This is a genomic window from Collimonas arenae, assembly GCF_000786695.1.
GTDB classification, from domain to species: domain Bacteria; phylum Pseudomonadota; class Gammaproteobacteria; order Burkholderiales; family Burkholderiaceae_D; genus Collimonas; species Collimonas arenae_A.
This window is the reverse complement of the sequence record NZ_CP009962.1, coordinates 3,054,783-3,111,250: the sequence shown is the minus strand read 5'-3', so window position 1 is coordinate 3,111,250 and position 56,468 is coordinate 3,054,783. Positions and strand designations below refer to the sequence as shown.

Annotated in this window: 57 protein-coding genes (2 of these 57 cut by a window edge); 47 read left to right on the top strand and 10 right to left on the bottom strand. The window is 56.5% G+C overall.

Features of this window, described 5'->3' with window-relative positions; translation table 11 throughout:
* A protein-coding gene (locus LT85_RS13730; protein WP_052135170.1) for an ABC transporter ATP-binding protein crosses the window boundary here: on the bottom strand, positions 1-655 show its 5' portion. The gene continues 80 nt to the left of window position 1, outside the view; only the first 655 of its 735 coding nucleotides appear in the window; its start codon is at positions 653-655; its stop codon lies beyond the left edge, outside the window.
* A 247-nt stretch (positions 656-902) separates the two neighbouring features.
* Between LT85_RS13730 and LT85_RS13725 the strand changes: the two genes are divergently transcribed.
* From LT85_RS13725 to LT85_RS13700, 5 genes are all read left to right on the top strand, one after another.
* Positions 903-1,175 carry a DUF3820 family protein gene (locus LT85_RS13725; RefSeq protein WP_052135169.1) on the top strand — a complete coding sequence of 91 codons (273 nt, stop codon included), beginning with the start codon at positions 903-905 and terminating at the stop codon, positions 1,173-1,175.
* Positions 1,176-1,180: 5 nt separating this feature from the next.
* Complete coding sequence (locus LT85_RS13720) at positions 1,181-2,545, top strand: TAXI family TRAP transporter solute-binding subunit (RefSeq protein WP_052135168.1); 1,365 nt, start codon at positions 1,181-1,183, stop codon at positions 2,543-2,545.
* A gap of 185 nt (positions 2,546-2,730) precedes the next feature.
* Positions 2,731-3,198 (top strand): DUF2844 domain-containing protein, encoded by a 468-nt coding sequence (locus tag LT85_RS13715; RefSeq protein ID WP_038489642.1) that lies wholly within the window; start codon positions 2,731-2,733, stop codon positions 3,196-3,198.
* Between the two features lie 13 nt (positions 3,199-3,211).
* Positions 3,212-4,444, top strand: coding sequence for a DUF3443 domain-containing protein (locus LT85_RS13710; RefSeq protein WP_253273546.1), 1,233 nt, complete (start codon positions 3,212-3,214; stop codon positions 4,442-4,444).
* 122 nt (positions 4,445-4,566) lie between these two features.
* Positions 4,567-5,804 (top strand): IS3 family transposase gene (locus LT85_RS13700; RefSeq protein ID WP_156117527.1). Its coding sequence is split into 2 segments (ribosomal slippage): positions 4,567-4,917 and positions 4,920-5,804, totalling 1,236 coding nucleotides; the frame shifts between segments, so codons are not numbered across the junction.
* Between the two features lie 59 nt (positions 5,805-5,863).
* Here LT85_RS13700 and LT85_RS13695 read toward each other — a convergent pair.
* A complete protein-coding gene (locus tag LT85_RS13695) occupies positions 5,864-6,664 on the bottom strand; it encodes a peptidoglycan DD-metalloendopeptidase family protein (protein WP_253273545.1) in 801 nt (266 codons plus the stop codon).
* Positions 6,665-7,193: 529 nt separating this feature from the next.
* Here LT85_RS13695 and LT85_RS13690 point away from each other — a divergent pair.
* Positions 7,194-9,095: a collagen-like triple helix repeat-containing protein gene (locus LT85_RS13690; RefSeq protein ID WP_038489633.1), complete on the top strand. Its 1,902-nt coding sequence runs from the start codon at positions 7,194-7,196 to the stop codon at positions 9,093-9,095.
* A gap of 309 nt (positions 9,096-9,404) precedes the next feature.
* A complete protein-coding gene (locus LT85_RS13685) occupies positions 9,405-9,599 on the top strand; it encodes a hypothetical protein (RefSeq protein ID WP_038489630.1) in 195 nt (64 codons plus the stop codon).
* A 12-nt stretch (positions 9,600-9,611) separates the two neighbouring features.
* Here LT85_RS13685 and LT85_RS13680 read toward each other — a convergent pair whose 3' ends face one another.
* From LT85_RS13680 to LT85_RS27170, 4 genes are all read right to left on the bottom strand, one after another.
* The gene (locus tag LT85_RS13680; RefSeq protein ID WP_081992377.1) at positions 9,612-11,174 is read right to left on the bottom strand and encodes a sensor domain-containing diguanylate cyclase; all 1,563 of its coding nucleotides are present in this window, start codon (positions 11,172-11,174) and stop codon (positions 9,612-9,614) included.
* Positions 11,175-11,210: 36 nt separating this feature from the next.
* Entirely contained in the window at positions 11,211-12,233 is a 1,023-nt protein-coding gene (locus LT85_RS13675) for a GlxA family transcriptional regulator (RefSeq protein ID WP_038489627.1), read from the bottom strand.
* Between the two features lie 314 nt (positions 12,234-12,547).
* A complete protein-coding gene (locus LT85_RS13670) occupies positions 12,548-12,841 on the bottom strand; it encodes a transposase (protein ID WP_038489625.1) in 294 nt (97 codons plus the stop codon).
* A 20-nt stretch (positions 12,842-12,861) separates the two neighbouring features.
* Positions 12,862-13,320: a hypothetical protein gene (locus LT85_RS27170; RefSeq protein ID WP_253273544.1), complete on the bottom strand. Its 459-nt coding sequence runs from the start codon at positions 13,318-13,320 to the stop codon at positions 12,862-12,864.
* Between LT85_RS27170 and LT85_RS27165 the strand changes: the two genes are divergently transcribed.
* Positions 13,319-13,738 carry a hypothetical protein gene (locus LT85_RS27165; protein WP_253273543.1) on the top strand — a complete coding sequence of 140 codons (420 nt, stop codon included), beginning with the start codon at positions 13,319-13,321 and terminating at the stop codon, positions 13,736-13,738. The two genes, LT85_RS27170 and LT85_RS27165, sit on opposite strands and share 2 nt — an antisense overlap.
* 84 nt (positions 13,739-13,822) lie before the next feature.
* Here the strand turns inward: LT85_RS27165 and LT85_RS13660 are convergent, their stop codons facing one another.
* Complete coding sequence (locus LT85_RS13660; RefSeq protein WP_052135165.1) at positions 13,823-14,224, bottom strand: hypothetical protein; 402 nt, start codon at positions 14,222-14,224, stop codon at positions 13,823-13,825.
* A gap of 687 nt (positions 14,225-14,911) precedes the next feature.
* Here LT85_RS13660 and LT85_RS13655 point away from each other — a divergent pair.
* The 17 genes from LT85_RS13655 (at position 14,912) to LT85_RS13580 (ending at position 34,769) form a co-directional block, all read left to right on the top strand.
* The gene (locus tag LT85_RS13655; protein WP_038496175.1) at positions 14,912-15,796 is read left to right on the top strand and encodes a DMT family transporter; all 885 of its coding nucleotides are present in this window, start codon (positions 14,912-14,914) and stop codon (positions 15,794-15,796) included.
* A gap of 234 nt (positions 15,797-16,030) precedes the next feature.
* Positions 16,031-17,431, top strand: a complete 1,401-nt coding sequence (gene leuC / locus LT85_RS13650; protein ID WP_038489617.1) for a 3-isopropylmalate dehydratase large subunit — start codon at positions 16,031-16,033, stop codon at positions 17,429-17,431.
* A 34-nt stretch (positions 17,432-17,465) separates the two neighbouring features.
* On the top strand, positions 17,466-17,591 hold the full coding sequence (locus LT85_RS25435; protein ID WP_367379769.1) for an entericidin A/B family lipoprotein: 126 nt from the start codon (positions 17,466-17,468) through the stop codon (positions 17,589-17,591).
* Between the two features lie 52 nt (positions 17,592-17,643).
* A complete protein-coding gene (gene leuD / locus LT85_RS13645; protein ID WP_038489614.1) occupies positions 17,644-18,291 on the top strand; it encodes a 3-isopropylmalate dehydratase small subunit in 648 nt (215 codons plus the stop codon).
* Between the two features lie 56 nt (positions 18,292-18,347).
* Positions 18,348-19,418 (top strand): 3-isopropylmalate dehydrogenase, encoded by a 1,071-nt coding sequence (leuB, locus tag LT85_RS13640; RefSeq protein ID WP_038489611.1) that lies wholly within the window; start codon positions 18,348-18,350, stop codon positions 19,416-19,418.
* An 80-nt stretch (positions 19,419-19,498) separates the two neighbouring features.
* Positions 19,499-20,632 carry an aspartate-semialdehyde dehydrogenase gene (asd, locus tag LT85_RS13635; protein ID WP_038489609.1) on the top strand — a complete coding sequence of 378 codons (1,134 nt, stop codon included), beginning with the start codon at positions 19,499-19,501 and terminating at the stop codon, positions 20,630-20,632.
* 265 nt (positions 20,633-20,897) lie between these two features.
* Entirely contained in the window at positions 20,898-23,882 is a 2,985-nt protein-coding gene (locus tag LT85_RS13630; RefSeq protein WP_038489606.1) for a FimV/HubP family polar landmark protein, read from the top strand.
* 149 nt (positions 23,883-24,031) lie between these two features.
* Positions 24,032-24,841, top strand: a complete 810-nt coding sequence (truA, locus tag LT85_RS13625) for a tRNA pseudouridine(38-40) synthase TruA (RefSeq protein WP_038489604.1) — start codon at positions 24,032-24,034, stop codon at positions 24,839-24,841.
* A gap of 82 nt (positions 24,842-24,923) precedes the next feature.
* Positions 24,924-25,598, top strand: coding sequence for a phosphoribosylanthranilate isomerase (locus LT85_RS13620; RefSeq protein WP_038489602.1), 675 nt, complete (start codon positions 24,924-24,926; stop codon positions 25,596-25,598).
* A gap of 61 nt (positions 25,599-25,659) precedes the next feature.
* Positions 25,660-26,925, top strand: coding sequence for a tryptophan synthase subunit beta (gene trpB / locus LT85_RS13615; protein ID WP_038489599.1), 1,266 nt, complete (start codon positions 25,660-25,662; stop codon positions 26,923-26,925).
* A 100-nt stretch (positions 26,926-27,025) separates the two neighbouring features.
* Complete coding sequence (gene trpA, locus LT85_RS13610) at positions 27,026-27,823, top strand: tryptophan synthase subunit alpha (protein ID WP_038489595.1); 798 nt, start codon at positions 27,026-27,028, stop codon at positions 27,821-27,823.
* Positions 27,824-27,938: 115 nt separating this feature from the next.
* The gene (gene accD, locus LT85_RS13605; RefSeq protein ID WP_038489592.1) at positions 27,939-28,811 is read left to right on the top strand and encodes an acetyl-CoA carboxylase, carboxyltransferase subunit beta; all 873 of its coding nucleotides are present in this window, start codon (positions 27,939-27,941) and stop codon (positions 28,809-28,811) included.
* A gap of 67 nt (positions 28,812-28,878) precedes the next feature.
* Positions 28,879-30,189 carry a bifunctional tetrahydrofolate synthase/dihydrofolate synthase gene (folC, locus tag LT85_RS13600; RefSeq protein ID WP_038489589.1) on the top strand — a complete coding sequence of 437 codons (1,311 nt, stop codon included), beginning with the start codon at positions 28,879-28,881 and terminating at the stop codon, positions 30,187-30,189.
* A 55-nt stretch (positions 30,190-30,244) separates the two neighbouring features.
* Positions 30,245-31,237: an SPOR domain-containing protein gene (locus LT85_RS13595; protein WP_038489587.1), complete on the top strand. Its 993-nt coding sequence runs from the start codon at positions 30,245-30,247 to the stop codon at positions 31,235-31,237.
* Between the two features lie 67 nt (positions 31,238-31,304).
* Positions 31,305-31,793, top strand: coding sequence for a CvpA family protein (locus LT85_RS13590; protein WP_038489584.1), 489 nt, complete (start codon positions 31,305-31,307; stop codon positions 31,791-31,793).
* Between the two features lie 81 nt (positions 31,794-31,874).
* Entirely contained in the window at positions 31,875-33,392 is a 1,518-nt protein-coding gene (purF, locus tag LT85_RS13585; RefSeq protein ID WP_038489581.1) for an amidophosphoribosyltransferase, read from the top strand.
* Positions 33,393-33,533: 141 nt separating this feature from the next.
* Positions 33,534-34,769 carry a cystathionine gamma-synthase family protein gene (locus tag LT85_RS13580; RefSeq protein ID WP_038496173.1) on the top strand — a complete coding sequence of 412 codons (1,236 nt, stop codon included), beginning with the start codon at positions 33,534-33,536 and terminating at the stop codon, positions 34,767-34,769.
* A 65-nt stretch (positions 34,770-34,834) separates the two neighbouring features.
* Here LT85_RS13580 and LT85_RS13575 read toward each other — a convergent pair whose 3' ends face one another.
* A complete protein-coding gene (locus LT85_RS13575) occupies positions 34,835-35,416 on the bottom strand; it encodes a TIGR00730 family Rossman fold protein (RefSeq protein WP_038496171.1) in 582 nt (193 codons plus the stop codon).
* 35 nt (positions 35,417-35,451) lie between these two features.
* A complete protein-coding gene (locus LT85_RS13570) occupies positions 35,452-36,117 on the bottom strand; it encodes a TetR/AcrR family transcriptional regulator (protein WP_038489578.1) in 666 nt (221 codons plus the stop codon).
* 274 nt (positions 36,118-36,391) lie between these two features.
* Between LT85_RS13570 and LT85_RS26040 the strand changes: the two genes are divergently transcribed.
* The 20 genes from LT85_RS26040 (at position 36,392) to LT85_RS26610 (ending at position 54,489) form a co-directional block, all read left to right on the top strand.
* Complete coding sequence (locus LT85_RS26040; protein WP_038496169.1) at positions 36,392-36,583, top strand: DUF1289 domain-containing protein; 192 nt, start codon at positions 36,392-36,394, stop codon at positions 36,581-36,583.
* Between the two features lie 458 nt (positions 36,584-37,041).
* Positions 37,042-37,821, top strand: coding sequence for a beta-ketoacyl synthase chain length factor (locus tag LT85_RS13560; protein WP_038489575.1), 780 nt, complete (start codon positions 37,042-37,044; stop codon positions 37,819-37,821).
* Positions 37,815-38,594 (top strand): lysophospholipid acyltransferase family protein, encoded by a 780-nt coding sequence (locus tag LT85_RS13555; protein WP_038489573.1) that lies wholly within the window; start codon positions 37,815-37,817, stop codon positions 38,592-38,594. The genes LT85_RS13560 and LT85_RS13555 overlap by 7 nt, the downstream gene beginning before the upstream one ends.
* Positions 38,581-38,841 carry a phosphopantetheine-binding protein gene (locus LT85_RS13550; RefSeq protein WP_038489570.1) on the top strand — a complete coding sequence of 87 codons (261 nt, stop codon included), beginning with the start codon at positions 38,581-38,583 and terminating at the stop codon, positions 38,839-38,841. Before LT85_RS13555 ends, LT85_RS13550 begins: the two co-directional genes overlap by 14 nt.
* A 7-nt stretch (positions 38,842-38,848) precedes the next feature.
* Positions 38,849-39,121, top strand: a complete 273-nt coding sequence (locus LT85_RS13545) for an acyl carrier protein (RefSeq protein ID WP_081992372.1) — start codon at positions 38,849-38,851, stop codon at positions 39,119-39,121.
* 50 nt (positions 39,122-39,171) lie between these two features.
* The gene (locus tag LT85_RS13540) at positions 39,172-39,750 is read left to right on the top strand and encodes a hypothetical protein (protein ID WP_253273542.1); all 579 of its coding nucleotides are present in this window, start codon (positions 39,172-39,174) and stop codon (positions 39,748-39,750) included.
* Entirely contained in the window at positions 39,743-41,533 is a 1,791-nt protein-coding gene (locus LT85_RS13535) for an AMP-binding protein (protein ID WP_038489567.1), read from the top strand. The genes LT85_RS13540 and LT85_RS13535 overlap by 8 nt, the downstream gene beginning before the upstream one ends.
* Positions 41,520-42,314 carry a glycosyltransferase family 2 protein gene (locus tag LT85_RS13530; RefSeq protein WP_052135163.1) on the top strand — a complete coding sequence of 265 codons (795 nt, stop codon included), beginning with the start codon at positions 41,520-41,522 and terminating at the stop codon, positions 42,312-42,314. The genes LT85_RS13535 and LT85_RS13530 overlap by 14 nt, the downstream gene beginning before the upstream one ends.
* Positions 42,311-43,282: an LpxL/LpxP family acyltransferase gene (locus LT85_RS13525; protein WP_038489564.1), complete on the top strand. Its 972-nt coding sequence runs from the start codon at positions 42,311-42,313 to the stop codon at positions 43,280-43,282. The genes LT85_RS13530 and LT85_RS13525 overlap by 4 nt, the downstream gene beginning before the upstream one ends.
* A complete protein-coding gene (locus tag LT85_RS13520) occupies positions 43,269-44,840 on the top strand; it encodes an HAL/PAL/TAL family ammonia-lyase (protein WP_038489562.1) in 1,572 nt (523 codons plus the stop codon). The genes LT85_RS13525 and LT85_RS13520 overlap by 14 nt, the downstream gene beginning before the upstream one ends.
* Positions 44,841-44,845: 5 nt before the next feature.
* Entirely contained in the window at positions 44,846-45,286 is a 441-nt protein-coding gene (locus LT85_RS13515) for an acyl-CoA thioesterase (protein ID WP_038489560.1), read from the top strand.
* A complete protein-coding gene (locus LT85_RS13510) occupies positions 45,283-45,891 on the top strand; it encodes an outer membrane lipoprotein carrier protein LolA (RefSeq protein ID WP_437177271.1) in 609 nt (202 codons plus the stop codon). The genes LT85_RS13515 and LT85_RS13510 overlap by 4 nt, the downstream gene beginning before the upstream one ends.
* Positions 45,892-45,928: 37 nt before the next feature.
* Positions 45,929-48,292: an MMPL family transporter gene (locus tag LT85_RS13505; RefSeq protein WP_052135162.1), complete on the top strand. Its 2,364-nt coding sequence runs from the start codon at positions 45,929-45,931 to the stop codon at positions 48,290-48,292.
* Positions 48,292-49,524, top strand: coding sequence for an NAD(P)/FAD-dependent oxidoreductase (locus LT85_RS13500; protein WP_038489558.1), 1,233 nt, complete (start codon positions 48,292-48,294; stop codon positions 49,522-49,524). The genes LT85_RS13505 and LT85_RS13500 overlap by 1 nt, the downstream gene beginning before the upstream one ends.
* Before the next feature lie 29 nt (positions 49,525-49,553).
* A complete protein-coding gene (locus LT85_RS13495; protein WP_253273541.1) occupies positions 49,554-50,120 on the top strand; it encodes a DUF3261 domain-containing protein in 567 nt (188 codons plus the stop codon).
* 2 nt (positions 50,121-50,122) lie between these two features.
* A complete protein-coding gene (locus tag LT85_RS13490; protein ID WP_038489552.1) occupies positions 50,123-51,298 on the top strand; it encodes a beta-ketoacyl-[acyl-carrier-protein] synthase family protein in 1,176 nt (391 codons plus the stop codon).
* Positions 51,295-51,768: an ApeP family dehydratase gene (locus LT85_RS13485; RefSeq protein WP_156117525.1), complete on the top strand. Its 474-nt coding sequence runs from the start codon at positions 51,295-51,297 to the stop codon at positions 51,766-51,768. The genes LT85_RS13490 and LT85_RS13485 overlap by 4 nt, the downstream gene beginning before the upstream one ends.
* Positions 51,765-52,532 (top strand): 3-ketoacyl-ACP reductase FabG2, encoded by a 768-nt coding sequence (locus tag LT85_RS13480; protein WP_052135161.1) that lies wholly within the window; start codon positions 51,765-51,767, stop codon positions 52,530-52,532. Before LT85_RS13485 ends, LT85_RS13480 begins: the two co-directional genes overlap by 4 nt.
* Positions 52,529-53,773, top strand: a complete 1,245-nt coding sequence (locus tag LT85_RS13475) for a beta-ketoacyl-ACP synthase (protein ID WP_038489547.1) — start codon at positions 52,529-52,531, stop codon at positions 53,771-53,773. The genes LT85_RS13480 and LT85_RS13475 overlap by 4 nt, the downstream gene beginning before the upstream one ends.
* An 8-nt stretch (positions 53,774-53,781) precedes the next feature.
* Complete coding sequence (locus LT85_RS26610) at positions 53,782-54,489, top strand: 4'-phosphopantetheinyl transferase family protein (RefSeq protein WP_156117524.1); 708 nt, start codon at positions 53,782-53,784, stop codon at positions 54,487-54,489.
* On the opposite strand, the gene LT85_RS13460 is transcribed toward LT85_RS26610, so the two are convergent.
* Positions 54,486-55,010: a polyhydroxyalkanoate granule-associated phasin gene (locus tag LT85_RS13460; protein WP_156117523.1), complete on the bottom strand. Its 525-nt coding sequence runs from the start codon at positions 55,008-55,010 to the stop codon at positions 54,486-54,488. The genes LT85_RS26610 and LT85_RS13460 overlap by 4 nt on opposite strands.
* Before the next feature lie 251 nt (positions 55,011-55,261).
* Between LT85_RS13460 and surE the strand changes: the two genes are divergently transcribed.
* Together surE and LT85_RS13450 are read left to right on the top strand one after the other, a co-directional pair.
* Positions 55,262-55,999: a 5'/3'-nucleotidase SurE gene (gene surE / locus LT85_RS13455; RefSeq protein WP_038489539.1), complete on the top strand. Its 738-nt coding sequence runs from the start codon at positions 55,262-55,264 to the stop codon at positions 55,997-55,999.
* Positions 55,996-56,468, top strand: partial view of a protein-L-isoaspartate(D-aspartate) O-methyltransferase gene (locus tag LT85_RS13450; RefSeq protein ID WP_038489536.1) — the 5' portion only. Its footprint extends 433 nt past the window's final position; the window shows 473 of its 906 coding nt (coding positions 1-473); the start codon lies at positions 55,996-55,998; the stop codon falls past the right edge of the window. The genes surE and LT85_RS13450 overlap by 4 nt, the downstream gene beginning before the upstream one ends.

Below are 56,468 nucleotides of genomic sequence, written 5' to 3'. Positions count from 1 at the left end.
TGGCCGCTGCGGCGGGGGAATGGGTGACCATGATGGCGGAAGCGCCGTTAGCCTTGATTTCCTGGCGCAGCAATGCCAGCACTTCGTGCGCGGTGTCCGGGTCGAGGTTGCCGGTCGGTTCGTCGGCCAGGATTAGTTTGGGCCGGTGCACCAGAGCACGCGCGATGGCGACCCTTTGCAGCTCGCCGCCTGAGAGCTGGCGCGGAAAGTCATTGCCGCGACCGTCCAGACCGACCGCCGCCAGAAGCTCCAGGGCGCGTTCCTGCGGCGCGTGATTCAACAATAGCGGCAGGGCGACGTTTTGCTGCAAGGTCAGGTGCGGCAAGATATGGAAAGCCTGGAAGATGAAGCCGAGTTTTTGCCGGCGCAGGTACGTAGCGGCATCGTCGTCCAGGCTCGACATGGTGACGCCATCGATCAGTATCGCGCCGCTGTTAGCGGTATCGAGGCCTGCTATCAGGTTCAGTAAGGTCGATTTGCCAACCCCCGAGTCGCCCATGATGGCGACGTATTCGCCGGGGGCGAGGCTAAAATCGAGATGCGTCAGCACCACCCGGCCATGGCCGTAGGTCTTGCGCAAACCGCGGCATTCCAGGGCTGGGATTGAGGAGGAGGGAGGGTGTATTGCCTGATTATTGGTCTGATTGGTCTGCATGCAGGGTCGACAGGTTAAGTGAGCTGACGTGGGCTGATAGTGATCTGGTATTCAGCAGTGTAGAGGATTTCCCGCCAGTAGTCGGGTGCGCTGCTTGCCAGGTCTGAATACCGGCGCATAACCTTCTTTCAGCAAAGATCGCATGACCACATAAAATTTGGCACAATACCTACCTCTGCCGATTTTGTGCGCCGACGTTACGGAGTGCCCCCCTTGTCCCGACCGGAAAATGCCGCCGCCATCAACCATGAATCCCGAACACCTGCAATTATTAGTCACTCGCCAGATGCCATTTGGGAAATACAAAGGCCGCCTGATCGCCGATTTGCCGGGTGATTACCTGGCCTGGTTTTCGCGCGAAGGATTTCCGCCAGGAGAGTTGGGCGGTTTGCTAGCGCTGATGTACGAGCTGGATCACAATGCCTTGTCGCATCTGCTTGCGCCCCTGCGCCCTTGCTCCAGCGCTGACCAAAGAAAATTGAATAAAACCGATTCCCACCCGCCTTCAACGATAGAATAAAGCCCATGGCTAATCCTCTCAAACCGTCCGACCTGAAACAATCCGCAAAAAATATCAAGACGCGCTTCGTTGCGATTTCCTGGCGCGACCTGGCCATCAGCTTTGGTCCGATTGCCTTGCTGGTTATTATTGCTATCTGGCTGGCGATCAAATTTATCCATCCCGCTCCGCCGAGTACCCTGACGATTGCCACGGGCGCTGAGAACAGCAGTTTCTGGAAAACCGCCGAGAAATACAAGGTGATCCTGGCGCGTAACGGTATCAAGCTGAAAATCGTCAGTTCGGAAGGTTCGCTGGATAATCTGAAAAAGCTGAGCGATCCTCATTCCGGCGTCGATGTCGGCTTTGTCCAGGGCGGCGTAGTGGGCGATCTACCGATCGACGGACTGGTATCCCTGGGTAGCATTTCCTATGTGCCGGTGTCGGTGTTTTATCGCAACACTGACAGCCGCGACAGATTGAATCGTTTGTCAGAGCTGCGTGGCAAGCGGATTGCGATCGGCGTTCCCGGCAGCGGCTCACGGGTACTGGCGCTGACGCTGCTGAAAGCCAACGGGATCGAACTCGGCGGCAGCACTGAGTTGCTGGACATGGGGGGCGACGAAGCGGCGCAGGCGCTGGCCGACGGCAAGATCGATGCTGCCTTCCTGATGGGCGATTCGGCTTCGCCGCCGACCATGGTCAAGCTGTTGCACACGCCAGGCATCAATCTTCTCGATTTTTCCCAGGCTGATGCCTATGCGCGCCGCTTCAGCTATTTGAACGAGCTGAGGATTCCGAGGGGGCTGTTCGATTTTGGTAAAAATATCCCGAGCCGCGACATTCATCTGATTGCTCCTACCGCTGAGCTGATTGCGCGCGACGACCTGCATCCGGCCTTGTCCGACATGCTGATCGACGCTGCCAAGGAAGTGCACAGCGGCGCCAACGTGCTGCAGCACGCCGGTGAGTTCCCGGCGCCGCTGGCCCATGAATTTCCCATCAGCGAAGATGCCACGCGCTACTACAAGTCAGGAAAGAGCTTCTTCTATCGCTCCGGCTTGCCGTTCTGGCTTGCCAGCCTGGTAGATCGTACCCTGGTGGTGCTGCTGCCGATCATCCTGCTGCTGATCCCTGGTTTCAAGCTCGTGCCGCTGCTGTACGGCTGGCGCATCAAGTCGCGCATCTATCGCTGGTACGGTGCCTTGATTGCACTGGAGCGGGCAATCGCCACCGATACAGAGGAGGAGCATGAAGCATTGCTGAAGCGGCTGGATCGTATCGAAGAAGGGGTTAACCGGATGAAAATGCCGCTGGCGTTTGCCGATCAGTTTTATGTTCTGCGTGAACATATCGGTTTCGTCCGTTCCCGTCTGCTCGGTAAAATTTGAGCGAAGCTGAACGAAACGCGTGCGATGATGATGTAACTATTCATTACCAGTCATTGCAAATGACCCAAATATCTAGCACATTTCAATTGTTATGTGAGAGCGGGGGTGTTAAAACATCTTTGTGAATTGCTTGATGGCATCGGTTATGATTTCATAGACATTTGTTAAACGAGCAGAGGTGAGTCATGAGATTTTCCGTTCCTGTCGTATGCGCGTTGCTGTTTGCGCAATCCGTGCCGGCGTTGGCGGCACTCGGCGCTGCCGTTGGCCCCGCTTCGGCTAGCGGTACGGTACAACAAGCCGACAGTGCGCGCGCCAAGGCTAGCGCCCGTGTCTCCAGCTATAACGGTTATACCGTCAGTGAAACGGTGAAACCTTCCGGCACCACGGTGCGGGAATACATTTCACCTGCCAACATCGTCTTTGCGGTGAGCTGGCAAGGTCCTGACATGCCAAATCTGCAGGAATTGCTAGGCACCTATGCCGACCAATATGTCAGCGCCGCCAGCGCCCCCCATGCGGGCCGGCGTGCGGTGGCGATTCAGTCCGATCAGCTAGTATTGCATTCAGGCGGTCATATGCGCTCCTTTGCAGGCAGTGCTTATGTGCCATCCTTGCTGCCGCAAGGCGTGACCCCTAGCGATATTCGCTGACCGGAGGATGACCATGCGCTCTTTGACCTACCTGCTTTGCGTGCTAAGTAGTTCAATCTTGCTGGCCTGTGGTGGTGGCGGCGGTGATGGCGGTACGCCAACGCCGACACCGACTCCGACTCCGCAGCCGACCCAAAATGTACAGGCTATATTGATCGACAGTGGTCCAGCCACTGCATCAGGGCAGTCGGGCAATGCCGTCAATTCACCCTACGTATCTGTGACCATTTGTTCACCCGGCAGCACCTCGCAGTGCCAGACCATCGACCATATCCTGGTCGATACCGGCTCTAGCGGCTTGCGCATCATCTCCTCGGCTTTGTCCAGCAGCATGACGCTGCCGGCCCAAAATGCGCCCAGCGGTAATCCGCTGGCTGAATGCGCGCGTTTTGCCGATGGCTACAGCTGGGGCTCCGTCAAGCAGGCGGATCTCCGTATTGCAGGCGAGGTTGCCAGCAATATTTCAGTACATATCATTGGCGATAGTGCTTTTCCATCAGTGCCGAGCGGCTGCTCCGGCAGTCTGGTGGCGGAAAATACGGTAGCCTCCTTCCATGCCAATGGCTTGATCGGCATGAGTACATTTATTCAGGATTGCGGCAGTGCTTGTGCCGGTCAGGCGCTTGAGGGATGGTATTACTCATGCCCGGGCGGCACGAATTGCACTGCGACCACGTTGCCGGTGGCGACGCAGGTGGCAAATCCGGTAGCCGCCTTCCCGCAGGATAACAACGGCACGATCATCCAGCTGCCGTCGATTGGCGCCAATGGCGCGGCGGGCGTCACCGGATCGCTGATTTTTGGTATCGGTACACAGGCCAATAATAAACTTGGCAGCGCTAACGTCTATACGCTCAATAGTGCGGGCAACCTGAGTGTGTTGTATCAGGGACAAGTCATGCAGGCTTTCTTTGATAGTGGCTCGAATGGTCTGTTCTTTGCAGATTCGACCATTCCGGCTTGCAGTAACAGCTCCGGTTTTTATTGTCCATTGTCTACGGTGACCCGAAATGTGACGAACACCGGTCTGAACGGAGTCAGTAACATTGTCAGCATCAGTATTGCGAATGCCAACACGCTGTTCCAATCGAATCCGAACAACACCGCGTTCAATAACCTGGGCGGCGGGGCGGCTGTTGCTTCTTACTTTGACTGGGGGCTGCCGTTCTTCTTTGGCCGGTCGGTGTACACCGCACTTGAGGGAACTACCGTAGCCGGTACTGCCGGACCTTATGTTGCATACTAAATAGCAGCAAGCCAGCTGATTTCCAGTGGTGAAAAAGGGGCGCTTCACTGCGCCCCTTTTTCATTTGTTTGACTCGTCCTGAAATAGGTTGACACTTTTTCGTCGCAACGAAGGAGAAGTCAATGGAATCAATGGTTAAGCGGACGCAGCGCGATTATGGATTGGCCTTTAAATTGGCAGTGGTAGAACAGGTAGAAAAAGGCGAACTGAGCTATATAGAGGCGCAGCGCCGATATGGCATACAAGGTAGATCGACGGTACTGGTATGGTTGCGGAAATACGGTCATCAGGATTGGAGTGGCCAATCGAGCCGTAAGACTGTGGAGTTCGCAATGGGAAACGAGGTAAAGAAAGTGCTCACGCCGGAACAGCGCATCAAGGAATTGGAGGCACAACTCAAGGCTGCCAATGAGAAAGCGCAGCTGTTTGAGGCCATGATCGATGTTCTGAAGAAGGATTACGGAGTACGCATCGTAAAAAAGCCTTTGGGCAGGTCCTCTCACAAAGGCTCGTCGAAGGATTGAGCGTGAGCAAGGCCTGCGAATATGTTGGCATCAGTCGCCAAGCATATTACAAACGCCATCAAAGCCAGCAACAAAAAGATGAGCGAGAAGGCAAGATCATTACGTTGGTGAAGCAGGTTCGCTTACGTCAGCCTCGCCTTGGCACCCGCAAACTTCAACACATCTTGAGTCCGCCGCTGGGCGAGATTGGCGTCAAGCTAGGGCGAGACGGCTTGTTCAATGTGCTACGTAGAGCACGCCTGCTGGTCGTCCCCCGCCGGGCATATCACAAGACAACCAATAGCCACCATCGTTTCCGCAGGCATCCGAATTTGCTCAAGGATGGACCGTCGAAAATCGTACCGACTCAGGCTGAGCAGGTCTGGGTGGCCGATATTACCTATCTGCCGACGGCCCAGCGGTTTGCTTATTTGAGTTTGATCACCGACGCCTACTCTAGAAAGATTGTCGGCTACCATGTCCATGATAGCTTGCAGACCGAGCAAGTAAGCCAAGCACTGAAGATGGCACTAAGAGAACGTCAATCTCGGCAGCAATTGGCCCATCATTCCGATCGGGGAATGCAATACTGTTCGACCTATTATCAAAAAATTCATGCACGTCACGGTATCACCTGCTCCATGACCGATGGTTATGATTGTTATCAGAACGCTTTGGCAGAACGCGTTAATGGCATCTTGAAGGGAGAGTTTCTCTTGCAACGACCTGCCAATCTTCAACAGGCAGCCTTAATGGTAAAACAATCCGTGCGCATTTATAACGCTGAAAGGCCGCATCTGTCTTTACAATACAAAACGCCCGATGAAATTCATCGGGCGTCTCTGGCTACTATCTGATCAGTGAATCGACGCACTGACAGGTGTCAACCTATTTCAGGACGGGTCAGTTTGCGTCCCTATCGGCTGGGCAGATAACGAGAAGGATCAACTGCCTTTCCCTGGCGACGGATTTCAAAATACAACTTGACCGTATTACTGTCGGATTTCCCCATTTCAGCGATTTTCTGGCCCTTGGCGACCATCTGGCCTTCTTTGACAACGATAGTCTTGTTGTGCGCGTAGACAGACAGCAGATTGCTGTTATGTTTGACGATCACCAGGTTGCCATAGCCGCGTATGCCGCTACCGGAATACATGACTTTGCCGGCCGCCGCCGCCATCACAGGTTGCCCAAGCTGGCCCAAGATATCGATGCCTTTTTTCCCTTGGCCAACACCGCTACTGGCTTTGCCGCTGGCCGGCCAGGTCCAGTCGACCGGATCCTTGCGGTCGGCAGCTGCTGCTGCGGCATCCGCACGGTCATCTTCGGCTGTACGCGTGTTTCGGCTTGCCGCGGCATTATCGCTGGCCGGGTTGCTGCCGGCGGTGCGTGCGCCTTCCGGCGCTATCCGCAGCGACTGATCCACCTTGATGTCATTCGGATCCGAGAGTTTGTTCCAGGCGATGATCTGACTATTGCTGCGCCTGAATTTGCGCGCGATGCTGGAAAGGGTGTCGCCCTTTTGTACCGTGTAGTAGCCAGGTCCGCTGGGCTGCGTACTGGCGCCCGGACCAGACGGCGTACTGCAAGCGCCGAGGGCAAGCAGGAATAACAGAGGGAGTGCAAGAGAGCTTATCCGCGCAAGTACGCGGGAGAGGCCGGAATTCTTGATTCTATGTGGATACTGCGAGCTGTATGCCCCTTTGTTCTGGACCAACAATGTTATTCCTCTGATAGATCTGGCTTCGATTAATGAAGGTTGCCAGGTTTGCCTGGCGCGCATCTTCTGACTAGGTTTGGTGGAACTAGTTGCGTCGACTGGATTGCCGCATGGCTGATGCGGACACCTGTTGCCGTTTTTTCTAGAGACCGAGGATATCGCAATTCCGGCTATCAGGTAAATCAGGCTGCCTAACCTGGCACGAAAATCCGCATTTGTTCAATTGGGTTGGGTCGTTTGAAAATCTCTTTAGGATTCTTGAATGACAAGTATTTGTACCGCTGCCAAACCGGACGTTACGTTACACGTAACGTATCAAACCTCGTCGGGTCCGCCATGCCTGAAATTTCCATCCAACGTCCCGGCAAATTCTAAGTAATTGATTTTAAGCAGGTTATTTCTCTATTTGAAGAAAAAAGATCGCAGCCGCGAAGCCTTTGTCCGGGTGTTTTCCTGCTGGCATGTTCTTTGCGAAATAGACATGCAGGAACGTGCGGTTCGAACTTTTACAAAGGGGAAATACATCATGAATACATCGCAAAAAACTGGGCTGGTTGCAGCCTCATTGCTGTTAACAAGTTTGCTGGCAGGTTGCGCCGGCGGCGGCGACCTCGGGAAAACACTGGGTTCAGGGTCGGGCGCTACCCAGGGAGCTGGCGGCATTGGCGGCGGCGCGGGAGTTGGTACTGGCGGGGGAACTGGTTCTGACGGTGGCGGTTCCGGTGGTGGGACTGGCGGCTCCGGCTCCGGCGACGGTTCAGGCGGCGGTGGCGGTGGAACAGGTGGCGGTGGAACAGGTGGTGGTGGAACAGGTGGTGGTGGAACAGGTGGTGGTGGAACAGGTGGTGGTGGAACAGGTGGTGGTGGAACAGGTGGTGGTGGAACAGGTGGTGGTAGCGCCTCCGCCGATTTCCTGTCAAAAGTCGGCACTACGGTATCCGGCACTGGCGCTGCAGTTGATGCGATCGGCAATACGGTAATTAACAACGTGCCGCTGCTTTCGACGCAATCCAAGGGGGGCTTGGCTAGCGTGGTTGATAGCGGCAGTGGCATTGTCAGCACGTTGGGCGCTGGCATTACTAACGGTTTGGGCCAGATCGGCACTAATCCGAATTCGCTGGGCACCACAGTCGGTAGCGCCGGCGGTGTCGTCACCCAAGCTGGCAATGCTGTACAAGGCGTGGGGCAAGTGGTTGCAGGGCTGGGAACCGGGCCGTTGGCGCCATTGGGAGCAGTGACTACGCCGGTGGGCAATCTGGTTACGCAGGTGGGTGCTACCGTTTCCGGATTGGGTGCTCCTGTAACAGCGCTGTTGACCACAGGGCCTGTACAGCAAGTCACTCAAACGGTCAGCCAGGCAATCGTTCCGTTGACCAGCACTGTGACCACTCTGACTCAGACCGTTGGGAACGCGACCGGCCTGAACCAACCAGTGAACTCCTTGCTGGTGGCCTTGGGCGGCACTGCCACTACACTGGGCAATACCGTGACCGGCGCAAAAGTTCCTGGCGTCAGCAGTCTGGGCGGCGTAGCCAGCGATGCGGGCGGAACAGTTGCTGGTCTTGGCACCAACGCACTGGTCGGCACTGGCCAGCCTTTGCTAGGTAACAAGACAGGCGGTTTGTTGCAACCGTTGAATAACGTGCTAAGCGGCGTAGTTGGTGGTATCGGCGGCGCAGCAGGTGGTAGCGGTGGCCCGCTGGCTCCTGTCACTGGTTTGTTGAGTGGCTTGACCGGCGCTGTCGGTGGCGCAACTGGCGGTGGTGGCGGTCCATTGGCCCCAGTAACTGGTTTGCTTGGCGGCCTGACTGGCGCTGTCGGTGGCGCAACTGGCGGTGGTGGCGGTCCATTGGCCCCAGTAACTGGTTTGCTTGGTGGCCTGACTGGCGCTGTCGGTGGCGCAACTGGCGGTGGTGGCGGTCCATTGGCCCCAGTAACTGGTTTGCTTGGTGGCCTGACTGGCGCTGTCGGTGGCGCAACTGGCAGTGCAGGCGGGCCTTTGGCTCCAGTAACTGGTTTGCTTGGTGGCCTGACTGGCGCTGTCGGTGGCGCAACTGGCAGTGCAGGCGGGCCTTTGGCTCCAGTAACTGGTTTGCTTGGTGGCCTGACTGGCGCTGTCGGTGGCGCAACTGGCAGTGCAGGCGGGCCTTTGGCTCCAGTGACTGGGTTGTTGAGCGGTGTGACTGGTGCTGCCGGTGGTGCTACGGGCGCAGGTGGCGGCATACTGGCTCCGGTGACAGGTTTGTTGGGCAGCGTGACCGGCGCAGCCGGCGGTACAACTGGCGCGGGCGCCAGCCCATTGGCGCCGGTTACCAATCTGGTGTCTGGCCTGACTGGGGGTAAAACCACCACAGGGACTGGCAGCAATCCGCTGGCTCCGGTGACAGGTTTGCTCAGTGGCTTGTTGGGCGGAACTGGTAAGAAATAATCTTGCCATGCCATTCTGGTGCAAGGGAGCGTTGGCCGTCAGCCAGGCTCCCTTGCTTCAGAGTCGAATAGAAATGATGGATGAAAAATATGGACGACATGCAGCGCCAGTCGCGCCGTTGAACGCACATCGAAAGGTTTCCTTGACCACAGACACCAGGTTGGACCCTACTTCAAAGGCCAGCTCATCAACAGTTTAACCAGCAGTTGAAGCGTTTTTGAATTTGCCAAGGTGCTGTTGATAAGCAAAATTTTCAAGCAAGGCAAGTAAAGGCTGAAGTCCGATATTTAATTCTTTCGAGGTGGGATCATGAGAGCCGAACAGATAGTCGATTTGATCGCGTGCGCCAGCCCACAGGCGCAGGTGCCGGGAAATGATCTGCTGATTGGCATGCTGGCACGCGAAATTGCCGCACTGTCCTATAAGCTCACGGAGCAAGAGCTATACCGGTTGATAGCGGTGGGTTCGCTGGTGTATGAAAGAGGGCGCCGCGGCCGGATATGAAACTTGTGCGCTTCAATGCAAATCATCACTGGAGCGCACGCAATTACGACCCGCTGCCTTAGCCGCATACATCGCTTTATCTGCCGCTTGAATCAATTCAAAAGGAATGTTGTCATCTCGCACCGGGACGAAAGCATCAACGCCTGCGCTGATGGTAATCACGCCGACCGGGCCAAACGCGTGTTCCATATGCAAGTTGTAAATCGCAAGGCGGATTTTTTCCGCTACAGCCATCGCTCCGGCCAGGTCGGTATCCGGCAGCAATACCGCCAATTCTTCGCCGCCGTAACGTGCAGCCAGGTCGCCAGGGCGGTTTTTACTGCTCTTCACGATTTCACTGATTTGCCGCAAGCACTCATCGCCGGCCAGGTGTCCGTATATATCATTGTATTGTTTGAAGTAATCCACATCGATCATCACCAGTGCCAACGAATTTGCATTGCGCATGGCGCGGCTGAATTCGTCGCGTAGCGTGCTGTCGAAATGACGGCGGTTGGCGAGGCCGGTCAGGCTGTCCTGCAGTGCTAGCTGTTCCAGATGCTGGTTAAGGGTGCGCAATGACTCCTGCACTTGCAGCAGGCCGGCTTCAGCCGCCAGGCGTAGCTGGATCTGGTGGATCAGGCGCCAGCCGAGCAGGCCTAGCGCCAGCGTCAGCAGCAAGGCCCCCAGTACATGCAGATAGGTGTCGGCGCGCCAGTCAGCCAGTACCTCGTCCTTGGAGCGGGCGACGGTGATAAACAGTGGATATCGGTCCAGGTGACGATAGGCGATCAGCCGCTCCATGCCGTCCTGGCCCGAGCGCATTATGGCGGTGCCGACCGCATTCTTGGAAGCATAGTCGCGATAGATCGGATAGTTGGACAGATTTTTGCCGATGACATTGTCCAGCATCGGGCTCCTTACCAGCATCGTGCCGTCATTCAGGCTGAGAAAAATCGAGCCGGCGTGGCCGATGTCGAAGCTGTCGTAGAAATTCTTGAAATAACCGATGTTGATGGTGGCTAGGGCGACGCCGGCGAAACTGCCGTCGGCATGATTATAGCGACGCGAGACAGTCACGATCCAGTTACCCGTGGAGCGGCTGCGTACCGGCGGCCCGATGTAGGCGCCGCGTTCCAGATGGCTGCGATGATAGATAAAGTACTGGCGGTCAGAATTGTTGACGACGGGAATCGGACCGTTGCGGGCGTTGACTAGCCAAAGGCCGGTTTCATCATAAATTGACAGATCATTCAATTGCGGTAATTCGGCAATGTGTTGCATCAGTAGTTTGTGCAAGCGTTCCAGCGATGGCGCGCTGTTGCCATCCAATTCCAGGCGTTCAACCACGCCTACCAATACCGTATCGGCTTGCTTGATGGTGTCGTCGGCGTGCTCCGACAGTGCGCGCGCCAGGTTGGTGGTGGCAATTTCAGTTTCCTGCAATTCGACGTCGCGCGCATTCCAGCTACGCCAGGCCTCTACCGTCATCAACGATACGCATACCAGCGCCACGAAAAGTGTCGCCAGAAAAGTGATGGGCAGTTGTTTGCGGGAGCCTGGTTGGCGTGGCGCTATCGCGATGGGCAGGGTCATCGTTGCTCCAGACAGTAGCGCGTCCTGTTCCATGGTTCAATTTGGCCGTATGCCTTTGCGATATTCGGTGGGAGAGGTCCACATATGCTTGCGGAACAATTTGGCGACATGTTCGCCGCTGAACAGGCCGCAGCGCCTGGCGATCTTGTCAACCGGCAGGTCGGTCTCCGTCAATTGCCGGCGCACCGCTTCGAGCCGCAGGTTGAGCAGGAAATCATGCGGCGTCTGCCCGGTCTCGCGTTTGAATTGTCGTACAAAATTACGCTCGCTCATGGAAACGAAATTGGCTGCGTCGACCACGCTGATAGAATCTGCCAGATGTTCGACAAACCAAAGCGACGCACGCTGGATCTTGCTGGTCTTGACCGGAGTACTGGCTGGAGATGGCTGGTTGGCGGGTGGGGTATCGCGGCGGCGCTGGCAGACCACCAGGCTCTGTGCTACACGTCGTGCAACTGCCGGGCCTAGGTCGCTTTCCAGCAAACGTAACGCCAGGTCAGTGGCCATGCCGACATCGCAGGAAGTGAAGATGCCGTCGTCTTCGCTGATTTGCGCTTCGCGGTCGATTTTAATCAAGGGAAATTCGCGCGCCAGCTTGTCGAGCAACGCCCAGTGCGTCGTCGCGCGGCGATTGTTGAGAAAGCCGGCGGCGCCAATCACAAAGACGCCGGTGCAGATCGCCGCGATACGGCGCACGCTGTTGCGCATTTGCTGTAGCCAGGCGATCAGGACCGGATCCCGGTAGGCGTCGAAGTTGCCGGTGCCGCTGGCAATCAGCAAAGTATCAAAATGATTCCTGCCGAAAGACGCTAACGGAGAAGTCATGATCTGCACCGATGCAGATGACATGATCATGCCGCCCGAGATGGAGAGGATCGATACCGCGTAACGCGTGGTGCCGGGAAATACCGTCGAAATCAGTTTGTCTCCGACTCCGAAAACATCCGCAGCGCCGACTACGTCAGCCAGTACCACCCCTTCAAAAACGATAATCCCGATGTGCCTGGTGGAGCTGTTATTGTCTATCGCTTCAAGTGTCTTTGTGCACTCGATATCCATGAGACTCTCCCTGCTGCCAATTTACCGTTGTGCATTGCCCGGACGCAATTTTTTATTGGTAAATTACTATTCCCCATTCTGGTACAAAATTATGCTTTGTCCAGTAATTGATTGTTAAATAAAGTTAATATGTGGTGCGGCAACACATGATTTTTTATAGAAACAAAAAAAATATTCCTGTAAATTTCCAGTGTGCACTAATGTTAATTTCCGCTAGGTATTTTATTGTTTTTAAAACTGCTTTTTAATAATTGCATATAAAGAATATTATTATTTATATTATTTTTTATGCGCGATTTTCCGTGTGGCTGCATTCAATTTGATGAGCTGTAATGCTCATGTTTGCTCCTCTTGTCTTCCAGTGCGTCTTGCAAGCGAGAGTTCTCCAATGTCAGTTCGGCCACAATCTGTTTCAGCTTGGCGTTCTCCTCCTGCAGGCATTTTAAGTCTTGCGGATAGTCTGGCATGCCGCCGTATTGCCTCTTCCAGTTGAGAAAGGTGCGCTCAGTAATTCCGGCTTGCTTGATCACATCGGCCAATGGCATGCCGAGCTCTTCCTGCTTCAGGGCCGCAGCGATCTGGTCGCTGGAGAATGGCGAGCGCTTCATGGCATTCCCTCGCATTCTGTCTAGCGATCTTTTAACGCGGTCAATTCCGGCATCTTGTCCAGGCCAAGACGGGCTCGAATCAGTGGGTCTTTATATTGATCGCCGCTGTTCATCAGGTTTTGGCTGACGGCGTTATTTTCTGCTGAAGGTGCAGCCGGCGCCGCAGGTCCAGCAGCTCTTTCCATACCTGGGCAGGATCGTCCTGTCGATTCCACCGCCTTGCGATTGGCTTCGCTTTGGCAGAGCAGGGCAAGCGCCACATCGTTCAGGCCCATTGCGCGAAACTCTCTGGAGTCCAGCCGGCGTACGCATGCCTGGTCAACCATGGTGGTGCCGCCGGTTGCGCCGAAGCCGGTAAATGACAAGCCAAACGATGCTGACCCCATGCAAGTGTCAGACAAGGTTGTGGTCAAAGAGGGGGCAACGATATTCGGTACCGTCTTGACGGTATAAGTGCCGCCGTAGTCGACTGTCGTCATGGTGTTGTTGGGACTGCTGCCGGGTGTGCTGGCGTCGGCGGACGTGGCGCTCGCGCCGCTGGTGGTTCCTGTGGCCGTACTCGGCAACGATACCGATACGCTGACAGTTGAATTGCCGCCAGCTGATGTTGATCTGGAGTTGCCGCCTGTGGATGAAGATGCGCCTGTAGTCGCCGAGCCGCCGCCGATAGCCGATGCATTGGATCCGCTGGTGGACCCGCTGGATGAATTGCTGTTGGTGCCGATGGTGTTGACGCTTGAACCGGCGCCTTGTGAAGTCGATGTAGAAGTCGAGCCTGAATTGGAGCCCGAATTCGAGGTGGAACCGGATACGATGTCCGCTAGCGCCAGATTCGTCGCTGAGAGAGCGATCAAGAGCGCCGTTGCTTTAAATGCGCGTTTCATTTTTTTCTCCTAGCGGGGCTACTCGGAAATTGCTTTCCTTTCGCCCCTTACGAACGGTTGGCCTGGAGCTACGACTAGGTAACAGGTAACGCCGGTTTTAGAAGTGGAAGATGAATGCGCCGCTGGCTGTGTTTGCGCCAGCTGCTGCACCGGTAGTCGAGCCAGAAAGGCCACCTGCGCCCGAACCGCCACCGCCGAAGCCGCCTGCTGCGCTAGTATTGGTCGATGTGCTGCTGGTTTGGGAGCCTGTAAGCACGCCATTTGGGCCAAAAGTAGCGCCGGAAGTTGCCGTGCCAGTGCTGCTGTTGGTTGTGGTGGCGGCATGATAGCCTGTGCCCACGCTGACTGCGCCCGATGCGCCCCCGGAGGTTGAACCCGATGAAGAAGAAGCGCCGGCATTGCCTGCTGTACCGGCGCCCCAGACGGTGACGGCGCCTGCCATTGCTGAATAACCACAAAGCACGGAAGCCAGAACTGCGATAGTTGTCTTGCGTAACATTTTGATTCTCCTTAAGGTAGGGGCGGCATTCACCGTGTTGTCTCATCTATATACGCCCCGATCAATAGACAAGAATTGTGTGATCTGAAATATGAAACTGCGCCGCCGGCAACGAGCGTTGACGCATCATTCCGACAGGTCGGCGCGTGATTGGAAATCGTGAAATTGGTTTCGACAGCTGTGCCGTTTAGAGTCTTCGCTCGTTTGCGTTGATCTGATAATAGGATTGCAAGGTGAAGTGTTAACGACAAAACCTTGTCGACTTCGGACAGATAAGTTGGCCGATATGGATAGTGTTTTTCCGTGCTGCATCATGTGAGCGCTAACAAAAAAATATAAAAAATCCACGTCATTCTTGACGTGCGAAATAGCGTTGCTGCAAATGATGGCGTACGGAAAAACTGTCCCGAAAACGTGATGTCCGTTTTTGACAAGGCGCCAAACCTTTCACGCGTATTTCATATTTCCTCGCTGAAATTGCGTATGGGTCGTTGATGGGTGAGCGAGTTTTGCATGGAAAATTGTGCGCTGCTCCAATGTGTTTCGGAGGTTTCTCGTTGTGCGATGTGGGTATTAAAAACGTGAGTTTTTTACGCGACCGCGATAATCGGCTATATTGCCGCATGCTAATTCGCATCTTGCGGCCAGATGCATTTGCGCCGTCCCATCTCAATCGAAAAGCCTGTCATGAATCTTGCAGAACTGTTTTCTCTCGCGGCCATTTGGGGCGCATCGTTTCTTTTCATGCGCATCGGCGCGCCAGAGTTCGGGCCTGTACCGTTGATAGCCTTGCGCGTCGGTATCGCTGCACTGGTGTTGTTTCCGGTATTGCGTTCCGCCGTGGCCCGCAATCATTTACGTAGCAAGTTGTGGCCGATGCTGGTGGTCGGCGTCACCAATTCAGCCTTGCCGTTTTCCTTGTTTGCCTATTCAACCTTGTACGTGAATGCCGGTTTCGATGCGGTCTTGAATGCCACCGTGCCTTTGTGGACCGGCTTGATTGCATTCGTGTGGCTGAAGTCGCCGATGAGCCGGCCGCAAGTGATCGGCATGTTGGTCGGCATGGTGGGCGTGGTTGTGCTGGTGTGGGATAAGATCGGCGAAGGCCAGCCTGGCGTCTGGCTAGCGACAGCAGCAGTGTTGCTGGCCACGTTGTCCTACGGTTTTGCCATCAACTATTCGAAAACCCGTCTGGCCGGTGTGCCGCCATTTGTAGTGGCTTGCGGTAGCCAGTTGGCTGCGACCCTGGTGCTGTTGCCGCTGGCATTGATTTACTGGCCGGCTGCGGCGGTTTCCAGTACGGCCTGGTACTCGGTGCTGGCTCTGGGCGTGCTATGCACCGGTGTCGCTTACGTGATTTTCTATCGCCTGCTGGATCGCGTCGGCTCGGCCTACGCTGCCTCGGTAACCTTTCTGATTCCGATCTTCGGGGTAATTTGGGGCGCCATTTTCTTGAAAGAACAGGTGACGCTCGGCATGGTTTTTGGTTGCCTGATCATCTTGCTTGGAACGGCCTTGGCGACCGGTAAGCTCAATCTATCGAATTATCTGCGTGCTAAATCTAACGAATGAATGGTTAAGCAACTGGCTGGCTAATAAGGTAAGCAAGGGCATAAATAAGGAGATAAATAATTTCCGGTTTGGCGCTTCGGGCGGAGCAAATACGTGAATATAAGCAACAATCTCGGGCCAAGTATGTGATTTTCACGATTTTCTAGAGTATTTGTGGGCTGCTTCTATGGCATAATCAAGAGCTAAATTCACTGTTTTGCGCGGTCTCCAAGCCGCCCTGGGTCACGCTCAATCATGCTTAAAACGCTCTACGACAAACTCTGGGAATCCCACGTTGTCCATACCGAACAGGATGGCACGGCGATTTTGTATATCGATCGACATCTTTTGCATGAGGTCACCAGCCCTCAGGCATTCGAAGGACTGAAACTGGCCGGACGCAAGCCATGGCGGTTGCCGGCCAACCTGATGGTGGCTGATCACAACGTACCGACTACCGGTCGCGTCGATGGCATTGCCGATCCGATATCGCGCTTGCAGGTCGAAACGCTGGACGCCAACGCCAAAACCTATGGCCTGACCTATTTCGGCATGAACGACCATCGCCAAGGCATCGTCCATGTGATCGGGCCGGAGCAGGGCGCCACTCTGCCGGGCATGACTGTAGTCTGCGGCGATTCCCATACTTCCACCCATGGCGCTTTCGGCTGTCTGGCGCACGGTATCGGCACATCGGAAGTCGAACATGTGCTGGCTACGCAAACTTTGCTGACAAAGAAGTCCAAATCGATGTTGGTGCAAGTCGATGGCGCGATTCCTGACGGCGTCACGGCAAAAGACATTGTGCTGGCCGTGATCGGTCGTATCGGCACCGCCGGGGGCACCGGCTATGCGATTGAATTTGCCGGCACGGCGATCCGCGCGTTGTCGATGGAAGGCCGCATGACAGTCTGCAACATGGCGATTGAAGCCGGCGCTCGCGCCGGCATGATTGCGGTCGACGACACCACGGTCAACTATGTCAAGGGCCGGCCGTTCTCGCCGGTCGGACCACACTGGGACCGCGCCTTGACTTACTGGCGTACCTTGCATTCCGATCCCGGCGCCAAGTTCGACATGGTGGTGACCCTGAGCGCCGCTGATATCAAGCCGCAAGTGACTTGGGGCACGTCGCCTGAAATGGTGGTCGCGGTGGATGGCCGCATTCCGGATCCCGACAAGGAAAAAGATCCGACCAAGCGCGACGGCATGGAAAAGGCACTGGCATATATGGCGTTGAAACCGAATACCGCCATTGAAGATATTCGCATCGACAAAGTATTCATCGGTTCCTGCACCAACTCGCGGATTGAGGATTTGCGGGCCGCAGCTGCGGTGGTGCGTGGCAAATTCCGTGCTTCCAATGTCAAGCTGGCGATGGTAGTGCCGGGTTCCGGTCTGGTCAAAGAACAGGCTGAGCGTGAAGGCCTGGACAAGATTTTCAAGGATGCAGGATTCGAATGGCGCGAGCCTGGCTGTTCGATGTGCCTGGCGATGAACGCCGACCGGTTGGAGCCGGGCGAGCGCTGCGCCTCCACGTCAAACCGTAATTTCGAAGGCCGGCAAGGTGCGGGCGGACGCACCCATCTGGTCAGCCCGGCGATGGCGGCAGCGGCGGGCATCGCTGGCCATTTCGTCGACGTTCGTGCGTTATAAAGTGCGCTATAAATAAAGACAGAAGGATAAAAGAATGATGAAGAAATTAGTCACCCTGTGTGTGTTGATGACTAGTGTTTATGTGCTGAGTGCCTGCAATACTTTCCACGGCTTTGGCAAGGATGTGGAACACGTCGGCGAAAAGATTCAAGGCAAGTAATTGCCGCATTTGACGGTGCTCCCGGGCGCCGCACCATTATTGGAATGAATGTATGAATAAATTTACTGTGCTGGACGGCTTGGTGGCGCCGCTGGATCGCGCTAACGTCGATACCGATGCCATTATCCCCAAGCAGTTCCTGAAGTCGATCCAGCGTACAGGTTTCGGTCCCAATCTGTTCGACGAATGGCGCTATCTGGATCACGGCGAGCCGGGCATGGACAATTCGCGGCGTCCGCTGAACTCGGATTTCGTTCTGAACCAGCAGCGTTATCAAGGTGCTTCAATCCTGCTGACCCGCAAGAATTTCGGTTGCGGTTCGTCGCGGGAGCACGCACCCTGGGCACTGGATCAGTATGGCTTCCGGGCTGTTATCGCCCCAAGTTTCGCCGATATCTTTTTCAATAACTGCTTCAAGAACGGTTTGCTGCCGATCGTGCTGCCAGAGGCGCAGATCGACCGCTTGTTTGACGAAGTCAAGGCTTTCCCAGGTTATAAGCTCATTATCGACCTGGAAAAGCAACTGGTCAGCACCGCTAACGGCAATGTGGCTTTCCCGTTTGAAGTCGGCGAATTCCGTAAATACTGTCTGCTGAACGGGCTTGACGATATCGGCCTCACTTTGCGGCAGTCGGACAAGATTCGCGACTTCGAAGAGCGCCATCTGTTTGCCCAGCCTTGGTTGAGCAATACCATTTAGTAGGCTGAAGCTTGGCCAACATGCGATATTTTTGAATCATTCAAATCCAGGAAAAAATGAAAATAGCAATTTTGCCAGGTGATGGCATCGGTCCGGAAATCGTTGAGCAAGCGGTCAATGTATTGAACGTGCTTGGCGAACAGTTTGAAATGGAAACCGCAGCGGTTGGCGGCGCGGGCTATGCTGCACATGGTCATCCGTTGCCTGATGGCACCCTGAAGCTGGCAAAGGAAGCCGACGCTATTTTGTTCGGCGCAGTTGGCGATTGGCAATACGATACGCTGGAGCGTTCGCTCCGTCCTGAGCAGGCGATCCTGGGCTTGCGCAAGAATCTCGGTCTGTTCGCGAATCTGCGTCCGGCGATCCTGTATCCGGAACTGGCCGGTGCTTCGACGCTGAAGCCGGAAGTGGTTTCCGGTCTTGATATCCTGCTAGTCCGCGAACTCACCGGCGACGTTTATTTCGGCCAGCCGCGAGGCGTCCGCACGGCACCGGACGGCGCTTTCAAGGGGGAGCGCGAAGGTTTCGACACTATGCGCTACGCCGAATCCGAAATTCGCCGTGTCGCACATGTGGCGTTCCAGGCTGCGCAAAAGCGCGACAAGCGTCTGACCAGCGTCGACAAGGCCAATGTGCTGGAGACTTTCCAGTTCTGGAGAGACATCGTCACCGATGTTCACAAGGAATATCCTGACGTTGCGCTGGACCACATGTATATCGATAACGCCGCGATGCAGCTGGTGCGCGCGCCGAAGAAATTCGACGTTGTTGTTACCGGCAACATGTTTGGCGACATCTTGTCGGATCAGGCTGCGATGCTGACCGGCTCGATCGGCATGCTGCCGTCGGCTTCGCTGGATGCCAACAACAAAGGTCTGTACGAACCGTCGCACGGTTCTGCGCCGGATATCGCAGGCAAGGGCATCGCCAATCCGCTGGCGACCATTTTGTCGGCCGCCATGATGTTGCGCTTCTCGCTGAACAAGGCGGAGCAGGCCGACCGCGTCGAAAATGCGGTCAAGAAAGTATTGGCGCAAGGTTTGCGCACTGCGGATATTTATGAGGCAGGTACGACCAAGGTCAGCACTAAGGAAATGGGCGCGGCGGTAGTCAAGGCTCTAGGGTAAAGAATTTGGCAGGTGAATTTGCCGATATGTGAAGTGCGTGTGGAGTGCGGGAATTTTCCCGTTTATTGTGGGGAATAATAATGAAACTGGTTGGTTTAGTCGGTTGGCGTGGCATGGTGGGTTCGGTCTTGTTGCAGCGTATGCAGGAAGAGGGCGATTTCGTCCATATCGAACCGGTATTTTTCTCAACTTCAAATGCCGGTGGTAAAGCCCCGGCACTGGCAAAAAACGAAACAACGTTAAAAGACGCCAGCGATATTGAAGCTTTGAAAAAATGCGACATCATTATTACCTGCCAAGGCGGCGACTACACCAGCGAGATTTTCCCGCAGCTGCGCGCAGCCGGCTGGAATGGTTACTGGATTGACGCGGCATCGACCCTGCGCATGAAGGATGACGCCATCATTGTGCTGGACCCAGTCAACCTGGATGTCATCAAGGATGGCCTCAAGCGCGGCGTCAAGAACTACATCGGTGGCAATTGCACCGTATCGTGCATGATGATGGGTCTCGGCGGCTTGTTCCAGCACGACCTGATCGAATGGATGACTTCCATGACTTACCAGGCGGCTTCCGGCGGCGGTGCGCAACACATGCGCGAGCTGTTGACGCAGTTCGGCTCGATCAACGCTGAAGTCAAGGCGCTGTTGGATGATCCGAAATCAGCGATTCTGGAAATCGACCGCAAGGTGTTGGGCAAGCAGCGTTCGATGGCTGCGGACGAAATCAAGCAATTCGGCGTCCCGCTGGGCGGTAACCTGATTCCGTGGATCGACAAGGATTTGGGCGACGGCATGTCGAAGGAAGAATGGAAGGCCGGCGCGGAAACCAACAAGATCCTCGGCCGTGGCGATGGTTTCAGCAATGGCGGCAAGGTAATCCCGGTGGATGGCCTGTGTATTCGTATCGGCGCGATGCGCTGCCACTCGCAAGCATTGACCATCAAGCTGAAAAAAGATGTGCCGCTGGATGAAATCAATGACATCATCGCCAGCAATAACCAGTGGGTGAAGGTGGTGCCTAATGACAAAGAGTCATCAATGCACGATCTGACGCCTGCGGCCGTAACCGGTAGCCTGACAATTCCTGTCGGTCGTCTGCGTAAATTGCAGATGGGTGGCGATTATTTGTCAGCATTTACCGTTGGCGACCAGCTATTGTGGGGCGCTGCGGAACCGTTGCGCCGCATGTTGCGGATCGTTCTGGATAACTGATAGCCTGACTTGTTGCGGCAGTTGTGATATTGTTGCCGACTTGCAATAAAGCCCGCTAATTATTTTCCTAAAGAAAGTCTTAGCGGGCTTGATGTATCTAGCGGTATTTATTGGTTGCATATACTGGTATTTATTGCTAATTGATCATGTTTATCGCGAATTCTTAAGCTTGCATGTCAATCTGCATATTGATTTTTAAAAAAACTGGGTACAGTATTTGCTTTCAGCAAGATTTGTTTCCTTATACGCCAACGGATAGTCCTTCATGCCACACAACATGCACCTGAATTCATCGAATAAATTTATTTCCACCGGTTTAAAGACCCTCACCGCGGCTGTGGTTTCTACCTTGCTGATGGTGTCGAATGTCGAGGCAGCCGGACTGGGTAAATTAACCGTGCTGTCCTCGCTGGGGCAACCGTTACGTGCAGAAATTGAACTTACTTCGGTGAGTTCGGACGAAGCGGGCGGACTGGTCGCCAAACTGGCTAGCCCGGAGACTTATCAAAAAGCGAATATCGATTTCAATCCGGCTTTGTTGTCCTTGCAATTTGCAATTGACCAGCGCGGCGATCGCCGTTTTGTACGGGTGACGTCGACCCAGCCGATCAATGAGCCGTTTGTCGACATGCTGATGGAACTCGGCGGCACCAAATCGCACCTGGTGCGTGAATACACCTTGTTGCTGGATCCAGCCGGCCAGCGCCAAGCACAGCCGGCCCAGATGGCGGCGCCTGCGCCGGCACGTGGCGCTGCCGCCGCACCTGTCGCCCGTTTGGCGCCAAGCCAGGGCCAGACTGCGCAGTCGCAGTCGTCGGTAACACCCGGTTCGACGATTTCAGACGCCACGCGCGCCGCAGCAGCCAGGGCAGTTGCCAGTGGCTCGAACGGCGCACCGGCCGGCAAGTCCAGCAGCACAAGTAATTCCGGCAACACTGGCAAGGCCGCGCCAGCTGCTCCGGCAACGGCGTCTTCTGGTGGCGATTATCATGTCAAGAAGGGCGACACGCTGGCCCGTATCGCCAGCGAAAACCTGCCTGCAGGCATTTCGCTGGACCAGATGCTGGTGGCGCTGTACCGCAGCAACGAAGGTGCGTTCGTTGGTAAGAACATGAATCGCTTGCGTTCCGGTCAGATCCTGTCAATTCCAGATGCCGCCAGTGCGGGCAGCGTCAGCAAATCGGAAGCCAAGAGCGTTGTGCTGGCTCAGTCGAGCGATTTCAAGAGCTATCGCAATAAGCTGGCGGGGCTGGTTGAGTCCGCTGCACCGGCTGTAGCTGCTGAATCCCGCCAAAGCAGCGGCGGCAAGATTACTGCCAAGGTGGAAGAGCAAGCCACGCCCGCCAGCGAATCCAAAGACAAGCTGAAGTTGTCACGCGGCGCTGCTGCGGCCGGTGCTGCCGATGCCAAGGCAGCGGCTACCGCGGCAACTGAAGAAAAGATCGCGCGTGAAAAAGCTGCGGCTGAAGCAGAAGCACGCGTCAAGGAATTGGAAAAAAATGTCAGCGATCTGCAAAAGACGCTGGAACTGAAGAACAAGAATCTGGCTGATCTGCAGAACCAGGCCGCCAATGTGAAGCCTGCTGCGCCAGCCGCCGCTACGCCAGCGGTCCCGGCTACCCAGGTCCCAGCCCCGGCAGCAGCTCCAGCCGCAACTGCGCCAGTGGTAACCCCTGCCAAGGTTGAGGCGGCAGATGCTACAGCAGCTGGCGGTGCAGCTATCGTAGCCACCGGCGCCGCCGCGGCTCCGGCAGCTTCAGCGGCAGCGACTGATGCTGTCGCCGCTGCGCCTGCGACGCCAATAGCCGACGCATCCAAGCCTGTGGTTAAACCGAAAGTGGCTGCGCCTCCGCCGCCAGAGCCAGGCCTTTTGGCGAGCCTGACCGAGAATCCGTTGTTGTTGCCGGTTGGCGGCATTCTGGTGGCTTTGCTGGCTGGTCTCGGATTGTTCCGCTATCGCCGCAACCGCGCGCGCCAGCAAGCTTTCCTGGATAGCAGCGGTGCGCCGATGACAAATTCGGGACTGAAGGGCAATTCGCTGTTTGGTTCGACAGGCGGCCAGAGCGTTGACACCAAGAACAGCATTTTTAATTCGAATTTCGTGCCATCGGTCAGTCATCTCGATACCAATGTCGATCCGGTCGCCGAGGCGGACGTGTACATCGCCTACGGAAGGGATGCGCAGGCCGAAGAGATCCTGAAGGAAGCCTTGCGCAACCAGCCTAGCCGCAATGCGATTCGCGTCAAGCTGCTGGAGATCTATGCCAATCGCAAGGATCCACGCTCGTTTGAGATCCTGGCAAGCGAGTTGTACAGCCTGACTCGCGGCGAAGGTGAAGACTGGCAGCAAGCGGCAGCGCTTGGCTTGGGCGTCGACCCTGCCAATCCGCTATACGGTGGCGGCAAGCTGCAGGATCAAGTGATCGCCAAGGCAGACGCGATCACAGCGCCTACCCAGCCTATGGATGCTTTGGACTTCAATTCGCTGACGGCGCCGACCCAGCCGCAAGTTGCGCCGATTCCTGAACTGGTGCATACCGCACCGACAGAATTGCTGGCGCCGCTGACTGACAATGAGCTGGGCAAACACGGCAATGCCGCCGCCAATGCGCAGATCGCGGATATGGATTTTGATCTGGAAGAACTTGGTACGGCGTCTGCCAACCAGAACACGGTATTGTTGTCGCCAGTCCACGAAGCCGGCAAGTCGATGCTTGATTCGCTCGATTTCGAACTGGATCATAAAGCCGCCGCTCCAGCAGCAGCTGCAACGGCAGCGCCAAAGGCGGCAGAGAAGGTTGCGCCAGCAGTGACTGCATTTGGTTCGCTGGATTTCCCGGCCGGCGGTCAGCCGTCGAACTACGAGCCGGCCCATGCACATATCGACCTGCCTTTTGAAACTAAGGCAGAGGTCAAGGCACCTGCGGCACCTTCGTATGCGCAGCATGTTGAACCAATGGTGGCGCCGCTGGAATTCAATCTGTCCGGGATGAACCTGGATCTGGACAGCGCAGTCCAGGCACACGCTCCTGCAGCAGCTAATGTAGCCGCTAATGTACCTGTCCACGCAGCGCCTGAGCCGGCGGCGTCGGCAAGTGCGAATCCTGAAATGGCGACCAAGCTTGACCTGGCTGTCGCTTACAAGGAAATTGGCGACAAGGAAGGTGCACGCGAGTTACTGGAGGAAGTATTGAAGGGCGGTAGTGCAGAACAGGTAGATGCAGCCAAGTTGTTGATTGCAAAGTTGTAATCACTGCTTGTAATCATTGACTCGCTTCCTGACGAACGAAGCGAGTCACTGATAAAATCACCTTAGCATTTTGCCAAAGGACGGGCGCAGCGTTATGCTAGCGCCCGTTTGTCTTTGTAACGGAAATAACAGGAATAACGGGAGTTGGATTGAAACGTATCGTTCTCGGCGTGCAGTACGACGGCACACCTTGGCAAGGATGGCAGACCCAGCCCAGCGGCAAGACAGTGCAGGACCGGCTGGAAGCTGCTTTGCAAAAATTCACCATGGGGGCAGTTGCCACCACTTGCGCCGGGCGCACCGACTCCGGCGTGCATGCGCTAGAGCAAGTCGTGCATTTTGATACAGACTTGTCTCGCGAGATATTTTCCTGGGTGCGCGGCCTGAATGCCTTCTTGCCGCCATCCATCGCCGTGCGCTGGGCGCATGAGCTGCCTGTGTCAGGTGAAGGCGGAGAGCAGGATAATTTTCACGCACGCTTCAGCGCTACGACAAGAACCTATCATTATCTGTTATATAACAATCCAGTCCGTTCGCCGCTGCTGCAAGGAAAGGCAGGGTGGGTATTTCGTCCGCTTGATGTCGAACTGATGCAGCATGCTGCGGCGCATTTGATTGGTACGCACGATTTTTCGGCGTTCCGCGCCATCGAATGCCAGGCTAAATCGCCGGTGCGCACTATGGATCAGATCAGTATAGAGCGGCGTGGCGACCTGATCGTATTTACTTTGCGCGCGAATGCTTTCCTGCATCACATGGTGCGCAATATTGTCGGCTCCTTGATCTATGCCGGTAACGGCAGCAAAGCACCGGAATGGATTGCCGAGCTGCTGTTGCAGCGTGACCGGAGCCGTGCGGCGCCGACCTTCATGCCAGATGGTTTATATCTGGCGCAAGTGGCTTACGACCGGAAGTGGCAACTGCCACAGCAGCCGACGGGATTGTTTCCTTGGCTGTAAATGCGGGAAATGGCTGTCAATTTGGTATGCCGCCAAAATGATACATTGCGCTTATTAATATTTATTCGATTAGACCAGCCACATGAGCCATCGCACCAGAATCAAAATCTGCGGTCTGACGCGTGAACAGGACGTGCAGGCAGCTATTGCCGCAGGCGCAGATGCACTGGGTTTCGTTTTCTACCCCAAAAGTCCACGCTATGTCACGCCAAGGCAAGCGGCCAACCTGATCGCTACTGTGCCGCCGTTTATAACCACAGTAGGGTTGTTCGTCAACGCCGAGCCGGCACAACTGCAAGACATCGTGGCCGAGGCTCCAGTATCCTTGCTGCAATTCCATGGCGATGAGACTGTGCAGCACAGCGCGGCGCTGGCGGAATCTGTCCACCGTCCATTTATTCGCGCCATGCGCATCGGAACTGCAACCTTGGCTGCAGATTTGTTAGAATATGCGCAGGCCTACCATGGTGGCAGCCGTTTATATGCAGGGTTGCTGCTGGACGCCTTGGTAGAAGCTTATGGTGGTAGTGGAAAGGTATTTGATTGGTCTCTCATCCCAAAAGAACTCGCGCCTCAGGTCGTTTTAAGTGGTGGCTTGAGCGTGCACAATGCGACTGACGCGGTAAAGCGCGTACGTCCCTTTGCGGTCGACGTCAGCAGTGGCGTCGAGCAAGACAAGGGCATTAAGGACGCCGCCAAGATTCGCGCATTCATTGCCGCGATACGGCAGGCGGATGCCGATTTGAGCGAGATATAGCAATTGGCTGCATCTCCCGGACGGCGACCCCAGCACAGTAGACACACTAGAGAGATACACCATGAAAGAACTCACCCCACTCGAGCAGTACGCCGAGCGCCAGCCGCTCGCCGCTAGCAACTTGCGCCAGAGCGCACAATACAATTTACCCGACGCCAAGGGCCATTTTGGCATGTATGGTGGCAGTTTTGTTTCGGAAACCCTGACCCTGGCGCTGAGCGAGTTGCAGCAGGCTTACGCCAAATACCAGAACGAACCCCAGTTTCTCGCGGAATTCCATAACGAACTCAAGCATTTTGTCGGGCGTCCCAGTCCGATTTATCACGCCAAGCGCTGGTCCGAGCAGATGGGCGGCGCGCAGATCTATTTCAAGCGTGAAGACTTGAACCACACCGGCGCTCACAAGATCAATAATGTCATCGGCCAGGCCTTGCTGGCCAAGCGCATGGGTAAACCGCGCGTCATCGCTGAAACCGGCGCTGGCCAGCATGGCGTCGCCACCGCCACCATTTGCGCCCGTTTCGGCCTTGAATGTGTGGTCTATATGGGTAGCGAGGACGTCAAGCGGCAGATGCAGAACGTTTACCGCATGAACCTGCTGGGCGCCAAGGTGGTACCGGTCGAATCCGGTTCCAAGACCTTGAAAGACGCGCTCAATGAAGCCATGCGCGACTGGGTTACCAATGTTGAAGATACGTTCTACATCATCGGTACGGTGGCTGGCCCGCATCCGTACCCGATGATGGTGCGCGATTTCCAATCTGTGATCGGCAACGAATGCCTGACGCAAATGCCAGAAATGACCGGACGCCAACCAGACTACGTGGTTGCCTGCATTGGCGGCGGCTCCAATGCGATGGGAATTTTCTATCCTTACATCGATCATCACGATGTTGCGCTGATCGGTGTTGAAGCGGCTGGCGAAGGGCTCGCTAGCGGTAAGCATTCCGCCTCGCTGACCTTGGGTTCGCCAGGTGTACTGCATGGCAATCGCACCTATCTGCTGCAGGATGAAAACGGCCAGATCATCGAAACCCACTCGGTATCCGCCGGCCTGGATTATCCGGGAGTAGGCCCCGAGCACGCGTGGCTTAAGGATTCCGGTCGCGCTACCTACGAAACAGTGACCGACGATGAGGCGCTGGCGGCCTTCCATACCTGTTGCCGCATCGAAGGGATTATCCCTGCGCTGGAATCCAGTCATGCCCTGGCTTATGCAGCCCGGCTGGCGGCGACCTTGCCCAAGGATAAGATCATCCTGGCCAATTTGTCCGGCCGCGGCGACAAGGACATGCATACCGTTGCCGAGCGTTTGAAGCTGGCCTAGTCCAAGACCAGGTTCGCTGGTCCGTAGCGCAGCGTCAAACCTGCTACAGATCAGCAAAAATTACGCAACCACCACAAAGCTACCCATTTCGATAGATCCTATGTCCCGAATCCAGACTACCTTGGCCGCACTTGCCGCCAGTAATAAAAAAGGCCTGATCCCATTCATTACCGCAGGCGATCCCGCGCCGGAGCTGACCGTGCCGCTGATGCATGCGCTGGTCCGCGGCGGCGCCGATATCCTGGAACTGGGGGTGCCGTTTTCTGATCCAATGGCCGAAGGACCGGTGATCCAGCGCGCTTGCGAACGTGCGCTAAAGTTCGGCGTCAGCTTGCACGACGTATTGGGTTATGTCCGCGAGTTCCGTCAAACCAATGCGACGACGCCGGTGGTGCTGATGGGTTACGCCAATCCGCTGGAACGCATGGGCGTCGATGCATTTATTTCTGCTGCGAAAGATGCTGGCGTCGACGGTAGCATTGTGGTCGACTATCCACCCGAAGAATGCGAAGAATTTGCCAAAAAAATGCAGGCTAACGGCATGGATCCGATTTTCCTGCTGGCGCCGACATCGACTGAGCAGCGGATCGAGCAAGTGGCCAAGGTCGGCAGCGGTTTCACGTATTATGTGTCGTTGAAAGGTGTGACCGGTGCGGCGAATATCGATACCACTGAGGTTGCAGCCCGTGTAGCGGCGATCCGAAAGCATGTTAAATTGCCAATTGGCGTCGGTTTCGGCATCCGGGATGCGGCGACTGCGAAGGCGGTAGCGCAAGTGTCGGACGCGATTGTCATCGGTAGCCGGATTATCCAGGAATTGGAAAATACGCCGCCGGAACAGTCTGTAGCGGCAGTGGAAAGCTTCCTGTCCGGGATTAGAAAAGCGCTGGATGAATGATTTTCGAAGTCGTTTGATGTCTTAATGGCATGTAATCTATCTTTGATTAGCTATTTCGCTGATGCAGGGATAAAGGTAAAATTCGGCAAGAAAAAAATCTGAAGGAGGTCGCTCTATGAGTTGGCTAGAAAAATTACTACCCCCACGTATTCAGCGCAGTGACTCGGCAACCCGCAAGTCCATCCCTGAAGGCCTGTGGGTAAAGTGCCCGTCATGCGAAGCAGTGCTGTATCGCACCGATCTGGAGTCAAACATTCATGTTTGCCCGAAGTGCAATCACCACATGCGGATCCGCGCCCGGGAACGCCTGGATGCGCTGCTGGATGCAGGCGGCCGTTATGAGATCGGCCAGGAAACATTGCCGATCGACACGCTCAAATTCAAAGACAGTAAAAAATACCCTGATCGCCTCAAGGCAGCGATGGACGCCACCGGCGAAACTGACGCGCTGATTGTGCTGGGCGGTTCGATCATGACCTTGCCGGTAGTCGTGGCGGCGTTTGAGTTCGAATTCATGGGTGGTTCGATGGGTTCGGTAGTCGGCGAACGTTTTGTGCGCGGTGCGCAGGTCGCGCTGGAGCAAAAAGTGCCATTTATCTGCATTACCGCTACAGGCGGTGCGCGGATGCAAGAAGGCCTGCTGTCCCTGATGCAAATGGCCAAGACGACTTCGATGCTCACCAAGTTGTCGGAAAAGAAATTGCCGTTCATCAGCGTCTTGACCGATCCGACCATGGGTGGCGTTTCTGCTTCCTTCGCCTTCATGGGCGATGTTGTGATCGCCGAGCCGAAAGCGTTGATCGGTTTTGCCGGTCCGCGCGTGATTGAAAACACCGTCCGTGAGAAGCTGCCTGAAGGCTTCCAGCGTGCTGAATTCCTGGTTACTAAGGGCGCCGTCGACATGATCGTCGATCGTCGCAAGATGCGTGAAGAAATTGCGCGGTTGTTAGCGTTGTTGCAAGATCAGCCAGCCGAATCCATCGCGTAATGTGAATTCCGGTCTAGGGCCTGAACTGTCGCCGGTTCAGGCCTTTTGTTTTTAGTTGGATGTAAAAATGTCAAATATTTCCGCCAAGCCTGTGACGCTTTCCGATTGGCTCGCGCTGCTTGAGTCGCGTCATTTCAAAACTATCGACATGGGCCTGGACCGTGTGGTGCAGGTAAAGGAGCGGCTACAACTGCAATTTACCTGCCCCGTCATTATGGTGGCCGGCACCAACGGCAAGGGATCGACTTGCGCCATGCTGGAGTCGATTCTGTTGCGCGCCGGCTACAAGGTAGGTCTGTACATCAAGCCGCATTTCCTTGATTTCAACGAGCGCGCCCGGATTGGCGGTGAATCTGCTTCGGACGCCGCCCTGATCGCCAGTTTTGAAGCGGTTGAAGCGCAGCGCGGCGATATTTCCCTGACTTATTTTGAATTCACCACCCTGGCCATCATGCATTTGCTGGCCGAGGCCAAGCTCGACGTGGTGATCCTGGAGGTCGGTCTCGGCGGGCGGCTGGATGCCGTCAACATTGTCGATGCCGATGTCTCCATCGTCACCAGCGTCGACATCGACCACATTGAATACCTGGGCAACACCCGCGAGAAAATCGGTTTTGAAAAGGCTGGCATTTTCCGTCCCGGCAAGGCTGCTATTTGCAGCGATCCGGTACCGCCACAATCCTTGATCGACCATGCCAACGCGATTGGCGCCGACCTCTGGCTGCTGGGTCGCGATTTCAATTACACCGGCGACAAGCAGCAATGGAACTACGGCGGCCGTGGCCAGCGCCGTAATGCGCTTGGCTATCCGAGCTTGCGTGGCGCCAACCAGTTGCTGAATGCCTCGGCGGCGTTGGCGGCGCTGGAAGCGCTGAAACAAGAATTGCCGGTCAGCGCACAGGAGGTGCGCAGCGGTTTTGTCATGATGGACCTGCCGGGCCGTTTCCAGGTGTTGCCAGGCCAGCCGCTGGTGATCCTGGATGTGGCGCACAATCCGCACGCGGCTGCGACGCTGGCGCAGAATCTCGACAACATGGGTTTTCATCCGTACACCTATGCAGTGTTTGGCGCCATGTTGGATAAAGACATTGAAGGTATCGTCGCGCAGCTAAAAACCCGCATCGATCATTGGTGCCTGACCACTTTGCCGTTGCCGCGCTCGGCTACCGGCGAGCAAATAAAAGAACGTTTGCTGGAGGCTGGTGTCCATCCAGAGGATGGGGCAGATGCGCAATCCAGCATCGCCTGTTTCGATTCTCCTGCTGAAGCCTATGCAAATGCCTTAGGCAGGGCTGGCGAGAATGATAGAATTGTGGTTTTCGGGTCGTTCCTGACTGTTGCCGGCGTAATGGCGGCCAGAAAGTCTGGATTTCACTGACGATTGACCGACAGGCGGCATTTCCGCTTATTCACTTGCTAGCTAAATATATCGCATGGGTTTGTTCTCTTTTCTTCGCAAAAACAAGCAGCAAACCGACCCTGACCAGGGTGTTTATCGTTCCAAGGCCGATACCGGAATCGGACCTGACGCCGAACAGGCAGAGTTGCCTTTACGGGCTCGCAAAGCCAGGGCAAGCAAAGCGGCCAATCAACAGAACGAAGCAGTAGATCCGGTTTTGCCGGAAAAGAAACGCGCTCGCCGCCGTCTGGTGGGGGCGGTAGCCTTGGTGCTGGCGGTCGTGATCGTATTGCCGATGATCCTGGATTCCGAGCCGAAACCATTGGCGGAAGATATTGCCATCCAAATCCCGTCACGCGATAAGCCTGAGGCCAGCGCGGCAGCCTCGGTCAATAGCGGTGGCCTGGATCAGCAAGAGGAAATAGTCGATCCTGCGAGTAGCGCACCCGCCACTCAGGCTCCAGTCAAGCCATCGACAACCGCCAGTAGCGCACCAGCCGCAAGCAAACCTGCTGCAGCTGAAAAACCTCCTGCTGCCATAACGCCGATAATGCCAAGCGTTGCGACGCCACCTCCAGTTGCTGCAGTGACGCCGGTTGCACCTTCGTCAGCCGCGCCTACACCGGTCACACCTAAACCGGAAACCAAGCCGAAGCCGGAAGTCAAACCTAAGGCTGAATCAAAACCTAAGCCGGAACCAGCTCCCGCCGCCGACAAGAGCGACGACTCGGCGCGTGCGCTGGCGATTCTGGATGGCCACAGTGATACTGCCCCAGCTCCGGCGGCTGAAAAGAAGCCGGGCAAGTTCGTGCTGCAGGTAGCTGCGCTGGCATCGCAGGATAAGGTTGATGAATTGCAAGGCAAACTGAAAGAAGCCGGCATTCGCTCCTATACGCAAAAAGTACCGACCTCGGCGGGTGAGCGTATCCGCATTCGCGTCGGCCCGTTCAGCAGCAAGGAAGATGCCGAAAAAACGCGTGCCAAGCTGGCTAAGTTAGGTCTTAACGGCAGTTTGATCCCAGGTTAAGTAGACACGGCTTGATTTTCGCCCCATGTGCGCCATATAGATTACTGATCAGAAACCCACAAGCCGCGTGACAATTTTCGATTATCTGGTGCTGTTTGTGCTGATTTGCTCAGTCGTGATCGGCACTTTGCGTGGTCTGGTGAGGGAAATCCTGTCATTGGCGAGCTGGGTAATTGCCTTGGTGATCGCCAACATGTATGGCGAAAATCTGGCAAAATTGCTGCCCGATGCAATTCCGGGAAATGTAACGCGTTTAATCGTGGCTTTCCTGGCGCTGTTTATTGGCGTAAGGTTATTAATGATGTTGTTGAGCATGGCGCTCAATGCCGTGATCAAGGCCAGCGGCCTGGGGCTTGTGGATCATGGGCTTGGTGTTTTTTTCGGCTTGGCGCGCGGCCTGCTGTTTGTGCTGGCGGCGGTTCTGGTGTGTGGTGCTACGGCAATTCCGCAACAGCCTTTCTGGCGAGATGCGATGCTGAGCCCTTTGGCGGAAAGCGCCGCGCGAACCGTTATCCCCTATTTGCCGGGGGAATTCGCGAGTCATCTGAAGTTTTGAATTTGCTGTAATGGACTTGCGCTCATGTTTGCGCGAGCGCCATCGAGCTGTACCGGATTGTTTATTGTTTAGGAGTCCACCATGTGTGGCATAGTCGGCATCGCTTCCCAGAACCCCGCCAATCAACTCATTTATGATGCCTTGTTGCTTTTGCAACATCGTGGTCAGGATGCAGCGGGGATCGCAACCAATCACGGCAACGGATTTTTCATGCACAAGGCCAACGGCCTGGTGCGCGATGTCTTCCGTACCCGCAACATGCGTTCCTTGCCGGGCAATTTCGGCATCGGCCAGGTGCGTTATCCAACCGCCGGCACCGCCAGCGCGGAAGAGGCGCAACCGTTCTACGTCAATGCCCCGTTCGGCATCATCCTGGCGCACAACGGCAATCTGACCAACGCCGAGCAGCTGAAGATCGAGATGTTCAAGAACGATCGCCGGCATATCAATACCGATTCCGATACCGAAGTCCTGCTGAACGTCCTGGCCCATGAAATCCAGCAAGCCACGATCGGCTATTCGCTCGATCCGAGCGTGCTGTTCAAGGCGGTCGCCAACGTCCACCGGCGGGTGCGCGGTTCTTACGCCGTGGTGGCGCAGATTGCCGGCCATGGTTTGCTGGCTTTCCGCGATCCGTACGGCATCCGGCCGCTGTGTATCGGCTTGAACGAGACCGACAAGGGTACTGAATACGTCATCGCCAGCGAGTCGGTAGCGCTCGAAGGCCTGGGTTTCCGTTTCCTGCGCGATGTGATGCCTGGCGAAGCGATTTTCATCGATATCGATGGCCAGATGTACAACCAGCAGTGCGCTGAAAATCCTACCCTGAATCCTTGCGCGTTTGAGTTTGTTTACCTGGCTCGTCCGGATTCGATCATCGATGGCGCTTCGGTTTACGCCACTCGCCTGAAAATGGGCGAATACCTGGCCGACAAGATCAAGCGCGAATTTTCCAGCGGCGACATCGACGTGGTCATGCCAATTCCCGATTCGTCGCGTCCAGCCGCCATCCAGTTGGCGCTCAAGCTGAATATCGAATACCGCGAAGGCTTCATCAAGAACCGTTACATCGGTCGCACCTTCCTGATGCCAGGGCAGGCGATCCGCAAGAAATCGGTACGCCAGAAACTGAATGCGATCGGTTCCGAGTTCAAGGGCAAGACCGTGTTGCTGGTCGATGATTCGATCGTGCGTGGCACCACCAGCCGCGAGATCGTGCAAATGGCGCGTGATTCCGGCGCCAAGCGTGTGATATTCGCCTCGGCGGCGCCGCCGGTCAAGTTCCCGAACGTCTACGGCATCGACATGCCGACCCGCGGCGAACTGATCGCCTACGGCCGCAGCGACGAAGAAGTCTGCCGTGAAATCACTGCCGATGCGCTGGTGTACCAGGATATCGACGCCCTCAAGCGTTCGATTTCCGATGTCAATCCAATGCTGACGAATTTCGAGGCATCCTGCTTTGACGGCAACTACATCACCGGCGACATTTCGCGCGACTATCTCGATCGTATCGAATTCGCCCGCAACAACCCGAAGCCTGAAAGCGAAGATGCAGTGCGTTCGCAGTTGAACTTGAGTCTGGCCCAGGTAGACTGATTTTTTGAACGTATGCGGATTCAGCGTAAAAACCTGATCCGCGAAAAGCACGGAAAAACCGAATGAGGCAATTCATTAACGGATATTTCCGTGCTTTTTGCATTTTTCGTGGATAAAAAAGCCTTCAAGCAAAGCGCAAACATGACACAAAAATACGGCTTCACCACCACCATCCTGCATAGCGATCGTCAGAAAACCATCGAGCACGGCGCACCGCACAAGCCTGTCCACACCTCGGTAACCTGGGGTTACAGCGATGCGCGCCAGCTGGCAGAAGTATTCCAGGGCAAACAGTCCGGCTATCGCTATGGCCGCCAAGGCAATCCGACCGTGGCCGCCTTGGAAGATAAAGTCACCAAGATGGAAGGCGGTCTCGCGTCTATCTGTTTCGCCTCCGGCATGGCAGCTATCGGCGCGTTGATCCAAGCTTTGCTGCGCGAAGGCGATCATGTGGTGTCGTCCGTATTTTTGTTTGGTAACACTGCCAGCATGTGGCAGACATTTGGCGGGCAGGGCGGCAAGGTCAGTATGGTTGACGCCACTGACGTAGCCAACGTCGAAGCGGCGCTGACGCCCGCAACGCGTATGGTGTTCGTTGAAACCATCGCCAATCCGCGCACCCAGGTTGCAGACCTCAAGCGTATCGGCGAGCTGTGCCGCGCGCGCGGGATTCTGTTTGTGGTGGATAACACCATGACCTCGCCCTATCTGTTCCAGCCAAAAACAGTCGGTGCCGGCCTGGTGGTCAACTCCCTGACCAAGTCGATTGGCGGCCATGGCAATGCGCTGGGGGGCGCCTTGACCGATACCGGTTTGTTTGACTGGAGCAGTTTTCCCAATATCTACGACGCCTATAAGCGTAATCCGCCGGTACAGTGGGCACTGGCGCAGATTCGCGCCAAGAGCTTGCGTGATTTCGGTGCGTCGCTGGGGCCGGAGGCGGCGCATCATATTGCTGTCGGGGCCGAGACCATCGCCTTACGTATGGAACGTAGCAGTGCCAGTGCGCTGGCGGTGGCGCGCATGCTGGAAGCCGATCCACGGGTCGCCGCGGTGCATTATCCGGGCCTCGAATCGCATCCGCAATATGTTTTGGCTGGCGAGTTGTTCCGTAGCAGTAGCTATTTGTTCAGCTTTGAATTGAAGCCGGAAATCGATTGCTTCGATTATCTGAACCGGCTGAAGCTGGCGATATCCGGCACCCATCTGGGCGACAACCGTACCCTGGTGATTGCCGTTGCACATACCATTTTCTATGAGATAGGTGCAGAACGACGTGCCGCCATGGGCATTGGCGAATCGCTGATCCGAGTATCAATCGGGATTGAAGATACAACTGATCTGGTGGAAGATTTCAGGCAAGCGCTACAGGCCTGAATCGGCAGAGGGTAAGAGTAGAAATGACGCGGGGCGGATACATGGTATTCGCCCCGTTTGCATTTTCAGATGGTGGTACGATCCAGCCATTTGGGTACATGCAGTGGCGCAAACGACTTGAAGCGTTGCAGCAGGTCTGTCGGCTGTGCTTCCGCCATCATCAATTCCGCTTGCTCACCCTTGAGGAAGCGCTGCGTCACCATATGCTGGATAAATTGCAGCAAGCCGTCATAAAAACCGTCCACGTTCAATAAGCCAATCGGCTTCTGGTGAAAACCTAGCTGAGCCCAGGTAACCACCTCAAACAATTCTTCCAGCGTACCTACGCCGCCAGGCATGGCGATAAAGCCATCCGACAACTCTGCCATCATCGCCTTGCGTTCATGCATGTCCTTGACGATATGCAGCTGCGTCAGGCCGTTGTGGCCAAGTTCTTTTTTCAACAACGCTTCTGGAATCACACCGGTAGCCTGGCCGCCCAGGCGTATTACCTCATCGGCAATAATACCCATCAGGCCGACATTGCCGCCACCGTACACCAGCGCAATATTATCTTCCACCATAGCTTGCGCCAGGCCGCGCGCCGCTTGCGCATAGACTGGCGTGGCGCCGGGAGAGGAGCCGCAATAAATGCAGAGAGATTTTATAGATGTCATCGAATCAGGTTTTGCAAAGCCGGCAATCAGACGTTACTTTGCAAGTATTTGGTTTTCAATTGTTCGAAATGCGTCAGCGTTTCGCCACGCAGATAAGGCTGCATCAGCGCCAGGACCTGATAGCAACCGCTCGCCAGAGCATGGTCTACTACCGGCTGTTCCGTATATTGGCGCGGATTCAGAACATATTGGTAAGAGAGCCAGTAACTGGCGACCACCACCATGTTCGACGACAGGGCGTCGATCTCGGCCGGGCTGGCGTCGAGCGCATGGTCTTCATGCAATCCCTGGCACAATTCCCTGACCACAGCGATCTTGTGACCGAAAATTTCCTTGAAATGCAACTCCAGGGTGCGATTGCGCGACAGCAGGTCGTTAAGGTCGCGATAAAAAAAGCGGTAGCGCCAGATTAGCTGGAACATATGATGCAAATAATGCCAGACGTCGTGCATCGTCGGGCGTTGTCCTTGCGTCATGGCCAGCATGCGACTGATTTCTTCTTCAAACGTCACGAAAATCGAATTGACGATATCGTCCTTGTTGCGGAAGTGGTAATACAGGTTCCCCGGCGAGATTTTCATCTCGTCGGCGATGATGGTGGTGGTGATGTTGGGTTCGCCGAACTCGTTGAAGAGTCGCAGCGACAGATCCATAATTTTTTCGCGGGTGCGACGTGGCGCCTTTTGCTCCATGACTTGTTTTCTTTCTGCTATTCGGTCCGCAATGCTGTTTCTACCAGATTGGTAAATTGGCTCAGCAAAGATTGTATATTGCTTCGCGCCTGTCGTCGTAGCTGCATTGCTGAAATGATAGTAATACCATTTATTTTATTCGGTGAAAACCGCTTGTTTTCCGTCCCATGGATTACCGAAATAGAATCAGCCGCATGGCTGCTGTTATAAAATGAAGAGCCGGGTAGTACTTGAAAGCGAGTACCCCATGCATTATTTTCAAAAAAAGGCCAGCATGTCAGATTCTCCCCCGCAACGTCCCGATACGCCTTGTGTAGCGGTCTGTTCCACCACCTTCGACGATATCTGCCGTGGTTGCGGACGCACCGTGAACGAAGTAGCCCACTGGGTTTTCATGACGGAAGAAGAGAAAACTAAAATCTGGGAGCGGATTACCGCCGAAGGTTATCCACGCCGGCAAGGGTGAGCCAACTGCCTGTCTGAATAGTGTTGTGCGAGCGCAAGCCATTTTTTCAAATTCCCCCTTTGAAACTTTTCTTGCGGTAGTGCTACTTCGCCAAAATGTCCGCTTTGACCATCTCCGATACCGTCGATAAATAGAGTGTTGTTTTTGATCGTCAAATTAATGCTTATTTATCTCCAATGATCTGTTTTGCATGTTTTTTTGGGTATTGTGGTGCGCGAACATACTGTAACTTACTGTATATTTCGGCGTAAAAACGCGCCGGATCACGGACAATTGCAAACTATAGTTAAAAATCGTAATGCTGCGCAGTTGGCAACATTTCTCTGTGGCATATAGTTTATAATGCCGCGCAAAATGCATAAATTGGCAAATAAATTGCCAAATTAGCGCCGTCGATTCAGCTCCCTAGATTGTCGGCAAAAAATAAAGTCATATTGATGGGTATTGGGGAGTAGTAGATGGAACTCGGGGGAGTGAGATTTTCAATTGCATCGCATGCCGCCTGGGCTCCAGGGCTGGGTACAGCCGCCGCATGGCTGGCGTGGGCCGACAAGCCGTTTGTCATCGCAGGCAATAGCGAAGCTGCGGTTGCCGCGATGCCTGCGATGCTGCGTCGGCGCGCTGGTTTTCTCGGTAAGATGGCGCTGGAAACTGCCTACAGCTGTCTCGATGGCCGCGTCGACGTGCCTACCGTATTCTGCTCGCGCCATGGCGAATGCGCGCGTTCGGTCGAACTGCTCGCCGATCTCGCAGAGGGGCAACCCTTATCTCCCGCTTCTTTCAGTTTGTCGGTTCACAATGCCGCTGCCGGCCTGTTTTCTATCGCGCGTCAGGATCAGGCCAGCCATGCGGCGCTGGCGGCCGGGTCTCACGGGGTTGAACATGCGGTAATTGAAGCCTGCGGTTTGCTGGCCGATGGCGCGCCGGAGGTGCTGCTAGTGGCGTATGACGGCGTGTTGCCAGAACTGTTTCAGGATTTTGAAGATTGCCAGGAGCAACCCTTTGCCTGGGCTTGGCTATTGCAGCCTGCGGCTACGAGGTCGGACGATGTCATTGCGCTGTCGTGGGTTGATGAATTTGAAGATGATGCGGCCGTTATGGCACAGGAATCAGGTGGCGCCCGCCAGCCGGCAGGGCTGGAAGTGCTAGCTTTTTATCTGCGTCGGGAACCTGAACTGTTGCGCGCCGGCTCAGGCCAGCGCTGGCGCTGGCAGCGTCTTGCGGGGACGCTATGCTAAAGCGTTTGAACCGCTATTGGCGGGTGTTGGCAACCGGCGTCAGTTTTGTGGTGTTTGCGGTCGGCGGCCTGCTGTTGCGGGCTACGGTGTTTCCAGTGCTGAATTTGTTGATCTGGGAGCGTCAGCTGCGCATTTCCATGGCGCGCCGTGTGATCCGCTTGGTGTTTCGTGGCTTCGTCGGATTCATGCGCCGGCTTGGTGTGCTGAACTACGATATCAGCGGCCTTGAGCGGCTGGAGCGGCGCGGCTTGCTGATCCTGGCTAATCATCCGACTTTGATCGATACGGTGTTTCTGATGGCTTTCGTCAAGCGTGCCGATTGCATCGTGAAGGGGCGGCTGTGGGATAACCCGTTTACGCGAGGGCCGGTCAGTGCCGCTGGCTATATCAGCAACGATTACGGGAGTGGCCTGATTGAAGATTGCATTACTTCTTTGCGGCGCGGCAGCAACCTGATCATTTTTCCGGAAGGCACGCGCACCGCCGGCGACGGCCAGATCCATCTGAAGCGCGGGGCCGCCAATATCGCGGTGCGCAGCCTGTCGAACGTGACGCCGGTAGTGATCCGTTGTCTGCCGCCAACCTTGGGCAAGGGTGTGAAATGGTGGCAGGTGCCGGCGGTCGCAGCGCATTTCAGTATTGAAGTAAAAGACGATATCGATGTACAGGCGTTTCTTGCCAAATCGGGGAGCGAAGTATTGGCTGCCAGGCATTTGACCGCGTACTTGCAGGATTATTTTAGGAAAGAAAGCCAAGTCCATGCAGCAGCTTGAAGAAGAAGTAAAGCAGGTCATCATCGATGTCCTGCAATTGGAGGACATCACTCCGGCCGACATCGTCAGCGATGCGCCGTTGTTTGTCGACGGCCTCGGTCTCGACTCGATCGATGCGCTGGAGCTCGGCGTGGCGATCCAGAAACGCTACGGCATCTCGTTGTCGGCGGATTCGGCCGAGACCCGTAATCATTTTGCTTCAGTGCGTACGCTGGCTGCAATGATCGCCAGCAATAGAAAGAAATGACGGTGTAATGATGTTGACCAATTCAATGAGCAAGGAAGAAATTTACCTGTGGCTGGTGGATGTACTACATGACATGTTCGAGATCGACAAGGACAAGGTGACGCCGCAAGCCAATTTGTATACCGATCTGGATATCGACAGCATCGATGCTGTCGACCTGGTGGTCAAGCTCAAGCAGCTGACCGGCAAGCGCTTGCAGCCAGATGTGTTCAAGGCGGTGCGTACGGTGCAGGATGTGGTCGACGCGCTGGCCGCCTTGCTGGCCGAAGACGGCAAGTAAGGCGTTCGAGGATACGACCCGGGATGCACAACATCAGGCGCCTTTTACCGATGGCAGTGAGCGTACTGGTTACCTTGCTCTATCCGCTCGCAATCTGGCTCGGCCACGGCCGGGTAGAGCCGCGCCTGCTGGCCTTGCTGCTGGTGCTGGCCGCCGCCACCCGCTTGCCGAGCCTGAAGCTCAAGCGCAGCAGCCGCTGGTGGCTGGCGGGGGCCTTGCTGCTGGCGGGGCTGGCGATCTGGAACAATGCGCTATTACCTTTGAAACTGTATCCGGTGCTAGTGAATCTTGGCATGCTGACGGTATTTGCCTACAGTCTGTACGCGCCGCTTTCGATCATTGAGCGCATGGCCCGTCTTACCGATCCGGCCTTGCCCGCTTATGGCATCGTCTACACGCGGAGGGTTACCCAGGTCTGGTGCGTTTTTTTTATTATCAACGGCGGACTGGCCTTGGTGACCGCGTTGTGGGCTTCTGCCGCAGTCTGGTCGCTATACAACGGGCTCATCGCCTATGTACTGATGGGCTTCCTGTTTGTTGGCGAATACCTGGTGCGCGTGCTGGTCAAGCGGCATCATCGCCGGCTTGACGCCCAATCCGGCTTGCAACAGGACGGGCAGCATGTCTGAATCCCGCAATTTGCTGACTTTGTTGAGCCAACTGTCAGACCGTGACCATGGGCAGCGATTTGCATGGCGCGATGGGCAGCCGCTGAACCTGGGCTATTTTCTGGCGCAGGTTGAAGGCTGGCGGCGCTTGCTGGAGCGCCAGGCAGGAAGTCGTTTTGCCTTGTATTCGAGCGATAGCGCCGCCTTTGCCAGTATGCTGTTCGGCGCCTGGCAGGCCGGCAAGACTGTTTATCTGCCGGGCGACGTACTGCCTGCGACTTGCTCCACTCTGAGTGCGCTGGTGGACGGTTATCTAGGCGATTTTCCGGTCGGCTACGCGCCATTGTCAGCGCCTGCATCCGACAAGATCCCGGCACAATATGAATTCAAGGCTTTACCGCCGGATTTTCCCGGACTCGTGATTTATACCTCCGGCAGTACTGGCGAACCGCAAGCCGTACCGAAATTCCTGTCGCAACTGGCCACCGAAGTGGCCTCGCTTGAACAATTGTTTGGCGATAAGGTTGGCGACGCGGAGATCTTTGCGACGGTGTCGCACCAGCATATTTACGGCTTGCTGTTTAAAGTGCTCTGGCCGATCACCATGGGCCGCGCGATCCATGCCCAGCAAATCAACTTCCTGGAAGAATTGCTACCTGGCGAACGGCCTGCCGTGCTGGTTTCCAGTCCAGCCCATTTGAAGCGCCTGCCGGCTGAGTTGTCGTCGCATCAGGCATCGTCTTCGTTTTCCGCACTCCGCAGCATTTTTTCATCCGGTGGACCGTTGCAGCCGGAGGTTGCAGCCGAAGCAGGGCGTCTGCTGGGATCCATTCCATTTGAGGTGTACGGCAGTTCGGAAACCGGCGGCATCGCCTGGCGTCAGCGGATTGACGGCGCCGATGACAGCTGGCGGGTGATGCCGGCGATTGCCTGGCGGGTGGCAGCCAATGACGATGTGCTGGAAATCCGTTCGCCGCATCTGCCTGATCTTGCATGGTACGCGATGGCCGATCAGGTGCAAGCGCTCGACCTGCAACGCTTTCGCTTGAAGGGAAGAGTCGACCGGATTGTGAAAGTGGAAGAAAAACGTATTTCCCTGGATGCGCTGGAGCGGCAACTGAAATCACTGGCCCCAGTGGCGGATGCCAGAGTCTTGCTGCTGGAGCAGTTGCAGTCTCAGCCACAGTCAAGGCAGCGAATCGCCGCCTTTGTAGTGCTTTCTACCGCCGGTCGGGAGATTCTGTCGACGCAAGGAAAACTGGCACTGAATCGCTTGTTGCGCGACGGCATGGCGCCAGCGGTCGAGCCGATCGCCTTGCCGCGCAGTTGGCGCTATCTGGATGCGCTGCCGTTCAATGCCCAGGGCAAGACCACCCGGGCCGATTTGCTGGCAATGCTTGAGCCGCAGGAAGAATTGGCGTCGGTCGGTAAAAATCTGGCAGCGCGTCCGACCAAGCCCGTACGACAGGTGCTGGAACAAGAATCGCATCGGGTACTGCTGGAGCTGAAGGTGCCGGCCGATCTTTTATACTTCGACGGTCATTTCGAAGGTGCGCCGATATTGCCCGGTGTAGTGCAGGTCGATTGGGCAATCAATTATGGTCGCGAATATTTTTCCTTGGCGCCGCAATTCCTGGGTATGCAGGCATTGAAATTCCAGCGTGTGATTACACCCGACATGGTGGTGCAACTGGAGCTGTTGCACGATCAACAAAAGAGCAACCTGACGTTTCGCATGATCTCCGCCGCCGGACAGCATGCCAGTGGTCGAATTAATTTTGGAGCCGGCCATGCAGCTGACTGAATCGGGCGTTACCTCCAACGCAAACAAATTCAAGCCGTGCGCAGTGATTCCGGTTTATAACCACGAACACGCCATCGGCGCTGTGGTGGCCGCGGTGCTGGCGCGCGATCTGCCTTGCGTGCTGGTGGACGATGCCAGTTCTGCCTCTTGTGCGGCGGTGCTTGATGCGCTGGCAGCGGCTGAGCCGGGCAGGATTATCTTGTTGCGCCACGCCGTCAACCGCGGCAAGGGCGGGGCGGTGCTGACCGGCGTTCAGCATGCGGCCGATGCCGGCTTCAGCCACGCATTGCAGATCGACGCCGATGGCCAGCATTGTACCGACGATATTCCCCGTTTTCTGCAGCAGGCAGCCGCCAGGCCGCAAAGCCTGATCGCAGGTTGCCCACAGTACGACGACAGCGTACCTTCCTTGCGTTTGTATGCGCGCTATCTGACCCACGTCTGGGTCTGGATCAATACGCTGTCGCTCGATATCAAAGATTCGATGTGCGGCTTTCGGGTCTATCCCTTGCCGTCCCTGATCCGTTTGGTGCAGCGTAAAAAACTGGGCGAACGGATGAACTTCGATATCGAGGTATTGGTGCGTTTGTATTGGGATGGCGTCTCTATCGTCAACTTGCCGACCCGGGTCGCTTATCCAACGGATGGCATTTCACATTTCCGTGCCGGCCCGGACAACCTGCTGATTTCACGTCTGCATGCAACGCTGTTCTTCGGCATGCTGTGGCGTGCCCCGCGTTTGCTGGCTCGCCGCTTGCTGCCCAGGCGAGGCGCAGCATGAACGCAGGACAGCCGCCGCCGCATCACTGGGCGCAGATCAATGAAGCCAGCTTTGTTGGCGGTATGCGTCTGCTGTTCTGGATTTACCGCATCGCCGGTCGCTGGCCGTTTCGTCTTGCGCTGTATCCGGTGCTGGGCTGGTATTTGTTCAGCAAGCCGGCCGCGCGGCAAGCATCAATAGCTTACTTGCAACGTCTGCGTACGTTTGATCCGCTGGCCGTAAGTGTTAACCGGATTCGTCCCGGCTTGCGCGGCGTGTTCCAGCATTTTGCCGCTTTCGCTGAAAATATTCTCGACAAGATGTTGTTGTGGGGCGGTTTGTTCAAAACTGCCGATGTGACGTCGTTCGGCCGCGAACAGATGCTGGAAAATATCCAGGCGCAGCGTGGCGGCTTGCTGGTCTGCGCGCATCTGGGTAACCTGGAGTTGTGCCGGGTGCTGTCACGCCAGCGTAAGGCACTGAGGATCACCGTGCTGGTGCACACCAAGCATGCGCAGGCGTTCAACCGCCTGTTGGCAAAGCTCGATCCGGACAGCCAGCTGAACTTGATGCAGGTCAGCGAAATGACTCCCGCTACCGCCATGATCCTGGCGGAAAAGGTTGGGCGTGGCGAATTTGTCGCCATTGCCGGCGACCGCATTCCGGTCTCGGCCGCGCCGCGCGTGGCGCGCGCCTCCTTTCTCGGACAAACTGCCGCCTTTCCGGTAGGCCCTTATGTATTGGCAAGCTTGCTCCAGTGTCCGGTCTATCTGCTGTTTTCGATGACAAGGAATGGCCATTCAGAATGCCATTTCGAACTGTTTCGAGAAACGGTCAGGCTGCCGCGCAAGAATCGCGACCAGGTCCTCAGTGAGTTGGCCGCCGCTTATGCGGCACGGTTGGAGCACTTTTGCCTGAGAGCTCCGCTGCAATGGTTCAATTTTTACGATTTCTGGCAATTAACTGGATACAAAGATGCATCTCGCTGAACTGAAGAATTTGTCCGCTGCCGACCAGCGCCGCGCCGTTTGTTTCGACCAAGGCCGTTTGACGATCGAGGATATCGTCGACATCGCTTCTGGCGCCGCGCAAGTGACTTTGTCCGCGGAACCGGCTTTCCGCGCTGCAATCAGCCGCGGCGCCGATTTCCTGGATCGGCTGTTAAGCGAAGACGGCACCATTTATGGCGTCACTACCGGCTATGGCGATTCTTGCACCGTCAACGTCCCGGCCGAACTGATTCCCGAGTTGCCGCATCATTTGTACGCCTATCACGGTTGCGGCCTGGGCGAGCTGTTCAGCCCTGCACAAACGCGCGCCATCATGGCGGCGCGGCTGGCCTCGCTCAGCAAAGGCTACTCTGGTGTTAGCGTCGGCTTGCTGGAACAGATTACGCGTCTGCTGAAAGAAAATCTGTTGCCTTTGATTCCCTCTGAAGGCTCGGTCGGCGCCAGCGGAGACCTGACGCCGTTGTCGTATCTGGCGGCCGTGCTATGCGGCGAGCGCGAGGTCTGGCGCGACGGGACCAAGGTACCTGCTGCAGAAGCCCTGGCGACAGCGGGCATCACGCCGCTGCGTCTGCGTCCGAAGGAAGGGCTGGCGATCATGAACGGTACAGCTGTGATGACCGCGCTCGCTTGCCTGGCCTACCAGCGCGCAGAATATCTGGTGCGCATCGCCACACGGATTACGGCGATGGCGAGTTTCGCGCTGGATGGCAATGCCCATCATTTTGACGAAACGCTGTTCGCCGTCAAGCCGCACGCCGGCCAGCAGCAGGTAGCTGCGTGGCTGCGTCAGGATCTGCCGACCGACGATGCTCCGCGCAATCAAAAGCGCCTGCAAGACCGCTATTCGATCCGTTGTGCGCCGCATGTGATCGGCGTGCTGGCCGACGCTTTGCCGTGGATGCGCGCATCAATCGAAAACGAACTGAACAGCGCCAACGACAATCCGATCATCGATGGTGAAAACGAGCGCGTGCTGCACGGGGGGCATTTCTATGGCGGCCACATCGCCTTTGTCATGGACAGCATGAAAAATGCGGTGGCCAACGTAGCTGACCTGCTTGACCGCCAGATGGCCTTGCTGGTCGATAGCCGCTACAACCACGGCTTGCCGGCCAATCTGTCTGGCGCGGACGGCGCGCGCGCGAGCATCAATCATGGCTTGAAGGCTTTGCAGATCAGTTCCTCGGCCTGGACCGCAGAAGCGCTCAAGCAAACCATGCCGGCATCCGTATTTTCCCGCTCAACCGAGTGCCATAACCAGGACAAGGTCAGCATGGGCACGATCGCCGCCCGCGATTGCCTGCGCGTGCTGCAATTGACAGAACAAGTAGTGGCTGCATTACTGATCAGTGTGCGCCAGGGCGTCTGGCTCCGTTGCAAGCAAGAGGGCGCGCCCCAGCCGCAGCAGAATCTGCAGCAGATGATGGAACTGCTGACGGTCGATATTGCCGTAGTACAGGAAGATCGCATGTTGGAACCGGATCTCCGTTTGCTGCTGGAACGCATCCGCTTGCAGCATTGGCAGTTGTACCAATAAAGACAATGACTATGCTCAATGACAAGCTGAACAGCCGCTGGTCGGTCGAACTGGAATTGCAAGTCCAATTCTACGATCTCGATCCGATGGAAATCGTCTGGCATGGCAATTACGTCAGGTATCTGGAAGTGGCTCGCTGTGCGCTGCTGGATACGATTGACTACAACTATCCGCAGATGCAGGCGTCCGGCTATAGCTGGCCGATCATCGATCTGCACTTGCGCTATGCGCATCCGGCGACCTTTGGCCAGCGCATCAAGATCCGCGCCGCCATCATCGAATGGGAAAACCGTCTCAGGATCGAATACGTGATTACCGACAGCGCCAGCGGCCAGCGCCTGACCCGCGGCACCACCACGCAAGTCGCAGTGGACATGGCGACGCGCGAAATGTGCTTTGCCTCGCCACCGGTGTTATTTCAAAAATTAGGAATTGAACCAATATGATGAAACGCCTCTTCATAGCTGCTCTCCTGGCTTGCACGGCATGGTCGGCCTATGCTGCCGCGCCCGTGGACAAAATCCAGGCAATGCTGGCGCGGCCGCCGGTCCTGTGCGGCCGTTTCGATCAAAGTAAGCAGCTGGTCGGCATCAAGAAGCCGCTGCTGTCAAACGGCCGCTTTTGCGTAGTGAACGGTAAGGGTGTTCTGTGGCGCACTTTGCAGCCATTCCCCAACACCTTGCGCTTGAAGCGCGATGAAATCGTGCAGATGCAAGGCGATAAGGTTGCCATGCGCATGGACGCTAAGCAGGAACCAGTAGTGAGAATGATCAATGGCGTGCTGTTTTCATTGCTGGCTGGCGATCTCAGCCAGCTGGATACCCTGTTTGAGCTGGATGGCAGCGTCCAGGGCAATAGCTGGAACGTGGCGTTGAAAGCGCGCCAGCCAGCATTGGCCAAGGCGATCGGGACGCTGGCCCTGACCGGCGGCGCGTACGTGAAGACAGTCACAATCAGCGAAGCCAGCGGCGACCGTACGGAAATCACGTTTTCCAATTTGCAGAGCGGCGACCAGGCGATGACGGCAGAAGAAGGTGCCGCGCTTGAGTAATTCCAGTTGGCGTAGCTGGCCCAAACGTCTGGCCCTGATGTGGGTGCTGGCGGTGGGACTGCTGCTGGCGCACAACGGCTACTTGTGGCTGGTCAAAGGCGTGGTGCCGGATACCGACATCCTGGCGCTATTGCCAGTGGAGCAGCGTGATCCTGTTCTGCAACAGGCGTTTACCCATATGGTCGACGCCGCCCAGCAGCGCTTGATCGTACTGGTCGGCGCCGATGACTGGGAGCATGCACGCAGTGCAGCCGATGCCTACAACGCCGTGCTCGCCAAACATCCAGCCTTGCTGCAAAGCGGCATGCAGTTGTCCGAACAGAACCAGCAAGATTGGCTAGCGCCTTCGCAACAGATGCGCCTCAGCTTGTTGACGCCGGGGCAACAAACCGCGCTGCATGAACAGCCCTCCAAATACTGGAGCGATGCCGCTTTGCAGCAGCTGTACAGCCCATTTTCCGGCCCCAAGCTGGGCGCATGGCAAGACGATCCGTTTGGTTTGTTCAGCGGCTGGGTGCAAGCGCGCGCGCAGGAAACCCCGGTGCGTCCGCGCGATGGCTATCTGTTCGTGGAAGACAAGGGCCGTCCTTACATCGTGCTGCTGATGACCTTGCGGCAGCCCGCATTTTCGATGGCGACCCAGCGCGCCATATTGCCGCTGCTGGAGCAGGCCGGTGCAGCCGCACGCCAGGCGGTGCCGACGGTGGAGCTGATCAGCGCCGGCGTGGTTTTGCATGCAGGGGCCGGCAGCGCCCAGGCCAGCCGTGAAATGTCGACCATCGGCATCGGTTCTCTGCTGGGGATCATCCTGCTGATGTGGCTGACGTTCCGTTCGTTGCGGCCGATAGGCTTGATCATGCTGTCGATCGGAGTAGGCTGCCTGGCGGCGTTTTCCCTGTGCTGGCTGATTTTCGGCCAGGTACATCTGCTGACGCTGGTATTCGGCGCCAGCCTGATCGGCGTAGCGCAAGACTATGGCATTTATTTTTTATGCAGCAGAGTTGCAGCCGACGGCGAGCTGGATTCGTGGCAACTGTTGCGACGTCTGATGCCGGGCTTGATGCTGACCTTGGCGGCGGCGGTGATCGGCTATGTCGGTTTGGCGCTGACGCCGTTTCCAGGCTTGCGGCAGATGGCGCTGTTTTCCGTGATTGGCTTGTTGTTCGCCTGGCTCACAGTCATTTTCTGGTTCCCGGCGCTGCTGAGCGCATCGACGCTGAACAGTTCCAGCTTCGCCGCCTGGGTTGGGCGCACCCGCCGCCACTGGCCATTGTTGAAATGGAATCGTGGCACGTTGCTAGCTGCATTGTTGTTCGGCGTATTTGCGCTGACCGGTATTTCCAGGTTGACCGTGAATGACGATATCCGTTCATTGCAGACACCGCCGAAGGCGTTGTTGGCGGATCAGATCAAGCTCGGGAAATTGCTCGATGCGCCGACCCCGGTGCAGTTCTACCTGGTGCGTGGCGCCAGCGCAGAGCAGGTATTGCAACGCGAAGAAGTGCTCAAGCAAAAACTTGAGCCGCTGGTAGCCAGCCATATCATCAGCGGTTATCAGGCGATGTCTAACTGGACGCCGTCGATCCGGATGCAAGAGGCGAATCGCAACCTGGCGACCAAGGCGCTGCTGTCCGCTGGCGGGCCACTGAAGGCGCTGGCGGCACAATTGGGCGAGGATGACAGCTGGATCAAGCAGATGCGCGAACGCGCTCTTGGCAGCGCCGCAAGCGCCAATGGCGGCCATGCCCTGACGCCTGAGGCATTTCTTCTCACCGCCGCCAGCGAACCGTCGCGTCATCTCTGGCTGGGCAAGGTGGACAGTCAGCAGGGCAGTGTTTACGCAAGTATTGTCGCTTTGCGTGGCGTCAATAATTACGCCAATCTGCCGATCCTGAAACAAGCCGGCGAACATCTGGACGGCGTACAGTGGGTCGACAAAGTCAGTGAAATATCATCGGTGCTTGGGCACTATCGGCAATACATGGGCTGGGTCTTGCTGGGTGCGTATGCCGCGATCTATCTGCTGCTGTTTTCGCGTTACCGGTCTGCTGCCTGGCGCGTCCTGACGCCACCGGCAGTTGCCAGCATCGCCACCCTGGCTCTGCTTGGCGTCATCGGCCAGCCTTTACAGTTATTCCATGTGCTGGCGCTGATGCTGATTCTCGGCCTCGGCGTCGACTATGGCATTTTTCTACAAGAACAAAGCATGCAACGCGACCGTTTCGCCTGGCTGACGGTTGGCTTGTCGGCGGCCAGCGCCTTGCTGTCGTTTGGTTTGCTGGCGCTGTCGGGAACGCCGCCGCTGCATGCCTTCGGATTTACGATGTTGATCGGAATTGCGGTCGTTTGGTTGATCGCACCATGTTTTAGCCAAGATTATCCAGGGAAAGAAAAAGAATAATGAATGTAAGAGTTGAGCAGTGTGATGTTCTGGTTATCGGCGCCGGTCCTGCCGGATCGGTGGCGGCAGCGTTGTTGTTGAAACAAGGCAGGCAAGTGCTGGTATTGGAGCGCGAGCTTTTCCCACGGTTTAGCATCGGCGAAAGCCTGCTGCCGCAAAGCATGGAGTACCTGGAGGAAGCGGGCATGCTGAAAGCGGTAGTGGAGGCCGGTTTCCAATACAAGAACGGCGCGGCGTTTGTCCGCGGCGAGCGCTACACCGACTTTGATTTCCGCGATAAGCATTCCGCCGGATGGGGCACGACCTATCAGGTTCAGCGCGCCCATTTCGATCAGGTGCTGGCGAAAGAGGCCGAACGCCAGGGTGCAGAGGTGCGTTACCAGCACACTGTCATTGCATTCGATCAGGAGGCGGCAACGCCGCGTGTCACGGTACGCGATGCCGATGGCAACGAGTACATTGTGGAAGCTGGCTTTGTGCTGGATGCCAGCGGTTTCGGTCGTGTGTTGCCGCGCCTGCTGGATCTGGAAATGCCATCGAATTTTCCGGTGCGCGGCGCGATTTTCACGCATATTGAAGACGGTATTGCCAGCGCCGGTTTCGACCGCAATAAGATCCGCATCACAGTCCATCCGCAACATTGCGATGTCTGGTACTGGCTGATTCCGTTTGCCGGCGGCCGCTGTTCTATCGGCGTGGTCGCCGAAACCAAGTTCCTGGAGCAATTCAAAGGGAGCGAAACCGAGCGCTTGCAGGAGTTGGTGATGCAAGATCCGGCATCGCGTGAATTGCTGAAGAATGCGCGCTGGGATACGCCGGCACGCCAGATCGTCGGGTATTCGTCCAACGTCAAATCGCTCTGGGGCAAAGGCTATGCCTTGCTCGGTAACGCCGGCGAATTCCTTGATCCGGTATTTTCTTCCGGCGTAACCATCGCCGTCAAATCCGCCAGCCTGGCCGCCACGGCCTTGCAGCGCCAGTTTGCCGGCAGCGCCGTCGACTGGGAGCGCGAATTTGCCGTGCCGCTGAAAAAGGGTGTCGACGCTTTCCGCACCTTTGTCGAATCCTGGTACTCGGGTGGCTTTCAAAGTGTTATTTTCTACGAAAAGCAGCAACCAGAAGTGCGCCGCATGATCGCCGCAATTCTGGCTGGCTACGCCTGGGATGAAAGCAATCCCTATGTCAAGGAAAGCAAGCGCCGCCTGAATACGCTGGAGGAAATATGCAGCTAAAACGGATTGCGTGCTGGCGGCGTTTGGGTATGTTGCTGAGCATGCTGGTATTAGCTGCTTGTGCGACGACATCAACGCCGCAAGCGCCAGCCCGGCTTGGTTTGAAACTGGCACCGGCAGCGCTCGGCGCCACGATCAGTTTGCAGCAGCATCTGACAGTAGAACGTAATGGCCGCACAGATCAGCTGGATGCTGCGCTGGAAATCGACCCGCAGCAATTCAGCATGGTTGGGCTGGCGTTCGGCCAGCGCGTGCTGACCATCCATTTTGATGGCCAGACTTTGCAATCCTGGCGGCATCCGATGTTGCCGGCTCAGGTGCGGGCTGAAGATGTGCTGGAGGATACTCAGCTAACTCTATGGCCGCTGGCGGCCATCCGCCAGGCGCTGCCGGCCGGTTGGGATATCCAGCAACAAGGCTTGACGCGGACCTTGTCGCTGCAGGGCGAGCCAGTGATGATCATCACTTACAGTTCCGATAGCAAAACGGCGCCATGGAACGGCAAGATGGTGTTGAACAACCTGCGCTATCACTATCGCCTGACGATCGAAACCGTCAGCGATGCTACTGACACTACATCTGCGACGGCGCCATAACGATGTTTTATCTCAATCAACTCGGCATGATCTGTGCGCTCGGCGATAACCACGCCGAGATCAGCCGCCGCCTGTTTGCCGGCGACAGCGGCGTCGCCATGACGCGCCGCCATTCGGCTGGGCGGGAACTAGCGCTGGGTTGTGTGGAATCCGTGTTGCCTGATATCGACAGCCTGCCGCTCAGGCACCGCAGCCGCAATAACCAGCTGGCGCTGGCCGCGCTGGCGCAGATCCGGCCGCAAGTGGATGCCGCCATACAGCGTTTTGGCCCGCATCGAGTGGCGATCGTGCTGGGTACCAGCACTTCAGGAATTGCCCAGACCGAGGCGGCGTTTCGCTATCGGCTGGCCAATGGAGAACTGCCAGCGGATTTTCGCTATGCCCAACAGGAAATGGCGTCGCCGGCGGTGACGCTGGCTGCCGAACTGGGTGTCAGCGGCCCGTCGTATGTGCATTCCAGCGCCTGCGCTTCCAGCACCAAGGCGATGGCGAGCGCAGCGCGTTTGCTTAACATGGGTATTTGCGACGCCGTGCTGACCGGCGGCGTCGACTCCTTGTGTGGGTTCACCATTGCCGGCTTTGCCGCGCTGGAATCGGTCAGCGCCGCCCGTTGCAACCCTTTCAGCGCTAATCGGAATGGCATCAATATCGGCGAGGGCGCTGCCTTGTTTTTGATGACCAAGGCAGAAGCGACGGTCAGCTTGCGCGGCTGGGGCGAATCCTCCGACGGCTATCACATTTCTGCGCCGGACCCGTCCGGCAAGGGAGCCTTGATAGCCATGGAACAGGCGCTGGAGCGCGCCGGCCTGAAGTCAGCGCAGTGCGACTACATCAACCTGCATGGCACCGCCACGGTACAAAACGACGCCATGGAAGGCCGCGCGATTGCTGCGTTGTTTGGCGATCAGGTAGCCCTTAGCTCGACCAAGCCTTTCACTGGACACACCTTGGGCGCTGCTGGTGCAGTGGAAGCGGGCTTATGCTGGCTAGCGATGCAGGACGCTAATCCGCAAGGCTATTTGCCGCCGCATTTGTGGGACGGCGTCAGCGACCCGCTGCTGCCACAGCTCAATCTGCAAGCCGTCGGCTCCCGGCTCGGGCATCCTTTGCGCCTGGCATTGAGCAATTCTTTTGCCTTTGGCGGCGCTAACGCCAGCCTGGTGTTGGGGCGTGAATGATGAGTAAATTGATCTCTGTCGAGAATCTGGATATTCGCAGCTTCCTGCCGCATTCAGGGGTGATGGTGCTGCTGGACTGCTTGCTGGAAGTTGGCGCAGAAGAGCTGCTGGCAGAAGTGAAAATCCGCGCAGACAGCTTGTTTTGCCAGCCGCAGGGCGTGCCGGCCTGGGTCGGGGTCGAATATATGGCGCAGGCGATTGCGGCGTATGCCGGCTATACGGCGCAACAGCGCGGCGAGGCCGTCAGGATCGGCTTTCTGCTGGGCACCCGGCGTTATGAGGCCGCTTGTGCCGAGTTTGCCATCGGCAGCGTGTTGCAAGTGCACGTGCAAAAGTTACTGCAAGCGGACAATGGCGTCGGATCGTTCGAATGCCATATCCGCGACGGCGCCCAGGAATTGGCCAGCGGCACGATTACTGTATTCCAGCCGGATGACGCGGCTGTTTTTCTCGAAGGAAGTACTGCATGACGTCGGAATTGAACATAGCCGCCGCGCCGGCCGCGGGGCTGAATAAAGCCGTGCTGGTCACCGGTTCCAGCCGCGGCATCGGCAAAGCCATCGCCTTGCGCCTGGCGCGCGACGGTTACGATATCGTCTTGCATTGTCATCAGCAACGCACCGCAGCTGACGCAGTGGCGCTGGAGATAGGCGAACTGGGCGTACAGGTACGGGTATTGCAATTCGATATAGGTGAACGGCAGGCTGCCGCCGATATCCTGCTAGCCGATATCGAGCAGCACGGTTGCTATTACGGTGTGGTGTGCAATGCAGGTGTCGCGCGTGACAATGCTTTTCCGGCGATGCCGGGCGAGGATTGGGACCTTGTGCTGAAGACCAATCTGGATGGTTTCTATAATGTGCTCAACCCGCTGGTGATGCCGCTGGTGCAGCGCCGCGCTGCTGGCCGTATCGTCACCCTGGCTTCGGTGTCGGGCCTGATCGGCAACCGTGGCCAGGTCAACTACAGCGCCGCCAAAGCCGGCATCATCGGCGCCACCAAGGCGCTGGCGATTGAGCTGGCAAAGCGCAACATCACGGTGAACTGCGTGGCGCCGGGGCTGATAGAAACTGACATGATCGATGAGGTCCCTTTGGACGAGGCGCTCAAGATGATTCCGGCGCGTCGCGTCGGCAAACCGGAAGAGGTGGCGGCGACCGTGGCTTTCCTGTTGCATCCTGACGCCGCCTACATCACGCGCCAGGTCATTTCGGTGAACGGAGGCATGGCATGACGCACCACATGACAGCGCGCCGGGTGGTGGTCACCGGCATGGCCGGCATCAGTCCGATCGGCAACGACTGGAACGCTATCCGAGCCCATCTCGGCAGTTACCGCAACGCCGTCGTGCGCATGCACGAGTGGGCCGACTACGATGGCTTGAACACCCAGCTGGGCGCACCTGCCGCCGAGTTTTCGCTGTCCGAACGGTATAGCCGCAAGAGCACCCGCAGCATGGGCCGGGTGGCGCTGATGGCAACCCGGGCCAGCGAACTGGCCTTGATCGATGCCGGTCTGATCGACGATCCCTTGCTAAAAAGCGGTGTCTGCGGTGTAGCCTACGGTTCGTCCGCAGGCACTCCGGCGGCGATTGGCGATTTTGGCCGCATGATGGAAGAACGCAGCACCCGCGGCATCAATGCCACCACCTATATCAAGATGATGGCGCATACCGCACCGGTCAATATCGGCGTGTTTTTCGGTATTACCGGCCGTGTAATCACCACCTCCAGCGCCTGCACCTCCGGCAGCCAGGGCATCGGCTACGCTTACGAGGCAATCCGTAGCGGCCGCCAGCAAGTCATGGTCGCCGGCGGCGCTGAAGAGCTGTGCGCTACCGAAGCGGCGGTGTTCGATACCTTGTTCGCCACCAGCATTCGCAACGACACGCCGGCCATGACCCCCAGTCCGTTCGATAGCAGCCGCGACGGCCTGGTGATCGGCGAGGGTGCGGGGACGCTGATCCTGGAAGACTTTGAGCATGCGCGCGCCAGAGGCGCCAGGCTGTATGCCGAAATCGTCGGCTTCGGCACCAACAGCGACGGTTGCCACGTCACCCATCCGAACGCCAGCACTATGCAGATAGCGATGACGCAGGCGCTGGCGGATGCCGGGTTGCCAGCCTCGGCCATCGGTTATATCAACGCCCACGGCACCGGCACGGAGCAGGGCGACATTGCCGAATCGCACGCCACAGCTGCGGTATTCAACCGGCAAACTGCGATCAGTTCGTTGAAGAGCTACACCGGCCACACCTTGGGTGCGTGCGGTGCGCTGGAAGCCTGGGTCAGCATTGAAATGATGCGTTCCGGCTGGTTCGCGCCGACCATCAACCTGAAGCAGCTCGACCCGCTGTGCGCCGAGCTGGACTACATCGTCGATCAGGGCCGCAGTCTGGAATGCGAGTATGTGATGTCGAACAATTTTGCGTTCGGCGGGATTAATACTTCGCTGATTTTCAAGCGCCTGGATTAATTTTTCCTGTGCGCTCCGCTGTCATCTGGCTGTTTGACGCCAATACGTTGGATGAGGTTGACTGCGCTCGCTTTCTCGTTTGGCTGAGCGAGGCAGAGCTGTTGCGCTATCGGCGCTTTGTGCGGCCGCTGCGCCAGCGTGAGTTTCTGTTGGGGCGGATCCTGTTGCGCTCTGTCGTTGCCCGTCTTGCCGGCATCGCCTTCGAGGCAGTTCAGGTTATCGAATGCAAGGGCCGCGCGCCACAAGTGCGATTGCCAGATGGTTGCCCGATTCGTCCACATTTAAGCTTGTCTCATAGCCGTGGCTGGATCGCGTGCGCTGCCAGCGTGGATACACCGCTGGGTGTCGATATTGAAGCAATGGATGGTGAGCGCGATGTCGAGGCGATTGGGCGTAATGCTTTTTCGGCGGCAGAAAGCAAGTGGTTGTCTGATTGCCCTCCTTGCGACCGGGTAGCCGATTTTTACACGCTATGGAGCAGTAAAGAGGCGCTCTACAAATTGATGTCGGTCGATGGCGCCGATTCGGCAATGCCGAACCTCGTAGTTGCTGGCGTGCGGCTTAGGTCCGGACCGGGATGGCACGCCCGCAGTTGGTCCCTGCCGGGTTTTTCGCTTACCCTCTGTAGCCGCGAGCGGTTAACTTCGATTGAGCGGATTTACCTGTCAAGGGGCGACGTCATTGGCCTGGTCGGCAGGCAACTGTTTGAGTCCTAGAGTTTTTTCAGGCGCTTTGCATTGGCCGTAGCCCGCGCATGCAATGGCTGCAATCCGGTCTGGGCGATATTCGCCAGCGAAGTATTGAACTGCGACATCGCTTTAGCCGAATCGTGCATGGTGTCTTGCGCCAGCTTGTTTTGGTGATGTCCTGACTGGTGCAGACTGTTGCTGCTAGCGACCGACATCAGGTTGGCGGCGCCGTTGAGCATTTGCTGGATCGCCAGGCGAGCGGTTTCCTGATGCATGCTCATCATCCGGATCGCCATTGCGTGGGCCGACTCTGTGAGCGCTTCGATTTTTTCCCGGCTCATCAGATTGAACTCATTGCGGTCACGTTGGCTGGGCGCTGGTCCGGCCATTGCCATGCGCGCGGTGCGGTGGCCGATTACCTGGGCGGAGGCGCTCATCATTTCTCCGGCTTTAAGCATCAAGTCGGTCCATGCGTTAATAGAAGCGACGGGGTCGCTTGGGATATCCGGGCTGGTGGAGATAGGGCTGCGGACGCGGTACGATTTCATGGTGACTCCTTGGTGATCTGACGACGGCAAACACCAGTGTGCTCATCCGAGTAGTCTTGATAGCGCTAACAATACCTGTTTTTATTGAAGCATTGTAGATTTTATGTGGCGGCGCAACATAATTTTGCAATTGATATATTTCGGTGCAAGAAGGGCAACTAATTTCATGGGAAATGGGTCTCTGACAGAGAGCTGGTTAAATTTCCCAAATCTTCATAAATCAGTAACATTGCTTCAGGTAAAATCCCATTATGAAAATTCTGATCAGTAACGACGATGGCTACTTGGCGCCGGGCATTATTGCTCTGGCAAACGCATTGACGCCGATTGCTGAAATCGTCGTGGTAGCCCCGGACAGCAATCGTTCCGGCTCTTCCAACTCTCTGACGCTGGATCGTCCCTTGTCTGTCCAGCGCGCCGAAAACGGTTTCTATTTCGTTAATGGCACGCCATCCGATTGCGTGCATGTGGCTTTAACAGGCTTGTTGAATTTCCGTCCGGATCTGATCGTTTCGGGCATCAATCAAGGCCAGAACATGGGCGACGACACGCTGTATTCGGGTACCGTGGCAGCGGCTACGGAGGGCTTTCTGTTCGGGATTCCTGCCATCGCTTTTTCGCAGTTGCACAAAGGCTGGGAAGAGCTGGAGGCGGCAGCCATGGTGGCGCGCGATATCGTCGAGCGGCGCTTTGACAATCTGCCGCAGCCTTATTTGCTGAACGTGAATATACCCAACCTGCCTTATGCGCAGTTGAAGCCGGCGCTAGCGACCCGGCTGGGTAAGCGGCATGAGTCGGAATCGGTGATCAAGGCGCAAGATCCGCACGGCCGCGACATTTACTGGATCGGACCGCCGGGCGGTGCGCGCGATGCTGGCGAGGGCACCGATTTTCATGCCACCGCCAACGGCCATGTCTCAATCACGCCTTTGCAAATAGATTTAACGCATGCAACCCAGTTGGCCGCGCTGAGGAAAGACTTGTCATGACCGACAAGGCGAAGCGTTTTCCATTGCAACTGTCATCGGTAGTCGATAAAAAACCAAGCGCTGACCGCAGTAACCGCAGCGTGGCGACGCCGCAGACTGCAACCAAGAATGCTGCCTGGGAAAATTCCCGCAGCACGCCACGCTCCGGCTCCGAATCAGGCGCCGCTCCAGCTTCATCGCCGCCGAAGAAAACGCCGGCGGCAAGCCAGCAGATGGCGCGTCCGAGCCGGACAGCCAGCCACGTCGACCGTTCCAGTTCGATGGTTTCCGAGGGAGTGCGCAAGGCCATGGTGGCACGGGTTGCCAAGCAAGGTGTGTGCGATGCCAAAGTACTGGCAGCGATGGAAACCGTGCCGCGTCATATGTTCATGGAGCCGGGGTTGTCGAGCCAGGCTTATATTGACGCTTCTTTGCCAATTGGTCATCATCAGACCATTTCACAACCGTACATCGTTGCGCGCATGATAGA

Excerpts from the sequence above, each read along its gene's own strand:
- LT85_RS13725 (WP_052135169.1), top strand. The coding sequence starts at position 903 with ATGAATCCCGAACACCTGCAATTATTAGTCACTCGCCAGATGCCATTT.
- LT85_RS13720 (WP_052135168.1), top strand. The coding sequence starts at position 1,181 with ATGGCTAATCCTCTCAAACCGTCCGACCTGAAACAATCCGCAAAAAAT.
- LT85_RS13715 (WP_038489642.1), top strand. The coding sequence starts at position 2,731 with ATGAGATTTTCCGTTCCTGTCGTATGCGCGTTGCTGTTTGCGCAATCC.
- LT85_RS13710 (WP_253273546.1), top strand. The coding sequence starts at position 3,212 with ATGCGCTCTTTGACCTACCTGCTTTGCGTGCTAAGTAGTTCAATCTTG.
- LT85_RS13690 (WP_038489633.1), top strand. The coding sequence starts at position 7,194 with ATGAATACATCGCAAAAAACTGGGCTGGTTGCAGCCTCATTGCTGTTA.
- LT85_RS13685 (WP_038489630.1), top strand. The coding sequence starts at position 9,405 with ATGAGAGCCGAACAGATAGTCGATTTGATCGCGTGCGCCAGCCCACAG.
- LT85_RS13680 (WP_081992377.1), bottom strand. The coding sequence starts at position 11,174 with ATGACCCTGCCCATCGCGATAGCGCCACGCCAACCAGGCTCCCGCAAA.
- LT85_RS13675 (WP_038489627.1), bottom strand. The coding sequence starts at position 12,233 with ATGGATATCGAGTGCACAAAGACACTTGAAGCGATAGACAATAACAGC.
- LT85_RS13670 (WP_038489625.1), bottom strand. The coding sequence starts at position 12,841 with ATGAAGCGCTCGCCATTCTCCAGCGACCAGATCGCTGCGGCCCTGAAG.
- LT85_RS27165 (WP_253273543.1), top strand. The coding sequence starts at position 13,319 with ATGGTGTTGTTGGGACTGCTGCCGGGTGTGCTGGCGTCGGCGGACGTG.
- LT85_RS27170 (WP_253273544.1), bottom strand. The coding sequence starts at position 13,320 with ATGACGACAGTCGACTACGGCGGCACTTATACCGTCAAGACGGTACCG.
- LT85_RS13660 (WP_052135165.1), bottom strand. The coding sequence starts at position 14,224 with ATGTTACGCAAGACAACTATCGCAGTTCTGGCTTCCGTGCTTTGTGGT.
- LT85_RS13655 (WP_038496175.1), top strand. The coding sequence starts at position 14,912 with ATGAATCTTGCAGAACTGTTTTCTCTCGCGGCCATTTGGGGCGCATCG.
- leuC (WP_038489617.1), top strand. The coding sequence starts at position 16,031 with ATGCTTAAAACGCTCTACGACAAACTCTGGGAATCCCACGTTGTCCAT.
- LT85_RS25435 (WP_367379769.1), top strand. The coding sequence starts at position 17,466 with ATGATGAAGAAATTAGTCACCCTGTGTGTGTTGATGACTAGTGTTTAT.
- leuD (WP_038489614.1), top strand. The coding sequence starts at position 17,644 with ATGAATAAATTTACTGTGCTGGACGGCTTGGTGGCGCCGCTGGATCGC.
- leuB (WP_038489611.1), top strand. The coding sequence starts at position 18,348 with ATGAAAATAGCAATTTTGCCAGGTGATGGCATCGGTCCGGAAATCGTT.
- asd (WP_038489609.1), top strand. The coding sequence starts at position 19,499 with ATGAAACTGGTTGGTTTAGTCGGTTGGCGTGGCATGGTGGGTTCGGTC.
- LT85_RS13630 (WP_038489606.1), top strand. The coding sequence starts at position 20,898 with ATGCCACACAACATGCACCTGAATTCATCGAATAAATTTATTTCCACC.
- LT85_RS13620 (WP_038489602.1), top strand. The coding sequence starts at position 24,924 with ATGAGCCATCGCACCAGAATCAAAATCTGCGGTCTGACGCGTGAACAG.
- trpB (WP_038489599.1), top strand. The coding sequence starts at position 25,660 with ATGAAAGAACTCACCCCACTCGAGCAGTACGCCGAGCGCCAGCCGCTC.
- trpA (WP_038489595.1), top strand. The coding sequence starts at position 27,026 with ATGTCCCGAATCCAGACTACCTTGGCCGCACTTGCCGCCAGTAATAAA.
- accD (WP_038489592.1), top strand. The coding sequence starts at position 27,939 with ATGAGTTGGCTAGAAAAATTACTACCCCCACGTATTCAGCGCAGTGAC.
- folC (WP_038489589.1), top strand. The coding sequence starts at position 28,879 with ATGTCAAATATTTCCGCCAAGCCTGTGACGCTTTCCGATTGGCTCGCG.
- LT85_RS13595 (WP_038489587.1), top strand. The coding sequence starts at position 30,245 with ATGGGTTTGTTCTCTTTTCTTCGCAAAAACAAGCAGCAAACCGACCCT.
- purF (WP_038489581.1), top strand. The coding sequence starts at position 31,875 with ATGTGTGGCATAGTCGGCATCGCTTCCCAGAACCCCGCCAATCAACTC.
- LT85_RS13580 (WP_038496173.1), top strand. The coding sequence starts at position 33,534 with ATGACACAAAAATACGGCTTCACCACCACCATCCTGCATAGCGATCGT.
- LT85_RS13570 (WP_038489578.1), bottom strand. The coding sequence starts at position 36,117 with ATGGAGCAAAAGGCGCCACGTCGCACCCGCGAAAAAATTATGGATCTG.
- LT85_RS26040 (WP_038496169.1), top strand. The coding sequence starts at position 36,392 with ATGTCAGATTCTCCCCCGCAACGTCCCGATACGCCTTGTGTAGCGGTC.
- LT85_RS13560 (WP_038489575.1), top strand. The coding sequence starts at position 37,042 with ATGGAACTCGGGGGAGTGAGATTTTCAATTGCATCGCATGCCGCCTGG.
- LT85_RS13555 (WP_038489573.1), top strand. The coding sequence starts at position 37,815 with ATGCTAAAGCGTTTGAACCGCTATTGGCGGGTGTTGGCAACCGGCGTC.
- LT85_RS13550 (WP_038489570.1), top strand. The coding sequence starts at position 38,581 with ATGCAGCAGCTTGAAGAAGAAGTAAAGCAGGTCATCATCGATGTCCTG.
- LT85_RS13545 (WP_081992372.1), top strand. The coding sequence starts at position 38,849 with ATGATGTTGACCAATTCAATGAGCAAGGAAGAAATTTACCTGTGGCTG.
- LT85_RS13540 (WP_253273542.1), top strand. The coding sequence starts at position 39,172 with ATGGCAGTGAGCGTACTGGTTACCTTGCTCTATCCGCTCGCAATCTGG.
- LT85_RS13535 (WP_038489567.1), top strand. The coding sequence starts at position 39,743 with ATGTCTGAATCCCGCAATTTGCTGACTTTGTTGAGCCAACTGTCAGAC.
- LT85_RS13530 (WP_052135163.1), top strand. The coding sequence starts at position 41,520 with ATGCAGCTGACTGAATCGGGCGTTACCTCCAACGCAAACAAATTCAAG.
- LT85_RS13525 (WP_038489564.1), top strand. The coding sequence starts at position 42,311 with ATGAACGCAGGACAGCCGCCGCCGCATCACTGGGCGCAGATCAATGAA.
- LT85_RS13520 (WP_038489562.1), top strand. The coding sequence starts at position 43,269 with ATGCATCTCGCTGAACTGAAGAATTTGTCCGCTGCCGACCAGCGCCGC.
- LT85_RS13515 (WP_038489560.1), top strand. The coding sequence starts at position 44,846 with ATGACTATGCTCAATGACAAGCTGAACAGCCGCTGGTCGGTCGAACTG.
- LT85_RS13510 (WP_437177271.1), top strand. The coding sequence starts at position 45,283 with ATGATGAAACGCCTCTTCATAGCTGCTCTCCTGGCTTGCACGGCATGG.
- LT85_RS13505 (WP_052135162.1), top strand. The coding sequence starts at position 45,929 with ATGTGGGTGCTGGCGGTGGGACTGCTGCTGGCGCACAACGGCTACTTG.
- LT85_RS13500 (WP_038489558.1), top strand. The coding sequence starts at position 48,292 with ATGAATGTAAGAGTTGAGCAGTGTGATGTTCTGGTTATCGGCGCCGGT.
- LT85_RS13495 (WP_253273541.1), top strand. The coding sequence starts at position 49,554 with ATGTTGCTGAGCATGCTGGTATTAGCTGCTTGTGCGACGACATCAACG.
- LT85_RS13490 (WP_038489552.1), top strand. The coding sequence starts at position 50,123 with ATGTTTTATCTCAATCAACTCGGCATGATCTGTGCGCTCGGCGATAAC.
- LT85_RS13485 (WP_156117525.1), top strand. The coding sequence starts at position 51,295 with ATGATGAGTAAATTGATCTCTGTCGAGAATCTGGATATTCGCAGCTTC.
- LT85_RS13480 (WP_052135161.1), top strand. The coding sequence starts at position 51,765 with ATGACGTCGGAATTGAACATAGCCGCCGCGCCGGCCGCGGGGCTGAAT.
- LT85_RS13475 (WP_038489547.1), top strand. The coding sequence starts at position 52,529 with ATGACGCACCACATGACAGCGCGCCGGGTGGTGGTCACCGGCATGGCC.
- LT85_RS13460 (WP_156117523.1), bottom strand. The coding sequence starts at position 55,010 with ATGAAATCGTACCGCGTCCGCAGCCCTATCTCCACCAGCCCGGATATC.
- surE (WP_038489539.1), top strand. The coding sequence starts at position 55,262 with ATGAAAATTCTGATCAGTAACGACGATGGCTACTTGGCGCCGGGCATT.